We start from the raw sequence: 46,668 nt of genomic DNA on the forward strand, positions 1-46,668 counted from the left end.
AACTGCCAACTGCCAACTGCCAACTGCCAACTGCCAACTGCCAACTGCCAACTGCCAACTGCCAACTGCCAACTGCCAACTGCCAACTGCCAACTGCCAACTGCCAACCGCCAACCGCCAACCGCCAACTGCCAACCGCCAACTTTTACCCACAGGAACGAAGCCAATGACCCGACACATCATCCATACCGATCAGGCGCCACGAGCCATCGGAACCTATTCTCAGGCGGTGCGGGTCGGGGAGACGGTCTATCTGTCCGGTCAGATTCCCTTGGTGCCGGAGACCATGGAGCTGGTCGAGGGTGACATGGAGGCCCAGATCCGACGGGTCTTCGACAATCTGCGCGCGGTGGCCCGTGCCGCGAATGGGCGTCTGGCGGATGTCGTGAAGCTCAATGTTTTTCTGACCGATCTCGGCCATTTCCCGTTGGTCAATCAGGTGATGGCCGAGTATTTCGAGGAACCCTATCCCGCCCGCGCGGCGATCGGGGTCGCGGCTCTGCCCAAGGGGGCGGAGGTCGAGATGGACGCCGTGATGGTGCTGGACGATTGAACGATGCCGATGGATAAAATTCCAGTAAAAGAGCGGGTTGATTGGCGATCCTCGAAATCTGCTTTACTATGGATGTCTAACCCATCAATTTTCCGAAGATATCCCATGCGTCTCCCGTTTCTCGCATTCGCCGTCCTCGCCTTGATCCTCCTCGCGGGCTGTGGCTCGACAGCGCCAAGGGATCCCGCTCCCACGGGCGATGGTTCGCCGAGGCTGCAACGCGCCGCGGCCGTGAGCGGCGATTTCGCGAGTGCCGCCGGCGTGGATCGCTTTATCCGACGGATGGAGTCACAGGGCTTCAATCCGGCCGAGACGGCCAGGATCATCTCCGGCGCGCAACGTCAGCAGTCGATCATCGATCTGATGAACCATCAGGCGCCGAGCAAAAGCACGGGGCCGAACGGGGCCTGGAGCCGCTACCGCGCGAAGTTCCTGACCGAGGACACGATCGCCAACGGTGCCGCGTTCTGGCGGCGTCATGAAGCGGCGCTTGCCCGGGACGAGTCCCGTTATGGCGTACCGCCCGAATACGTGGTCGCGATCATCGGCGTCGAAACCCGTTTCGGGGGCTTCGTCGGCAAGACCCGCATCATCGACGCGCTCGCCACGCTCGCCTTCGCCTATCCCCGTCGCGCCGACTATTTTGCCGGCGAGCTGGAGTCCTTTCTGATCATGGCCCGCGACGAGGGGATCAGTCCCTTCCAGCCGCGCGGCTCCTTTGCCGGGGCGATGGGATTGGGTCAGTTCATGCCATCGAGTTTCCACCAATACGCGGTGGATTTCACCGACGATGGCCATCGCGATCTCTGGAATCCCGCGGATGCCATCGGCAGTGTCGCCAATTATTTCAAGGGGCACGGCTGGCGCGCGGGCGAGCCGGTCGCGGTGCGGGCACGGGTCGAATCCGGGGCGAATGCCGGTCTGATGAAGACCGGTTTCGATACCCGCTATGGCGTGAAGGAATTAACCGGTCGCGGCATTGTGCCGACCGGATCGCTGGGCGGGGCCAGCCAGGTAAGCCTGCTTCAACTGGATGCCAAGGGCGGTTACGAATACTGGCTGGGGCTGCCGAATTTTTATGTCATCACCCGGTACAACCACAGCACCTATTACGCCATGGCCGTGCATCAGTTGGCCAAGGCGATCCGGGCGCGCAGGGTCGGAGCAGGCGGGGTGCGGTTGTCGGCGAACTGAATGCTAAGGGGCAAGGGGCAACAAGGGGCAAGGGTAAGGATTAAAGTGGTTTCAAGTAAATTTCTTACTCATCGAGAGGTGGCGAATGGACAGGATTAACACGATTTCGCAGGGATGAACAAGATAGAAACCATTGTTTTTAATCCTGTCAATCTTGAAAAATCCTGTGAATCCTGTCCATTTGAAGCGGGGGTCGCTCGACACCAGAGACGACAGTCCGAACGCAGTGTAGACCAGGCACGATCCACTTGACACACATCGCCCCAGAGCATTCGTCCGGGCTCCAGTCGCTGGAGCGGATTCCGGTCACGCATCTGAAACGGGTCGGTCCGCGGATCGCCGAGCGGCTGGCCCGTCTCGGCATCCGCACCGTGCAGGATCTGCTGTTTCATCTGCCGATGCGCTATCAGGATCGCACCCGGCTGCTGCCCATCGGCGAACTGACCGTCGGGGAAGACGCCTTGATCGAGGGCGAGGTCAGCGAGGCGAACATCGCCTTCGGGCGTCGGCGGTCGTTCAAGGTCTGGCTCACCGATGGCGCCTTTGCCGGCATTCTGTTGCGCTTCTTCCATTTCTCGCCGCAACAGGTGGCGGCGTTCAAGCCGGGCACGCGGGTACGTTGTTATGGCGAGGTGCGGCAGGGCCATGACTCGCTGGAGATGGTGCATCCCGAGTGCCGCTTTCAGAACGAAGTCGCGACGGCGACGGAAGCACGTCTGACCCCCATCTATCCTTCTACCGAGGGGCTGCAACAGTCGGCCTGGCGCGGACTGATCGAACAGGCGCTGGACTGGCTGGAGCACCTGCCGCCGGTCGAGTATCTGCCCGAGGAGACGCTGGGTCCGCTGGCGCTGCCCGGTCTGGTCGAGGCGCTGCGCTATCTGCATCATCCCCCGCTCGAAACCAGTCTGGTCGACCTCCTGGAGCGGCGGCATCCGGCCTTTCTGCGTCTGGCTTTTGAAGAGCTGGTGGCGCATCAGGTCAGTCTGCGGCGGATGCGCGCGTCGCAGGGCACGATTGCCGCGCCGGTGCTCGCCGGCGATGGCGGGCTGCGCCAGCGCTTGCGCGCGGCCTTGCCCTTCCGGCTCACCGAGGCGCAGGAGCGGGTAGCGACCGAGATTGCGGCGGATCTGCTTCAGGATCGCCCCATGCAGCGGTTGCTCCAGGGCGACGTGGGCGCGGGCAAGACCGTGGTCGCGGCGCTCGCGGCCCTGCAAGCGATCGAGGCGGGTCGTCAGGCCGCGCTGATGGCGCCGACCGAACTGCTGTCCGAACAGCATCATCGCAGTCTGACCGCCTGGCTGAAGCCGCTGGGCGTCGAATCGCTCTGGCTCGCCGGTCGGCACAAGGGGCGCGAGCGGGCGGACTTGCTGGAGTCCATCGCCGCCGGGCGGGCGCGGCTGGTGGTCGGCACGCACGCGCTGTTTCAGGATGAGGTCATCTTCCGGGATCTGGGTCTGGTGATCATCGACGAGCAGCATCGTTTCGGCGTCCACCAGCGCATGAAACTGCGCGAGAAGGGCGGCCAGAACGGCGGCGCGCCGCATCAGCTCATCATGACCGCGACCCCGATCCCGCGTTCGCTGGCGATGACGCTCTATGCCGATCTGGATCTGTCGGTCATCGACAGCCTGCCGCCGGGTCGCACGCCCATCGTCACGGTCGCGGTTCCGGACAGCCGTCGCGACGAAGTCATCGGGCGGGTGCGGATGGCCTGCGGCCAGGGGCGCCAGACCTATTGGGTTTGCACCCTGATCGACGAATCCGAGGCGCTGGAATGTCAGGCGGCCGAGGAGACGGCGCGTCAGTTGGGCGAGCGTCTGCCGGGGGTGCGGGTCGGGCTGGTGCACGGTCGGCTCAAGTCGGCGGACCGCGATGCGGTGATGGCTGGATTTGCCGGCGGCGAGCTGGATCTGCTGGTCGCGACCACGGTGATCGAAGTCGGCGTGGATGTCGCCAACGCCAGTCTCATGATCATCGAGAACCCGGAGCGACTGGGGTTGTCGCAACTCCATCAGTTGCGCGGACGGGTCGGACGCGGGGCGGTCGAGAGTCACTGTCTGCTGCTCTACCATGCGCCGCTGTCGGCGGTGGCACGCGAGCGTCTCGGCATCATCCGCGCGACGACCAGCGGTTTCGAGATCGCCGAGCGGGATCTGGCGCTGCGCGGCGCGGGCGAGGTGTTGGGCACGCGCCAGACCGGGACGGTGCAGTTCCGGGTCGCCGATCCGGTGCGCGATCAGGCCTTGGTGGCGCCGGCGCAGCGGGCGGCCGATCTCCTCCTGGCGCGGTATCCGGACGCGGTCGCGCCGCTGGTCGCGCGCTGGATGGGCGATCGCGAGGCGTATGGGCAGGTTTGATGCAGTTGTCAGTTGTCAGTTGTCAGTTGTCAGTTGTCAGTTGTCAGTTGTCAGTTGGCAGTTGGCAGTTGGCAGTTGGCAGGCATTGTGACGTCTTGGACATTTCCTGATCGCTCGTGGCATCGCATGAACGCACCCCTCGTTGAGATTGCACGCTATCCAAATCTGCGCCTGCTGGCTTGGCAGACGCGGCGAACGCATCTTCCGGAGGATGAAGCCTTCTCGCTGTACGAGCGGGAGTGGCGGCATGTCGATGTCGCGCATTTGAGCGCGGAGGAGCGCGCCTTCATTGATTATCTGGCGGCGCGTTATGGAAAAGGCATCCTGAATGTTTAGACGGGCGCATCACCGCCGGATTGTCGGGCTGCTCTCCTCGATGAATGCGGCGTTTCTGGCGGAGACCCAATGCTGTTTTGGCGGCGGAACCTGTGCCGCGCTCTTGCTCGGCGAATATCGCGAGTCCGTCGACATGGGCTTTCTCTGTTCTCACGCGCCCGGTGATCGCGATCTCAGAAATACGGTGACAAACCTGTCGTTGGGCGAGCTGTTTCTGACACCGCCGACCCTCCTGCGCGAAGTGCGCGCCGACCGCTATGGGATTCGCACGATCCTCGCGGTGGAAGACGTGCCGATCAAATTCGAGATCGTGCTCGAAGGCCGGGTTTCGCTTCAATGCGAGTCTGTGGCTTTACTCCCGGTTCCGATCTTGGATCGCGCCAGTCAGATGGTCGAAAAATTACTGGCCAACTCCGATCGCTCTGCCGATCGCAGCGTTTGCGCCCGCGACTTGATCGATCTGACGATGATGATCGAACACTGGGGCGAACCTGGCGCGGAGGTTTGGGAGCGGGCGGAAGGCGCTTACGGCCCGGCGGTTCGTGCGGATCTGGAGAAGGCCCGCAAGGTCTTTCAAGAGGATCCCGGTTTTCTCGATGCCTGCCTCGCCAGGCTCGATGTCAGTCGGGATGCTCAGGCATTGATTCGCCGGCGATTCGCCGGGGTAGGGGAGTAACGCGCGTCCGGCATGCTCCGCGTCGCCGGGGCGTCCGCTTGGTCCAGTGGCGGGCCGACATCCGGAGAATTGCTGACCGCTCTGGCGACGTTCTTCCGCACCCTTTGCCTGTGTCATAATTCGGTGGCGCTTTGTCGATACCGAATCCTCTGAAGACCATCAAAAGACCCATGATATGAGCTTTCCCGAAGTCAAAATCGGTCAATTCCGTCCGCTTGCCTGGCGCGAACGTCTCTACCGCTATCTGGTGCTGGTGCGTCTGCATCGTCCCATCGGCATCTTTCTGCTGATGTGGCCCGCGCTCTGGGCGCTCTGGCTGGCGGGCGACGGTCATCCGCCCTGGTTCGTGGTGTTGATCTTTGTCCTGGGGGTGGTGTTGATGCGCTCGGCGGGTTGCGCGATCAATGACTTTGCCGACCGCAAGGTCGATGGGCAGGTGAGGCGCACCAAGCAGCGGCCCCTGGCGACTGGCGAGGTCTCGCCCGCCGAGGCGGTCGTGGTGTTCCTGCTCCTGAGTCTGCTGGCCTTCGGTCTGGTGCTTCAGTTGAACTGGCAGACCGTGGCGCTGTCGGTGATCGCCTTGCTGCTGACGTTCATCTATCCCTTCATGAAACGGGTCACGCATATCCCGCAGTTATTTCTTGGGGCGGCCTTCGGCTGGGCGATTCCGATGGCGTTCATGGCGGTCACTGGTCAGATTCCCGGTTACGCCTGGATTTTATTCGTCGCGACCCTGATCTGGGCACTGATCTACGATACGCAGTATGCGATGGTCGATCGCGAGGACGATCTGAACATCGGCATCAAGTCGACGGCTATCCTCTTCGGTCGCTGGGACCGGCTGGCGATCGGTCTGTTGCAGATCCTGTTGCTCGGTCTGCTGCTCTGGATCGGTGCGACGGCGGGTCGGGGGATGTTTTATCTCGGAGGGCTTGGCGTCGCCGCCGCGCTGGCGGTCTATCAGCAGGTCTTGATCCGCGAGCGCGCGCCGGCGGCCTGTTTTCGCGCCTTTCTGAACAACAATTATGTTGGCATGGCGATCTTCATCGGTCTGGTGCTGGACTATCTTGCTTGAGGGCTTCATCTGCTTGCAGATGAGTCAAGTTTGTCGTTGTCGTAATCGACTATCCGACAACGACAACGATCGCTGTTCAGCTTGCTAAAGCGACGATCATGACTCGTCGGTCCGAGGCGAAGCCTCGCTAGGCCTTGGGTTGAGGATTCCGGCCACGATCATCGTTCCGACCATCGCCATCGTTTATGCGTTTGGATTGTTTTCAGGAAATCACCTTAACCCACCACAATCTTACTCGGGAGCGCAGCGATGGTCGGCCAATCAATCATTCGGATCCTGTTCGGTCTCCTGCTGACCGCGCAGGCGAGCGCCTTCGACGAAGGCTTTGACTATACCCGTCTCCCGCAGGCGCGGCCGACGCAAACCGGCGACAAGGTGGAGGTGCTGGAGGTCTTCATGTATGGCTGCCCCCACTGCCGCAATTTCGAACCGGCCCTGACCGAATGGTTGAAAACCCTGCCCGAGGGCGCCGAATTCCGCCGCGTGCCCGCGACCGGCGGGCGCTGGACTGCGCAAGCCCGCGCCCATTACGCGGCCCGTTCGATGGGCAAGCTCGACGTCTTCCATCCCGCGCTGTTCGATGCCATCCACGCGCATAAGCGGCTGATCCAGACCGAAGACGAACTGGTCGCCTTCGCGGCGGAACTCGGCATGGATGCCAACGAATTCCGGGCCGCTTACAACGCTCCCGAGGTGCAAAATCAGGTCAGTCAGGACGAGGCGATGGTCAAGAACGATGGCGTCGACAATGTCCCCACGCTGATCGTCAATGGCAAATACCGTGTCAGTCTCACGCAGGCCGGGGGGCATGCGCGTCTTTTTGAGGTGCTCGACGCGCTCCTGGCCCGGGAGCTAGGCGCGGGGTCGTGACCCGCTAGGCGATGCTGTTGTCGTCGCCGGACCCAAGGAGAACACCCATGCCGCAACTCGCCCGCGATCAACGGCTCTCGGTCGAGGATTACCTCGCCGCCGAGGACGGCCCCGACATCCGCCATGAATATATCGATGGCGAACTCTACGCCATGACCGGCGCGAGCCGTCGGCATGGCCTCATCACGCTCAATCTCGTCGCCTATCTGCGTCCACTGCTGCGCGGCACGCCCTGTCAACTCTTCGCGAACGACATGAAGGTCCGGCTGCGGATCGCCGAGCAGGACATCTTCTACTATCCCGATCTGCTCCTGAGCTGCGACCCGGACGATCGCGAGACGTATTATTGCATTCGGCCCTGTCTGCTGGTCGAGGTGCTGTCGGAGTCCACCGTGCGCATCGACCGGCGCGAGAAATTCCTGGCCTATCAGACCCTCCCCAGTCTGCGGGAGTATCTGCTGATCGATCAGAGCGCGCGCGCGGTCGAGGTCTATCGACGTGAACAGGGATGGCGGCGGGAGATCGTCACCGAGGGTGCGATCCCGCTCGACTGTCTCGCTGTCGAACTCTCCCTGGACACGATCTACGAGGACGTCGCCACGGTTTGATCGCTGTCCGGATCGACGGCCGTGTTCGCTCTTCGCGTTTTGCGCGGTTTAACTGTTCTTGCCAGGTTTACGCCTGCGGATGCGGAAAACGCTCGACCACCCACTGCGGCAGTTTCGCCTGATTGGCGTGATAGAGCGCGTCGGATTCGATCATGACCAGCACCAGGATGCTCGCCATCACCGGCAGAATGCCGATGCCCGCGACCAGCGCCCAGACTGCTTCCTTCATCATCCCGCCATAGGTATACCCGGCCCAGCCCAGCGCGACCGCCAGCAGCAGGAGGCCGAGCATGAGCATGAAGAGACGGCTGCGGCGCGCGCAGACCTGCCAGTGACACATCACATACCAGGAATCGTGCTGGCGGGCGCGGCGGGCGCGCCACAGCGTGAAGCCGAGGATGCCGAACGAGATCGCCGGGATCAGCGCCATGACCCAGGGATAGCTCCCGGCGAGGCCGCCGAGACCCACGGTCAGCAGAATGTGATTGCCGATCAGGTTGGTCAGAAAGAGTTCGTGGGGCACGTTGGCCCGTTTGATCTCGTCGTGCGTGACGTCAAAGCGCATGGGTGGGACTTCTCAGAAGGTGACATTGTAGGAAAGCGAAAAGACGTTGACCTGCCGCCCGCCGCTGTCTTCGTCCGCGGGGGGATCGACGAAGCTGGAGACGCTGCCGGTTTGCGTGTGCAGCCATTCGGCCTTGAGTTTACTGGTGGGCGAAAGCCGGTAGGCGGTGCCGATGGCGAGCGAATACTGGTCGAAGGCGCCGTTGAGATCGGCCCCCGTGCGCTGGGAGGCATTGATCGCCGCCGCCCCTGGGATAACGTCCGGCACCCGGTTGTTGTTCACGGCCGTGTAGAGACCCAATGCATCCGCCTGGGTGCGAATGCCCGCCCAATAGACATAGGGCGTCCAGCGCCCGACGCGCTTGAGCAGGGCCAGATAGCCGGCGCTGGTATCCGGCCCCATGGTGGAGTTGGTGATCCGGCGTCGGCCATATTCGCCGACGAGCCGAAAATCATGAGGCAGGGCGATCTCGGCGCCCAGCGTCAAGACATCGATGCGCAGCCGGTCCACGGTCGGGACGGGAGGTCCGGGCATCGCGCCGTCGAGCTTGTAGTAACCGATGCCGGGCGCGATGGGCACGAAGGGAGAGGTGACCGGAAGCGGCCCATAATCCGATTCGAGGTCGCTGTGGTGCAGGCCGGCGCGCAAGACGTTCTCGCCATCGCGCAGCGATAGCACGAGTCCGGCCAGATCCATGTCCACGCCGATGTAAAGCGGCCCGTCGGGCAAGTCCGGCGGTATGTCCTCGCGCAAAAAATAGCGCCAGTCGCTATGCGCGCGTCCCACATAGCCTTCCAGGGTCCATTCGCGCTCGCCGTCGAGCCAGGTTCTGGCGACCGACAGACCCTTCACATCGGTCGTGGGAATCAGCGAGTAAAGCTCGGTCGGCAGGCGCGCGAAGTCGAAGGTGGTGCCCACGTCGCTGTTGGCCGAATAGAACATCAGCGGCAGGCGTAATTTCCCGGCGCGCAGCAGCAGGTCATTATCCGGTCGCCAGGAGAGAAAGGCCCAGCTCAGGGTCGGCTCCCAGCCGGTGTCGCTGTGCGTCGAGGGCGCGGCCTTGGCCTGGAGGGTCAGGCTCCAGGCGTCGGCGAGTTGGGCGTCCAACTGGAGGCCGAGCAGCGAATCGCGATTCAGGGTGCCGTGGTCGTCGATGTAACGCTGATAGACGAAATCCTGATCGGAGATCGCGGCCCCCAGGGTGGCGAAGCCGGAGATCTGGATCTCGGCGCGCAGCATGCACGGCAGGGCGAAGATCAGCGCGGCCAACCAGGCGCGCCGGCGTTGAGGAATACGGTTCATGGCGCTTTCCGCAGGAGAACCCGGACATCGGGCGTCAGTTCGGTTTCGTCGATATAGCCGATCGCCCCGGCGGTCTTGGCGATGAAGCGGCTCACCTCCTCGGGACTGCTCAATTCACGCGGCGGGGTGCCCTTGCCCACGTAGCGCCGCACGGTCCAGTAGCCGGTATATTTGTCCTCGTCCTGTCCCAGATAATCGCGCAGGAAACGCGCGCGCAACTCGCTGCCAGGCGACAGATTGACTGGCGTGACACGCACGCCGTCCACCTCGACGACCTTGCCGGTATAGATGCGTTGCAGTGTGGTCGAATCGAGCGGCGGCAGGCCGGGGTGGCCGATGATGGTAGTGTCTGCCAGGACCGGAAAGGCGGAGCAGAGCAGGATGACCAGTGGGATTCGCATGTCGCTCCCCTCAAAACGTGAAATTGTAGGAGAGCGAAAACACATTGATCTGGCGTCCCCCGCTGTCTTCACCAGCGGGGGAATCGACAAAGCTGGACAGGACTCCGGTACGGGTGTGCATCCATTCGGCCTTGAGTTTGCTGGTGGGCGACAGGCTGTAGGAGGTGCCGATGGCCCAGGACTGCTGGTCGAAGGGACCGAGCATGTCCGCTCCCGCGCGTTGCGTGGCATTGATGGCGGCGGCGCCGGGGATAACGTCCGGCACTCGGTTGCGGTTGAGCGCGTCTCCGAAATTCAGTGCCGGCGGACGCGATCGGATGCCCGCCCAATAGACATAGGGGGTCCAGCATCCAATCCGCTTGAGCAGCGACAGATAGGCGGCGTGGGTGTTGGGACCGGTGATCGCGGCATTGTCGACGCGCCGCTGTCCATACTCGCCAATCAGTTGGATATCCCAGGGTAGCGCCATCTCCATGCCCAGCGTCAGGACATAGATGACGTATTTGTCGACGAACGACACGCCCGGTCCGGGCATGGCGTCCGCGACCTGGTAGTAACCGATGTCGGTTCCGGGCACCAGGGTAACGAAGGGGAATTTGCGCGGGACCGGGCCTTGATCGGCCTCGGCATCGGTGCGGTGCAGACCGATCCGCCAGAGATTTTCCCGCTCGCGTCGCGACAGCGTCAGGCCGCCCATGACGAAATCGTAGCCGAGGAAGGAGACGCCCGCCGGGAAAAGGGGTTCCATGTTGTCGCGCAGATAATAGCGCCAGTAGGTCTGCGTCGTGCCCAGATACCCCTCCAGAGTCCATTCGCGCGAGTCGTCGAGCCAGGTTCTGGCGAATGACAATCCGTTGACATCCGTGGTGGGCAAGAGCGAATAAACCTCGGTCGGCAGGCGGGCGAACTCGAAGGTGACACCCACGTCGCTGTTGGCCGAATACAGCATCAGCGGCAGGCGCAGCCGACCGGCGCGCAGCAGCAGATCGTTGTCCGGCCGCCAGGAGAGAAAGGCCCAGCTCAGGGTCGGTTCCCAGGCGTTTTCGTCATGCGTCGATGGCGCGGCCTTGGCCTGGAGCGTCAGGCCCCAGGCGTCGGCGAGTTGGGCGTCCAACTGGAGACCGATCAGGGAATCGCGATTCAGCGTGCCGCCGTCGTCGATGAAACGCTGGTAGATAAAATCCTGGTCGGAGACGGCCGCCCCCAGCGTCCCGAAGCCAGAAATCCGCACCTCGGCGCGGGCCGCGAACGGGACGATCAGGGTCAGCGCAATCAGGCTGGCGAGCCAGTGGGACGCGCGTGGGTGGGAGTCTCGATTCGCGCGCGCGCTTGCGAGGGATGGGGCGCATCCGGTTGCGCTGGAGACTGCGGGCTCGTCATTTCTGCTGATGGCAAGGATCTTCATAACTTGGCCGACCAGTGCGCGGCTGTCAACGCCGATACTGGCGCATAGTATCACTATTCGATACTATCAGCCCATGAACAGCACGCACCGCAAGACCCTTGAGGCGATCTTCGCGAGCCCGGTCAACGGCAATCTGCCGTGGCGCAAGATCGAGGCGCTGTTGTTGGCGCTCGGCGCGGAGAAAGACGAAGGTTCCGGCTCCGCCGTGACCTTTTTTCTCCATGGTCAACGCGCCGACTTCCATCGTCCGCACCCGCGGAAAGAAGCGCTGAAATACCGTGTGAAGGCGGTTCGCGAATTGCTCGACAACGCCGGACTCAAACCATGAACACCATGACCTATCGCGGCTATGCCGCACGCATCGAATACGACGCCGACGATCGCATTTTTATCGGGCGACTGGCGGGCATCAAGGATATTGCCGTGTTCCATGGGAGCACGGTCAATGAACTGGAAACGGCCTTTCGCGAAACCGTCGATCATTACCTGGAGGTCAGCGCGCGCACGGGACGCCCCGCGCAAAAGCCGTACTCGGGTCGGCTGCTCCTGCGTATCGAACCGGAAACCCATGCGGCGATCGCGGTCGCCGCCGAGTTATCCGGGGTGAGTCTCAACCAGTGGGCGGCCAGCGCGCTGAAGGATGCCGTGCGGCAGTGAGCATTTGTTGCCGGCGCCTCGGCCGGCAACCCATCACGTCCTCGCGGCAGTTCGCAGCCGAAGATGCTTGTCGATAAATTCATCGGGTTATCGATCCGCCAGCGTCTCGGCGATCTTCGCGAACTCCGTCGCCAGGGCCGTGAAGGTATCCACCACATCCGGGTCGAAATGGCGGCCCCGACCCTCTTCGATGAGGTTCAGGGCGGCGGTATGCGTGAAGGGGCGTTTGTAGGGTCGGGACGAACGCAGCGCGTCATACACATCGGCGACCGCCATGAGGCGCGCGGCCAGCGGGATCGCCGCGCCGCTCAGTCCGTCCGGATAGCCGCTGCCGTCCCAGCGTTCATGATGATGGCGGGTGATCTGGGAGGCGTAGAATAACTGCGGGTTATCGTGTCCCATCGACTGACGCGCCTGTTCCAGGATCTCGAAGCCGCGCAGCGAGTGCGTCTTCATGATCTCGAATTCCTCGCTGTTCAGTTGCGCGGGTTTGAGCAGGATATGATCGGGGATGGCGATCTTGCCGATGTCGTGCAGCGGCGCCGCCTGGGCCATCTGATCCACCGTCGCGGGGGTCAACTCCTCGGGATACAACCCCTGGCGCATCATCCAGTCGCCGAGCAGGCGAACGTATTCCTGGGTGCGGCGGATATGGTTGCCGGTTTCCTCGTCGCGGAACTCGGCCATGGACACCATGACATGGATGGCGGAGGACTGGAGTTGCAGCACCTGGTTGACCTGCCGCGCCACCTCTTGCTGGAGCCAGGCGCTCTGGTCTTCCATGAAATCCTGCCAGCGTTTGATCTGGAGATGGGTCTTGATCCGCGCCAGCACGATGGGTGGCGTGACCGGTTTGTGGATGTAATCCACCGCGCCGACCTCGAAGCCGCGCCGTTCGTCCTCCACGTCCATGGCGGCGGTGACGAAGATCACCGGGATGCGCGCGGTGTCCGGGTTGGCCTTGAGTTGCCGACAGACCTCGAAACCGTTCATGCCCGGCATCATCACATCGCACAGCACCAGATCGGGCGGCGCGGCGGTGGCCAGATCGAGCGCTCGCTGACCGCGGTTGGCCAGTTTCACCCGGTAGTCGTCCTTCAGGATCTGACCAAGCAGGCTCAGGTTGGCCGGGGTATCGTCCACCACCAGGATGGTGGGTCGCTCCAGTTCTAAGGGCGCCATCATCGAATCCATGTCCTTGAGTGAAGTCATGGCGATGGTAGTGCATGCCGACGGCTTCCGAAAACAGGATTCTCAAGGGATTGGAGCGAGTCGGTTGCGGTCGATCAGTTTTCGTTTGCGAAACAGGAGGTTGAACCGCGCAGCGTTAAGGCTTGGAATGCTCCCTTGGGCTGGTCCCGAGCAGCGCCAGCGCGGTGTCGAAATCGAACCTGTCCAGGGCGCGCTGGATCTGTCGCCGGGCGGTGTCGGACAGGATGCCGACAAACTCGTCGGCGTGTCGCTGCCACAGCTCGGTGACTTCCGCATCGCCGTCGGCCAGCAACTGACGCAGACGCTCCAGGCGGCGCGCCGTCTCCTCAGGGTTGACCGCCGCCCTCGGTGCCGGCGTGATTGGCGCGGGAGACGCGGGTAAATCGTTCAGATGATCGAGGATGGGGCTCAGTGTCTCCTCGAGCGGTTGCAGCAGATCGCCGGTACCCGCATCCCGCGACCGTGCCGCCCGCTCCAGCGCGGCGGCGGCATCCCGCGGGGCGTCCATGCCAAGGGTGCCCGCCAGGCCCTTGAGGGTATGCGCATAGCGCACGGCCGACTCCCAGTCTTCCTGCTCCAGGTGATCCCGTAGCGTCGCGCGCGCCGTCCGGAACTGATCGCGAAAGGCGATCAGCAGCTTGCGATAGAAGTCTGGATTGCCGCCGCTGCGCGCCAGACCGCGGCGCGCATCCACGCCAGGAATGACGGGCAGCGCGTCCGGCGACACGGGTGTCGGCGGTGGCTCCGGAACGGCCGCGCCCAGCGGACGATACCGGGCCAGGATGGCAAAGAGTTCGGCGGGCTCGAAGGGTTTGGCCAGATACCCCTGCATGCCCAGCTTCAATCCGCGCTGGCGCTCCTCCACCAGGGCGTGGGCCGTCATGGCGATAATGGGCAGGTCGGCATAGCGCGGGTCGGCGCGCAGTCGGGCGGTCGCCTGATAGCCGTCGAGCACCGGCATCTGCAAGTCCATCAGCACCACGGCATAGTAGTCCGGCGCGCGCGCGGCCAGCCGGGCCAGCGCCTCGGCGCCATTCTCGGCCACGTCCACCTCGACGGCGCGCGCGCGCATCAATTCGACGGCGATCTGCTGGTTGAGCGGATTGTCCTCCACCAGCAGCACGCGCAATCCTTGCAGCGAGGTGGGCGCGGGAACGGCTGGTACGCGCGCGTTCGCGGTCTGGCCGTGGGCGTTGCGGCTCAAATAGTCCCGCAACGCCCGTGGCATCACGGGTTTGGTGATGAAATCGCAGACCCCGAACGGCTGCGCCTGCGCGCGGATGTCGCCTGGGTCATAGGCGGAGACGATGAGGATGTGCGGCGGCGCGGGAATCTCCCGCTCCTGGAGCGCGCGCAGGACGGCGGCGCCATCCAGGTCCGGCATGACCCAGTCCAGGATCAGCAGATCATAGGGATCGTCCGCCGACCAGGCGGCGTCCAGACGCGCGATCGCCTCGGCGCCGGTGGCGCAGTCGTCCAGTCGGGCGATCTTCAGGTGATTCAGAAGACGGCACAGGGTCGCTCGCGCCTCTGGATAATCGTCGACCACCAGCACGCGCATCTGGATCGTCGTCTCGCCCGACGCCGCGGTCTCGGACGGCGCGGAGACGCGCGCGCAGCAGATCGTGAACTGGAAGGTCGAGCCTTTCCCTGGTTGGCTGGTGACCTCAAGCTGTCCGCCCATCATCTCCACCAGCCGCTTGGAGATGGCGAGACCGAGTCCGGTGCCGCCGTATTGACGGGTGGTGGAGCTATCCGCCTGGGTAAATTCCTCGAACAGCCGCCCGATCTGCTCCGGCGTCATGCCGATGCCGCTATCCTCGACGGCAAGCCGCAGGATGACGTCGCGCGGCGTTTCATGCACCGACTCCAGGATCAGGCGCACATGTCCGGCCGGGGTGAACTTGACCGCGTTCGCGAGCAGGTTGGCCAGCACCTGACGCAGACGCAGCGCATCGCCGAGCAATTCGCCGCCCTGACGGATCGACCAGAGTCCGCGCGCATCGAACAGCAGCTCGATCTCCTTCTCCTGGGCGCGTTGCTGGACCAGCAGCAGGGCCTCGCCGATGACCTGTTCGAGTTGAAACGGGGCGGGATCGAGTTCGAGCCGACCCGCTTCCACCTTGGAAAAATCGAGGATGTCGTTGAGGATGCCGAGCAGCGATTGCGCCGCCACCTGGGTCTTGGCGAGATAGTCGCGCTGCTGCGCGGTAAGCGGGGTGCCGAGCGCCAGATAGAGCATCCCGAGGATGGCGTTCATCGGCGTGCGGATCTCGTGACTCATGTTGGCGAGAAAGCGGCTCTTGGCCTCGGTCGCCGACTCGGCCCGCCGGCGCGCGGTTTCCAGTTCCCGTTGGACCGCCTCGCGTTGATGGATGTCGGCCGCGATGGCGCGGGCCATGTCGTCGAGCGTGCCGCCGAGGACGGCCAATTCCTCTACCCCGTCCACGGTTCCAACGCGGGCATCGTAGTGTCCTTCCGCCAGGCGCCCGGCGATGGCGCGCAGTTGTTGCAAGGGTCGCAGGACGTGACGGGTGAGGAGGCGGATTTCCACCGCGATCAGCGCGGTCATGACCAGGAAGCCCAGGATGGAGGCCAGAATCCAGTCCTGCAGACGGGCACGGGCGCGCAGAAATTCGTCGTTGGTGCGTTGATCGACCCGCTTCAGCAAGGTCTCGATCGCTTCCGAGAGACGCAGTCGTCGCTGATTGTAGTCGCGGCTGGCGATGACTTGCCGGGCATAGGCCGGGTTGGGCTGGCCGTCGGAGACGAAGTCGCGAAGCTCGGGATCGTAGAGTCCCTGGGTCGCGGCGAAGGCGATCTGCTCGATCTCCTTGAGCGCCTCGGTCGCCGCGAAGGCGTGCTCCAGGGCGTCCAGCTCGGCCGCGCTGAAGCCAACCGAGCGCATCCGTTCACGCATGGATTGGCGGCGGCCAGTCGTCGGCAAGATGTGTTCGGCCTCGCCGGCGATGACCTTCTCCCAATAAATGTGCGAGTTGGTGTCCGTGGGCGCCGGTTTCTCCCCTTCGCGAATCCCCAGGATGTCGTAATAGGCGAGCAGGAAGCGCGTTTCCCCCGTGTTTGCATAGAGACCGACGAGACGCGCCAGCAACTCCGATTCCAGACGCAGCTCGCGCACCAGAAGCAGCGCCCGCTGACGGTGTTCCTGCGCCTCGCCGAGCAGGACGTGCGCGTTCCAGACAAAGAGGGTAAAGGCGCCGTTGATCCCCAGCATCAGCAGGAGCGTGGCGGAAAAGATGACCGAGAGTCGGCTGAGTTTCATATCGACAGCCAGCTTGCCGTGGCTCGGGTAGCGGATGAGGCAGGATGGCCTCAACCAGAACGATCGTGGGGAATTCTACAATAGATTCAAATCCTGGAGAGCCAATTCGATGTTGGCGCGTTCCCGAAAACGACGGGGTCGTCCGCTGTCCCTGGACAGGGTTGCTGATTGATCGTTCCATCAAGAAACCGGCGCAACCGGTCTCGATTGGCGAGGAATAGACAGATGCAATGTTCACTGATGTCGGCCCGGCGACCCCTGGGGCTTCTCGTCGCGCTGGCACTGATCGGCGGCTGGCTCGCGTCGGCCAGCCTGTACGGGGCCGAGGCGGACGTGACGGAGCGGCCGGAGTCCGCCTCCGGCATCGTGCTGACGCCCGAGGAACGCGCCTGGCTCGACGCGCATCCCGACATCGTCCTGGGCATGTCGGATCGTTTCCAGCCGGCGCTGATCCGGGCGGACGACGGGCGCTTGTCCGGCATCGTTCCGGACTATCTGGAGCTGATCAATCGGCGTTTGGGGACCAACATCCGACTGGCGGTGAGCAGTTCCTGGGAAGACCTGGGCCAACAGGCCGAACGGCGCGAGATCGACGGGCTTGCCGCGGGCGGGCGCAAGACGGCGCGGGATCGCTTCGTCAATCACACGCTTCCCTACCTCGTCACCTACTACTATCTGTATATCCGCGCCGACGAGACGCTGGCGACGACCCGACTCGACGAACTCGCCGGCAAGCGGATCGGCTATCTCAAGGGGGCGCTGCACCCGCGCTCCATCCTCGATCGCTATCCCGGCGTGATCCCCGTGCCCTTGGCGAATCAGGAGGACATGGCCGCCGCGCTGACGAATCGCCGGGTCGATCTGGTTTTCGACATCCTGTTCCTGGAGTGGTGGCGCAAACAGCACGCCCAGGTGTCGTTCAAGATCGGCGGTCTGGTGGAGGGGCATTCCAATCCGCTGACCTTCGCCATCCGCAACGACTGGCCGCTGCTGCCGGGAATCCTGAATCAGGCGTTGCGGGATATCCCCGAGAGCGAACACGCCCGGATCAAGAACCGCTGGCTGGACGAGGTGGTCCAGGAGCCGGGCTCCCGCCTGACGTTGACCACTGTCGAGCGCGACTGGCTGGCCGAGCATCCGGTCATCCGTTAATGCCGTGGACCCGGACTGGGCACCGGTCGAATTTCTCGATCCGGAGGGGCGGGCGAGCGGGATCGGCCCCGAGTATCTGGCCCGGATCGAGCCGCTGCTGGGCGTGCGTTTCGCGTCCGTGCCGACCGCCAACTGGGCGGAGGCGCTGCGCTGGCTCGACCAGGGCGAAGTCGATCTGCTGCCGTCCGCGTCCCAGACTCCTGAGCGTCGGAAGCGCTTTCATTTCTCCGCGCCCCATCTTGCCTTCCCGATCGCCATCTTCGCGCCCGTCGAGGCGCCCTTTCTGGGAAATCTGGAGGCGCTGGCCGGCAAACAAGTGGGCGTGGTGGACCAGCACGCCGTCCAGGAATGGTTGCGACAGGACTATCCCGAGATCCGCCGGGTGCCGTTCGCCAATACCGAAGCGGCATTGCGCGAGGTGGCCGAACGGCGGGTCGATGCCTTCGTCGACAACCTCGTCACGACCAGTCAGGCGATTGGCCGGACCGGACTCGTGCAGGTCCGCGTGGCCGGCATGACCTCCTATGAATTCGCCCTGTCCATGGCGGTGCGGCAGGACTGGCCGATACTGGCCGGGATTCTGGAGAAGGCCATCGCGGCCATTCCCGAGCGCGACCGTAAAAGCATCTACAGCCGCTGGGTGCAGGTGCAGCCGCCGGCGACGGTCGATTACCGTCTGCTCTGGAACGTGCTGGCGGGTTTCGCGCTCGTGCTGCTCGTCATCCTGCTCTGGAACTGGAGCCTGAGGCGGGAGATGGCAAAACGCCAGCGGGCCGAGCGGATTCTGGCGGAGAGCGAGCGTCGCTATCGGGAGATGGTCGAATCCGCCTCGGCCAACTTCAATTTCTATTCGCTCACGCCGGAAGGCGCCTTTCTCTATATCAGTCCGAGTTTGCGGGACTGGTTCGGCATCGACCCGGCGCGGATTATGGGCATGCCCTGGGACGCCATCGCCCACTGGTCCGCCGACACCCGACGGCGCGGGTTGTCCGCCTTGCGTCAATGTCAGGCGGGCGAGATCCCGGCGCCGGTGACTCTGGAACTCACCGTGCGCGGCGCGCGGTTGCAATTGATTAGCCATGCGCGGCCAGTGAGGGACGATCAGGGGCGTGTCGTCAGGATCGAGGGGATCACGATCAATATGACCGAGCGTTTGAAGCTGGAGGAAGACCTGCGACGCGCCATCGCGACCGCCGAACAGGCCAACCGGACCAAGAGCGAGTTTCTGGCCAACATGAGTCATGAGATCCGCACCCCGATGAACGGGATCATGGGCATGCTCCAGCTCTGTCTGGAGACCGTCCTCAGCGAGCAACAGCGCACCTTTTTGGAAAAAGCGCAGGGGGCGTCGCGATCCCTGCTGGATCTGCTCAACGACATCCTGGATCTCTCCAAGGTGGAGGCCGGCCAGTTGACGCTGGAGTCCACCGGCTTTGCCCTGAAGGAGGTGATCGCGCATCTCGACACAGCGGTTGGGCACAGTGCGCGCGACAAGGGGTTGGCGTTCCGCGTCGAGATCGCGCCCGAGGTGCCGGCATGGCTGGTGGGCGATCCGCTACGTCTGGGCCAGGTTCTGGTCAATCTGAGCGGCAACGCGGTCAAGTTCACCCCGCGGGGCGAGGTGCGGATTTCCATTCGGGTGCTGGATGGCAGGCGCGACAGGATTCATCTGGCGTTTGAGGTGAGGGATACCGGCATCGGTATCGCCGAGGCGCGGATCGGCGAGTTGTTCCAGCCCTTTCAACAGGCGGACAGCTCGATCACGCGCCGCTATGGGGGAACGGGTCTGGGGCTGTCCATCAGCAGGCAACTGGTGGAACGGATGGAGGGCCGCATCCGGGTGGAGAGTCTTCCTGGCGAGGGCAGCAACTTCCGCTTCGATGCCTGGTTTGGCACGGAACCGATGGCGGCCGCCGCTCTCGCCAAGGGGCATGGCCTGGCCCAAGCGGAGCGCCCGCGACAACCGATCCTCGATCTCACCGGGAAGCGCCTTCTGGTGGTGGAGGATAACCTCCTCAATCAAGAGGTGGTCAAGACGTTCCTGGAACAGGCGGGAGCCGGGGTGGAGGTTGCAAACCATGGCGCCGCGGCCGTCGACTTGATTGAACGGCGGGGCGCTGGGGCGTTCGATGCGGTGCTGATGGACATCCAGATGCCGGAGATGGACGGCTATACGGCGACCCGTCGTCTGCGCGAACTGCCGGGGGGCGCGTCAGTGCCCATTATTGGCTTGACCGCCCATGTGCGGCGCGAGGAGATCGCACTGATCCATGCCGCCGGGATGAATGACCATGTCGGTAAGCCGTTCGACCCCGCGATGCTCTTGAGCGTGATCGCTCGCCATCTGCATCTGCCCCTGAACCAGACGGAGGCGGAGACGAGTGCGCCGCGAGACGCGGCGCCCGACGCGCCGCTTCCGGCCAGACCGGGAATCGCTGTCGCGGGAGCGCTCGCGCGGGTCGACGATCAGGTCTCGATCTTGCGAGAGTGACGGCTGCCGATCATCCGGCGCTCGACTCAAGCCACTGATCGCCTTGTCGATCGGGCAGGCGCACGCTGAAGATTGCCCCACGCCCACGGGCGTGTTTGCGATTGGCGCGCGGCGAGTCCGGAGGTACCGGAGACCAGTCAAGGTCGCCGCCGAGCGTCTGCAGAATGGCACGGCACAGGGATAGGGCATTGCCGGTCCCAACCTCGCCGTGCGAGCCGATGCCGCGCTGGGTGCCATCGAGACGAAACAGCTCGGGCACGACCGATGCCGACACGCCGGGACCGTTATCGGCGACCTCGAAACCGGGCTGGCCATTGGCGCGTTCGCGGATCTCGATCTGGTCGCCCGCCCCGCAGAACTTGACCGCATTATTGAGCAGGTTGTCGAGTAGCGTATCCAGCAGGGTCGGATCCGCCCAGCAGTCGAGGTCGCTGGGGATGCGGTTGACGAGTTGGATGTCTTTCTGACGTGCCCGGTCGCGGTAAGCGTCGCAGTGGCTCTCGACGACCTGTCGCAGATTCAGCTCGCTCTCGCCACCCGCGACCAACCCGGCGGGTAATCGGCGTTGCGATTCCAGCCGCTCCAGCAAATGCCCTAACTGTTGTTGCAGCGTCACAATCCCCGGAGACGCATGCGGCGCGATGGCGAGAAAGGCCAGGCTCGTCAGATGGCCGCGCAGATCATGCGCGATCAGGCTGACCATCCGATCGCGATGTTGGTTCACGTGCGCCAACTGCCGCGTGCGTTCCTCGACCTGATGTTCCAGACGATCCAGATACATCCGCCGTAGATCCTTCACCCGCTGGCGCGCCGTGTCGCGCTCGCGGCGGGCGAGAAAAATCCGGTCGGCCAAGGCCAGATTCAGTAACACCATATCCAGGAAGAAACCGACCGGATACGCCAGCGTCAGGACGAGGGGCGGAAGACCCACGACGCCCAAGGAGAACAAGAGGATCGGCAAGCTCCCGAGGACGCCCAGCAGATACGCCGGGGCGAACAGACGGGTCGGGGAATAGTGTCGCCAGCGCTTGAAGATGCTCAGGATCACGACGGCATCGACGAGCAGCCCGCTGACATTGATCAGCGGGCTGAACCATGGCGAATTCGGTGCGATGAGGCTCAGGCAGAGGAGCAGCGCACAGCCCCACTCCAGGACGCGATACAGGGGCAGGACGCGCGGCCAGTGACTGGCCAGATCGAGGAACTGGCGGGTGGCGCGCAAGACGAACCACATCATGAGGCTGACGGCGCCGAAGAGCAGGGTCGCGGCCACCCGTGTCGAGGGCATGTCGAACAGGAGCGTCCAGTTTCCCCAAAAGATCAGCGTGTGCGCGAGGACGCTGGCAACCACCCCCGCCGCCTCGCGGTACACCGGGTCGCGCAGGATTCGCCAGAAAAACAGGTGCGAGATCAGCGCCAGCAGCATCGTGCCCAGCCAGATCCCGCGAAACCAGCCTTCGCCGTGGAGTGCGCTCACGAAGGCCCGGTCGCCATAGGCCATCAGTGGCAGACGCAGCGAAAAATCGGTCGAGACACCGACATAGAGAAGCTGTTCGCCGCGCGCGGGCGTTTCCAGACGAAACACCGGGCGTCCGACCGGAATGCGGCGTGCGGCGCGCGGCGTGGTCAGGGCGATGCGCTCGGGCGGCGACGCGGCGGGTGGCTCCGCTCGGTAGAGCACGGCCTCGGCCAGCAGCGCCTCGCCCAGATCCAGATACCAGACCACGGTCCGGTCGCTCGGGTTACGCACGCGCAGACGCAGCCAGACGCGGTCACGGGTTGGGCCAAACGCGAGGAAACCGCCACGGGTCCAATCGACGAAGGCCGGCGTTTCCGCGGCGGGGGCATCTGGCGTCCAGCGGTGCGTGGGGTCGCGAAAGAACTGCACAGAGTCGCCGAGCGCGACGTGAGCGAGTCCGTCGACCTCCAGGATCCGCGCGGCGTGTCCCGGCGTTGCCCATCCCAAGAAGAAGACGGCCGCCAGGAAAACCCAGTAGACGCCGACGGTACGCCGTGGGGCCAAACGCCAGCCCTGACGTGGTGCGTTCATGACGGGAGGCGAGGCGGATTCGGCTCGATCGCGCGGAATATCAGATACTATTTCGTTCACTTGCAGAGCAAACATGACAGATCCTAGCGATGATGGAGCATCTCCGTCCACGGGTTTTGCTGGTCGACGATGACCTGACCTTCCGCAATCTGGTCGAAACCTATCTGATCGACAACGGCTATCGTGTTCTTCTCGCGGGCTCGGCGCTTGAGATGCTCAGGCAAACCGACGCCTGCGAGCTGATTCTGCTCGATCTGACGTTGCCGGATGAAGACGGTATCGTGCTGTTACGACGCTTTCGCCGTCAATGGAAGGTGCCAGTGATCGTCGTCAGCGGGCGCGATGCCGATGAGAACCGACTCGTCGCCCTGGAATTGGGTGCCGACGACTTTCTGACCAAGCCATTCAGCCCCCGTGAAATGCTGTTACGCATCGAGCATTGCCTGAAGCGAATCCTGCCCCAGGATCAGCCGGTCGAATGGGCGTTCGGCGGTTGGTTACTGAATGTGCCGCAGCGCCAACTGCACAATCCCGCCGGCGTCCTCGTCAAGTTAACGCGCGGCGAATTCGAGGTGCTGCATGCCCTGCTGGCGGCCAAGGGTTCCGTGGTGTCACGGCGTCGTCTGACGGATCTTTTGCCGACCCGTGCCGATCCGCACCCGAACACCCTAACGGTGCTGCTGTCGCGGCTGCGCCGCAAGCTGGACGCGGGTGAAACCGAGGATTCCATCCTGGAGACCGTGCCGGGGATCGGCTACCGTCTGCGCATCCGCGCGCGCGAATCGCTGATCGCTTCCGAGAGCTGGCCGGTCGAGGACATCAGCAGGCGCGACTGATCCTGGCCATGGTCGCAAGCGATGAGACGGCCGCGGTCTTCAGGTCGCCGGTGCCGCGAACCGGAGACCACTGCGGGAGACGGTGAGCGACCGTGTGCATGGTCCATCATTGATCACGATCCGCCATCTGACAGGTGGCCAGGTATCCCAGCTCCCGCAATACCTTGATCAGCGGGTATTCGTTCCTGAGCTTACCGCGAACACGGCAGGCATAAGTCAGTTGTTCATGGGTCACGATTCCGCGTTCCCGCAGGATGGCGGCAATCTGTTCGCTGACATCATCCTGGGGCGGCGGTGCCCTTGACGCAGACGGATCTTGGGTCGACCGATGGTTCATGGCTGCTTTAGGGCTTAAAAGTGAACAATTTATCGAAATTCGCGATCTTGAGAATCTTGCCCACGTTCTCTCCGTAACCGCTGATGGTGACCGGCGCGACTCCAGTTCCCGCGTGCTCGCGCAGGATCAGCAACATCCCCAGGGCCGAGCTGTCCAGATAAGAGGTATTGGACAGATCGACGAAGTAGGTCATGGTCTTGGAATCGATGTTCCGGAAGGCATTCAGGAATTCCTGATGTACTGAATAATCGAAGCGTCCACCGATCGCGATGGTCACCTGGGAGGTCTGTTCATCGATCCGATACGTCACGCTCATCTTGTTTTGGGAACCTGAATGGCCAACTGACGCAGGCGCGATTGCAGGTCCGCTAACCGCCAGTCGTTGGGGTTGGCTTTCTGGACCCGCGCGACATAGCCGCGAACCGCCTGGATGCCCTCGGACGAGGGACCGCGATTCTCCATCTGGATGATCCATGCCTTGGCGGCGTTGAGATTGATCGTCTTGTTGCCCGGCATCTCCTCGGCCGCCTCGCGCAGAAGTTTGACGGCCGCATCGAAGTCGCCCTGTTTGATCAGACCGACGCCCGCATTGTTGGCCCTGACGATGTCTCGTTGAATCTGGCGGATGGCCGTGTCCGCCGCCTCCGCGAGCCCGGTGTCGTGACAGACCCGCACCACCTCGGCCAGAAACGCATGGTCATCGTGGTTGTTGCCGATCGCTTGCTGTAGCAGGGCGGTGGCCTTTTGCGTTTCGCCCAACCGCCAACAGGTCGCCATCATCTCCAGCGACAGTCTGGGGGGCAGACCGCTGCCGAGTTCGACGATCGATTGTTCGGCGGCCTGGAGCGCCGCTGCCGCGCCGCTCGTGTCGCCCTGATCCTGTTTGACGATGGCCATGGCGCTTGCCTGATAGATGGCCGCCTCGCGGTGGTCGACGAAGGTTTTTCCGATGTCCCCAATGATCTTCAATGCTTCGTTATGTTTCTGGTTGACGCTTTTCGATTTCGCCAGCCCGGCATGCAGTGACGGATGATTCAGCACCGAGTGCCTCGCGAGCGCGACGGCCCGTTCGAACACGGCCTCCGCGGCCTTGCCGTCGCCCTGTTTCAAGATCAGCTCGCCGAGTCGCTGCTGACGTTCGATATTGCGTGGCGACAAGGCAACGGCCTTCTTCAGGGTCTGCTCCGCACCGTCGTAGTCCTGTTCGGCCACCTGTGTCTTGGCCAGCCAATCGTAGGCAAGGAGGAAATGGGGCTCGCTGTCGAGCAGCCGCGCGAAGATGTCGCCTGCCTGTCCATACTGTTTGTTCTGAAACAGAATTTTGCCCTTGCCCAGGAGCGCCCAGTTCAGCGCGCGGTTCGCGAGCAGCGCGTCATAGATCGCCATCGCCTCGTCGAGGCGATTGGCCGTGAGGCAGACATCCGCTTTGAGGCGCAGCAAATCGGTGGGATTCCCCGGTTTGGCGGCGAGCAACCGGTTCAGTCCCGCGATCGCCGCGCCATGGTCTCCGGACCGCAGCGCCCGATCGACGCCACCCAGACCGGATTTGCGCTCGAACAGGGTGGCCAGCCGGGTCTTGAGCAGATCCATGGTGAACGGTTTCGTCAGATAAGCGTCGGGCGTGTATTCCACCGCGCCCATCACCATGTCGCGGGTCTTCTCCGCCGTCACCATGATAAAAATGGCCGCGACCCCGATCAGCGCGCGGTGTCGCGCTTCTTCCAGCACCTGCTGGCCGTTCCTGCCCGGACCCAGATTGTAATCGCACAGCACCACGTCATAGCGCTTGCCTTCCATCCGCGCGATTGCCGCGGCACCGGTACTGGCCTGGTCCAGTTGAGTCGCCCCCAGCGTGCGCAGCAGGGTACGTAGGAACTCGCGAATCGATGCCATGTCATCGACGATGAGATAGGTTTGACGGGTAAAATCGGTTTGCGCCATGGCGCGACTCCTCGCAAGCAAAGATGACGATCAGCAGCGCATCTGGAGCAACTCCGCCGGGTTGACGTGCCACTGCTCGGGGGATTCGGCGCGCTCGATCCGTTCCTCCGAGCCTTTCCGCTGGCGTGACAGATCGACGTCCTGAACGGCCAGATAGCGGCGGCGGTCGGCATCCATGAAGACCCGCACCACCGGCTGTAACAGCCCCTCGCGACTGGACTCGACCACGACCCCCAGCCGACCGCTGCGCAGCCGCACCAGGGTGCCTACCGGGTAGATGCCGACGCAGCGGATGAACTGCTGGACCAGTTGCGGATCGACGTGCTGACCGCTCCACTCCAGCAGTTTGCGCAGCGCCAGCGGGGGTTCCATGCCCTTGTGATAGACACGGTCGGAGGTGATGGCGTCATAGATATCGACGATCGCGGCCATCTGCCCGTAACGGGAGATCGCTGCGCCAGCCTTGCCGTCGGGATAACCGCTGCCATCCAGCCGCTCATGATGTTCGGCGGCGACCGCCAGGGCGGCTGCGGGGATACCCGGTGCCACGGCCAGGATCTCGCGGCTGTGGACGACATGACCGCGCATCACGCCGAATTCTTCGTCGCTCAACCGGCCCGGTTTGTTGAGAATGGCGGTCGGCACCAGCGTCTTGCCGAGATCGTGCAGCAGCGCCCCGATCCCGATGTCCTGGATCAGGGGGCGATCCAACTCCAGGCTGCGGGCAAAGGACACCATGAGCACGGCGACGTTCACCGAATGCTCGAAGGTGTAACGGTCCATGTTGCGGATGCGGGTGAGCCCCAGGAGGGCATCCTGATTGCGGAAGATGGAATCCACCATCTCGCCGATCACGGGGTTGGCACGCTCCAGGTCGATCTGTTGTCCGAGCCGGGCGTCCGTCATAAGGCTGCTCACGACGTCGATCGCTTCCGTGTGAATCCGCTTCGCGTGGGCACGCTCGTCGGTCGGTGACGCTTGCCGCGCTGGACTCGATCCTGACTCCGGGGGCTGGGTCGGGGGCTGGTCCTCGGTGCGTGAGATTAGGTTCGAAAGATCCTGTCCCTTCTTCGTGTCGATCGTGAGTTCGTGGATCCCCAGTTGGCGAATCTGCTCCAGATGCGTGTCCGTCTTGAGGAGGAAACGAGGTCTTAGGAATCCATGTTCCATCCAATCGCAGTGCAGATCATGGACATACATGCCCGTTTGGAGTTGATCGACACGAATCTTCTTAAGCATGGCTGTGCTGATCACCGGTGACTGCTCGGTTTGGGGCCGGTGTGACGAGGCGGGTCACGGACGTTACCGTTGCGCTCGTCTTGACAACGTGCTCCATCAGCCTTGAGCTTAATCGGATCCGGTCGATTCCGTATTAACGGGATATAAACAAGAAATAAACGGCTTGGCTGGTTGTTGCGCCGAGCAGGACGTGCGCGTTCCAGACAAAAAGGGCAAAGGCGCCGTCGATCCCCGGCATCACCCGGCGCGTGGCGGAAAAAACGACCGAGAGTCGGCTGAGTTTCAGGTCAACGGCTGGCTCGTCGATTCCGGAACGCGCGTGCCCGGCCAGCGTCTAGGTCTTGGGCGCCAATTGGCGCAGACGCGATTGACTGTCCGCTAGCCGCCAGTCATGGGGGGCGGACGTTCTGACTCGGGCGAGATAGCGACGCACCGTCTGGATGCCTTCGGCCGAGGCGCCCCGGCTCTCCATTTTGATGAGCCATGCCTTTGCCGCGTTGAGATTGAAGGTTTTGTTGCCCGGCATGTTCTCGGCGGCATCGTGTAAGAGTTCGATGGCGGCCTCATAGTCGCCTTCCTCGATCAGACGCTTGCCGGAACGGTTAATCTGGACAATGTACTGCTCAATCTGGCGGATGTCCTGGTCGGCCTGCTGCGCAAGACCGGTGTCGTGGCAGATGCGTACAACCTCTGTCAAAAACTCCTGGTCATCATGGTGGTTGGCGACCGACTGCTGAAGCAGAACGCTGGCCTTTTCCGTTTCGCCTGCCCGGAACCAGGTCATGAGCATCTCCAGCGCAAGTCTGGCGGACATCCCGCCGCCCAGACTGGCGAGCGACCGCTCGGCCGCTTGCAGCGCCGCGGTCGCCCCCTTCGCGTCTCCCTGCTGCCGCTTGACGAAGGCCGTCGCGCTCGCCTCGTAGATGGCCGCCTCCAGGTGATCGATAAAACGTTTATGGATTTCTCCCGCCACCTTGAGTGCCTGAGAACTGTTCTGGTTGAGGCTTTTCGATTTTGCCAATCCGACATACAGCGCGGGATGATTCAACACCGAATGCCGGCCGAGCGCGACGGCCTGCTCGAACGCGGCCTCCGCGGTCTGGCCGTCCTCTCGCTGCAAGGCCAGGTCGCCGAGCCGCCGCTGACGGTCGAGGTTGCGCGGCGATAAGCGCAGGGCCTGTTGCAGCGACTGTTCCGCCTCGCCGAAGGACCGTTCGGCAACCTGCGTTTTGGCCAGCCAATCGTAGGCAAGAATGAAATTGGGATCGCTGTCGAGCAGGCGGGCGAAAACCCCATGTGCCTCGCCATACTGTTGTTGTTGGAAGAGGATCTTGCCCCGGCCAAGCTGGGCCCAGTCGAGCGCGTCATCGGCGAGGATCTCGTCGTAAATGGCCATGGCCTCGCGCTGGCGGCTGGTCGTGAGACAGATGTCGGCCTTCAAGCGTAGCAAATCGATGCGATTTCTCGGATTTCCCGCGATCAGCGCGCTCAATTCGGCGAGCGCCGAGTCATGGTTCGTCGCCAGCAGCGCCTGTTCGACCCCGCCCAGGTTGGATTTACGTTCGAAAAGTCGGAGCAGACGGGTCTTGAGCATCTGGATGGTGAAGGGTTTGGTCAGATAGGTGTCGGGGGTGTATTCCACCGCGCCCATTACCCGCTCGCGACTCGTCTCCCCGGTCACCATCATGAAGATGGCGTCGACCCCGATCAGCGCGCGGTGTCTCGCCTCCTCCAGCACCTGCTGCCCGTCCTTGCCCTGTCCCAGGTTATAGTCGCACAGCACGACGTCATAGCGTTTGCGTTCCATCAGCGCGATCGCCTCGACGCCGTTGCGGGCCTGATCCAGGTGGACCGCCCCAAACGAACGCAGCATGCCGCGCAGGAGCGCGAGCATCGACACGAAATCGTCGACGATCAGATAGGTTTTATCGGAGAAATCGGTTTTTTGGTTCATGACATGCCGAGCGTTGGCGGTGGCTCGTCCCTGATCCGTGACAACCGCTCAGGTGCGTCCGGAACAGACCGGGCAGGCCGGATCGACGCCGAGACGCAGGCGGCGCCAGTCCATCGTTGCCGCATCCAGCAGTAACAGACGCCCGAACAGCGGCACGCCGAGGCCGGTCAGGATCTTGATCGCCTCGGTGGCCTGGATGCTGCCGACAATCCCGACCACGGGGGCCAGCACGCCATTGGCCGAACAGGTTTCGTCGAGATCGCCGTCACGCGGATAGAGGCACTGATAACAGGGGTCGCCGGGCTGGCCCGAGAAGGCCGTCACCTGACCTTCCAGACGGATCGCCGCGCCCGAAACGAGCGGCACGCGGGCGGCGACACAGGCCGCGTTGACGGCGAAACGGGTCGCGAAGTTATCGCAGCAGTCCACCACCAGATCCACGTCCGCGACCAGGCCGGGGAGACGTTCCTCGGTCAGGTGGTGCTTGACGGCGACCAGTTCGACCTCGGGGTTGAGCGCATGCAGCGCCAGACGCGCCGACTCCGCCTTCGGCAGGCCGATGCGTGCGCTAGTGTGAAGGATCTGGCGTTGCAGATTGGAGAGATCGACGGCGTCGAAATCCGCCAGCAGCAGGCGACCGACGCCCGCCGCGGCAAGATACAGGGCGACCGGCGAGCCGAGACCGCCGAGTCCGACGATCAGGACGCTGGCCGCCCGCAGGCGCTCCTGTCCCGCGATCCCGAAGGCGGGCAGCAGAATCTGGCGGCTGTAGCGTAGAAGCTGGTCGTCGGTCACGAGGGGCATTGCCTCCGGAGGGAAAGGCGTGGCGGGGAGGCGAGCCGGTTGCGCGGCCGCCGGGGCGGATGGACCGCGTGGTTTTGCTTGGCGAATAGCTTTTCCGTGACGTTGATGTCGCCAGAGTGGCCGCCGCAGTTGGCTCGGAAGGTTTCTTCCGTGTAGTCATGCAGGGCGCGCATGAGTTTGTGGAAGAGTCGCGTGTCCAGATGCAGGCCAAGTTCGCTCAGCGCCTCTTCGATTTCCCGCAACGTCGTGATGAGCACGTCGTAGCGAATCCGCAGCAGGGCGGGGGAGGCGGGGTCGATGTGCAGGATGCCATCCCTGTCCGCCAGGAAACGCGCCGCGGTCAGCGCCTGGTGCGGATTCGGATGGATGTCCTGAAACGCGATCTCGCGGTGTTTGATGCGTTCGGCGTCGGGGATGTCCATGGCCTCTTAATGCTAATCGGGCGTTGGAAATAATCAAGCTGAAATCCAGATCAGGCCGAGGAGCTTGCCCGCTAGCAGCGCGACAATCGCCAGCAGCAAGGTCGGCGGAAACCGCCGCTCTCGGTGCTCAGGTAGCAGTGCTTCGACTCGAGCGAGCAACTGCGGACCGGTCAATCGGTTGAGCATCGCGGAGGAATCGGCTGTGTCGACGGAGTGTTCAACGCATCGCGGTTGCCCCGTTGCAGGGCGATGGCGAGGATGCATGTGGGCCGGCTCCTCGGGTGGTTGCTGCTGATTCGCAACCTCCAACTTACCATTCGGGGTCGCCGGCCCCCATCCATGCTCCCCGCTAACTCAAGCAGTTGGGCTTATCTCAGTGTTATTCGCACCAGTCACCCTTCTGGATCTAGACGCCGAGGCTCCCCGGACAGCGGAAAAGACGCTCGGTCCCTGGCTCGACCGAGCCCCATGCTGAGATCCGCGCTTACAGCTCTTTGGCTCCTCCGCGGGGAGGTCCAACGCCTTGCCTGGTTGCCTGACAGAGGCGCATTAGTCTCGCGGCTCAACCCCACGACATCGGGAACGGGAACGGGAGGCCACGGCAGTCAAATCGGATCTGGCGGTTATTGGCCAACCTGATGGCGAGCTTGCCGTGCCAGGAATGGTGTGTTCTGTGACATGGTTCACCTCGGCATCGACGGTTGAGTCACTATCATCGAGGTGTCGTGGACATGGTGAGGAAGTGACCGCTAGCGGATCGCCAAACGAGTGTTCATGTTGCCTGAAGAAATCCCGCACTCTGTGGTGTCTGACGCAAAATTAACAAATAATCAAAAGGTTAAAGTCATGTATTCGCGATCGGCAGTCCCTGGATCACTCATGAGCTTTAACTCGGCCTTGAGCAGACCTTTTGCAATGCGAAGAATGGCCCTCGCGGCATCCGTCCAGCATGGAACGCGACAGCGTCTCAGTTCGTCATGGCTTGCGGTGAGCTTATTTCCGCTCATGATTGGGCTCCTCTTGGCCACTGTGGATGTCAGAGCCCAGGGCGATGCCATTCATCTGTTATGGCCTGCGCCCGATTCAGCCGCGCGAGCGGCTTCCTCCCACAGGCCGCAAGCCGATACTGAACCCTACGTCTCGCGAATTGGGAGCGCTTTCCTGGCTGTAGATCAACTCTTGCTCCAATCCGCCGAAACGGGACAGCGAACCGTCGCCCCTGCGTCTTTCCAGCGTCTTTCACTCACCCTGGATTTTTTCCCCGACGTTAGCGTTGAGATTGTGGTGTCTTCCGAGTCCCGTCCAAGTTTCGACGTTCTATCGATCACCGGGCATGCTGCAGGAAGTGAGCTTGCAATCTTCTCGATGACGGTGACCACCAAGAGTTATCTGATGACTTTCGACAATCCCGAAACAGCCCGCATCTATCGAGTCGTCGGAGAGACCAGCACTGGCATTGGAGAAGTCATCGAAATCGATCGGCGTGCCATGCCGCCGATAATTCACTCGTCGCCCATCATACCGCCGAACCTGTGAAATAAAGGGCAATCAGGCTCATGGGAATTCAATCTGTTTCGAGAAAACAGCGCGAGACATTCAGCGTGACTCGACCAATCATCGGATTATCTCGATATCATCCGCCGGCCATCATGCTAGCGATTTTTTTGAGTATTTTTTTATGGGGCAAGTCGGCCCAGGCAACCGACATCGATATCATGCTCGTCTATGATACGACCGCAAGCTCTTGGGTCGATTCCAATGGCGGCATGGCGGCTTTTTCCGAAGATGCGATCAATCGCATGAACCTGGCCATGCAGAACAGCGGTGTGGGTATTACCTTCCGCTTGGCGCATGCAATGGCGATCGCTTATACGACAACATCGAATTCATCGACACCATTGACGAATGATCTCTACGCCTTATTGGGTGGCTCGGGTCTGTTCGCGTCCGTGCATGCGGCGCGCGAAGCCTACGGTGCCGATCTGGTCGCCATGCTGGTGGATCATGGATCTCCCTATGGGTACGTTGGACAGGGATTCCTGCTTGGCGACTGGTCGGGAAACCCCGATTATGGATTTACGGTAAACGCGATTCAATCGGTTGCGATCAGTCACACGCTGACTCATGAGGTGGGACACAATCTGGGTGCCCATCACGCAAAAAGTCAATATTCGGATCCTGGCCCGAACGATTATCTTGATGGCGAATACTCGGCGGGCTGGTATTTCAGAGGCACGAACGGCACTGACTACCACACCATCATGGCTTATAACGACGATGGTTTCGGCGGTTCCTACGACTCGGCTCCACTCTTCTCGACACCACTGAAAAACTATCAGGGCACACCCGCCGGCGACACACGCGATGCCGACAATGCGCGCCTTCTCAATGAAACAAAAGACATCGTCGCCGGCTACCGCGCCAGCATGCTCGTGCCTGCGGCACCAGTAGCGCTCGCGGCCAGCGCCATCGCCACGAATGGCTTTACCGCCAACTGGAGCAGCGCCAGCGGCGCAACCGGCTATCGGCTGGATGTCTCCACCAGCAGTACCTTCGAAGGCTATACCACTGGATATGACGATCTGGATGCGGGTATTGCAACCAGCCTCACGGTGACTGGAGTCACGCTCGACCAGCCTTATTACTACCGTGTGCGCGCCTACAATGCGTCAGGCGTCAGCGGATACTCCAATGTCATCGTTGTGATGACAAATCCTGTCGAGCGCGACGACGCTTGGCGCGTCACTGAAATCTATCTCGGCACCATGGGGTATGCGCCGGATTATGAGGGACTGGATTACTGGGTCCGGCAGATTGAGACGAATCCGCAATGGAACCCGACCACGGTTGCGCAAAGCTTCTTCGACCAGCCGCTTGTTCAGGAACAATATCCCGAGGGTCAGGGATACGGTGCCTTGATTGACGCCTTGTATCAAAACATCTACGGTCGCGCGGCGGACGACAAGGGCTATGCTTACTGGCTTGCCGATCTTACATCCGGTCGTGTGCAACGCAAGCAGATGATCATCGCGCTGATCGAGGGGGGGTGGGCCAACCCCGAGGCCGCCAACGACATGGCCCGCTTTCAGAATCGGATCGAGGTCGCCCTGGCCTTCGCCGACTACCAGGCCGAGCAGGAGATCCGATATAGTGATCTCTGCGCTTCCGATCAGGCTTATCTGCGTCAGGCGGGCCAAGAGGTTGTCGCGCAGGTCACGGCGACCACGGCAAGTCGGGATAGCGCGATCGCAGCGATCGCGTGGTTGTTGGCGCCGCTGCTTTAGCCTTCCTCGGCTCACCTGAGCCCTGCGAATCGCCACGCATGATCGTCTTCGCGAGTGCATGGATAGCATCAAGCCTTCTGTTTTTCAGCAGGAACACCTCAGGTTTGTCGTGACAGGCGCATTTTTGGCTTGATACCTGCAATCCTAAAATACGCAATGAGTCGGCGTATCGACAATTTTGAGGATGTCTTCCATGCACAAGCCTTTCGTTCATGTTCCCCTGTTCGCGGCAGTGTTTTGCCTGTCCCTGGTTCTCCCCCGTACCCCGCAAACGTTTGCCGCGGAGACTCCCCAGCAACTCAAGTCATTGAATGATCGAGTTGCGCCGGCGAACGTCCAGAGACTTTCCGGCTTTCCGCTGCGGTTTGTGCCAAATCAGGGACAATGGGATCAAGGGTTTGAGTTTCTTGTCCAAATCGCGAACGCGGATGTTTTTTTCACCCCCCGGGATGTCGTGCTCAAGATGCACGACGGCGGACTGAAGGCATCCGTGCTGCGGATGCGGCCGCTCAACGCGGCACCGACAATGCATCTCGTGCCGGGCGAGCGCCTGCCGACGCGGGTCAGCTATTTCTGCGGACAGGATCCCGCCCAGTGGCGCACTGCGGTCCCCACCTATGCCAATGTTCGGTATCAAGCCGTCTATCCAGGGGTTGATCTGCTTTTCCGTGATGATGGCCAGCAGATGGCCTATGACTTCGTGCTGGCGCCGGGGGCCGATCCGTCCCAGATTCGGGTTGCCATGGAAGGCGTCAAGAAACTGGCATTGGACGAGGACGGCGTCATGATCATGACCCTGCCCAATGGTTTGGAGGTGCGTCAGAAGGCGCCGTCGATCTATCAGATGCTGGCGGGCGAGCGGGTTCGGGTCGAGGGTCATTTTGAGATTCCGCCAGGCAACGCGGACCTCGCCGCGCCTGTTTTCGGTTTCCAGGTGGCCGGATATGACCCGACCCAGCCATTGATCATCGATCCGACGCTCGACTATTCAACCTTCGTGGGAGGGGCTAAGGACGAGGATGCCCGCGCCATGGACGTGACCGCTGCTGGAGAGGTGATCATCGCGGGGAGTACCCTGTCGCCGACCTTCCCCGAGGTCCCCGAAGAGCAGGTCATTCTCAAAAAAGATGCCGTGGTTTATCAGGTCAGCGCGGATGGGTCGGCTCTTGATTATGTCGTCATCCTGGGCGGTGCCGGAGACGAACAGATCAATGGCGTGGCCCTGGATGGGGATGAACTCTATCTGACCGGTCAAACCAATTCGACCAATTTTCCGGTCAGCCTTGACGCCATGTATCCCCTTCTCCCTGGCGGCAAGGCGCAGGCGGCCTTCGTCGCGAAATTGGCGTCTGATCAAACGATCGACTTCTCGACCTATTTTGGTGGGTCAGGGGTGGATGCCGGGCATGCGATCAGCCTGGAATTCGATACGACGGGGACCACGGTCCAAAGTATCTATGTCGCCGGCGAGACTGCCTCCAGCGATCTGGTGATCCGCAACGCGCTGTATCCCGTCAATAAAGGAATTACGGATGGTTTTCTGCTGAAACTCAGCGCCAATGGCGACATTCTGTATTCATCCTCCTTTTTTGGCGGCACCAAGAGAGACGTGATCAAATTCATCTCGGTTCAGGGGGATGGCAGCCTTTATCTGGCGGGCGAAACCGCATCGACCGATTTGCCGGTGAAAAATCAGCTACAGGCGTATGGCGGTGACATCGATGTCTTCGTGACCCGCATGGCGCGCGCCGGTCTGGAACTGGTGTCCTCGACCTTTCTTGGCGGCAAGAAAAACGATATCCTGACTGGAATGGTCCTGGATGACGATAAAAACATCCTGCTCTCCGGCTATACCGCGTCCACCGATTTCCCACTGAAGAACGCGCTCTACGGCAAATATGCCGGAGGCACGAACGACGGTTTTCTCGCCAAGATCGATTATTCCGCGCGCTTCCTGCATTTTTCCACCTATCTAGGTGACTCGGCGGACGATAAGGCGATGGCCATCGCGCTGGATCAAACGGCCGATACCGATGGATTGAAGTACCTCTATGTCGCCGGCGAGACGGCATCCAATAATTTTCCAACGGAAAACGCCTACCAGACCTATTACGCCGGGGGCAAGGATGGCTTCCTGATGAAGCTGGATCCCCGAGGGTTGCGCGTGGTGAACTCAACCTACTTTGGCGGGACCAAGGATGAGACCGTCACGCTGCTCGGGACGCCATCTTTAGCGGCAAAACAAGCCTTTCTAGCCGGAAACACGAAATCGACATCGACGGATTCCTTCCCCCTGAGCGAGAGTCCCGCCTACGCGGTCCATGCTGGCAGCATCGATAACTTTGTCGCGAAACTGACTGATATCGAAGACGATCCCTTTATTCCGATTTTGGGGCTGGAGTTCAACAGCCTGAACCCAGAATTCCCTGTTGCCCCGTTTGTCACTGCCATGGTTGAGGTCGCTTTGACCCTTGACAAACATAACGGAAGCGAGATCAGCGCCTTTTCGACCGTCCTGAATTACGACGCAAAGGAATTGGAATATCAATCCGTTGTTTGGACTGGTCCGATTCCCGGTGGAAGCCAGGCCGTGGCAAGTCGCATCGATTCCACCGTTCCTGGGAAACTGACGATTCGTGTTTATCAAGATGCTAACCCCGTCTCTCTGGATGGTTTGACGGCGACGCTAACATTCGAGGTTCTGAATGTCGGTATCGTGACTGGTCCTCCATTGGCCTCCAGCCAACTCCTGCTGACGCTCGATCAGCCGTGGGCCGCCGATATGGACGGGTTGGATACCTTCATTCATGGTGCCGCCGGAGGGATCTTGGTCGACCGACGCCGTAATAAGCTGCTTGGAGATTGCGATGTCAGCGGCCAAGTGAGGATTTGGGAATTTGAGCAAGCCGTGCTTCTCTATCTGGATGCGCTCATCACAGATCCAGTCTGTGTGAAGCTCGATTATGCAACTCCGTCGATGGATGCAGCGGATCTGCAGGCGATCCTAACTGACTATCTATCCAATACAGTCGCTGCCATTACGGGTGCTAGCCCGGGCGAAAGCGGCGGATTCCTGTCCAACGTTTCAACGAGCACTGAAATCGGCGGATCCCTGTCTTTCGCTCCAGCCAGGCTGGATAGCGGCGGCATCGGAACCGATCTGGTCCTGAATGCGGGCGGTCACGACATCTCGACCCTGATGACGGATGTGACCTATGATCCGAGTCTCTTTGCCGCTGCCGACGCCGTGATCGCGCCTTCCGTCCAAGCGGCCGGAAAAGGCTTGGTCACCAACCTTGTCAAGCCCGGTTGGCTGCGGATCCTGATCTATGGTCTTAACCTGACGGCCATCCCCGATGGCGTGGTGGCGACCGTGAAGCTGGACCCGATTGCGGGTGCCGGACTGACGAATACCCATCTGTCCCAGACGCCGGATGCCTCGACGCCTGACGCCAAACCCGTCCCTCTGCGCGGTAACACGCTGGTCGCCGGTGTCCTCTCGCCACGGAACGACCCCTGGCGGGTCGCCGAGATCTATATGGCCACCCTCGGCTACGCCCCAGACAACGAAGGCTTGCAATACTGGGTCGACCAGATCGCCACCAGGCCCGAGTGGACGCCAACCACGGTGGCACAAAGTTTCTTCGACCAGCCGCTGGTGCAGGCCGAGTATCCCGATGCGCTCGGTAACACGGGGCTGATCGATGCCCTGTATCGGAACCTCTTTGGCCGCGCGCCGGACGCCGAAGGCAAGGCCTACTGGCTGGCCGATCTGCAAGCCGGGCGCATTCGCCGCAACGAGATGATCGTCGCCCTGATCGAGGGCGGCTGGAGCAACCCCGAGGCGGCGAGTGACATGGCTCGTTTTGGCAACCGGGTGGATGTCGCCCTGGCCTTCGCCGCCTATCAGTCCGAGCATCGCATCGTCTACAGCCGGCTCTCCGCGGCGGATCGGGACAGCCTGCGGCAGATTGGGCAGGATGTGCTGAGCAATGTCACGGATGACCCGGAGACGGCCGGCAGCGCGATCGCGAGGATCCCAGAGCTGCTGGAGCCGTTTTTGTACTGAGCCTCTCTCTGCGCGCGGTCACTGACATCATCGACAGGATTCAACATGCCAACCATCGTCGCCGTCTCCCGCGAACGACACGCGGACAAACGCTGGAAACGCTACGTTTCACATGCCTTCGCAAGCCAATCGTCGCTGGCCCCGCTGGTGGCCGCCGAGATCCCGAAGGCGGCGATGGCCATGCCGCTGGCCTTCGTCCGCCAGGGCGATGACTATGTGCCCGTGGCGCTCATGGGGCTTGAACCGGCCAGGAATCTCCTGGTCGCCCCGGATGGCCGCTGGCTGGGCCGCTACGTGCCATCGGTGCTCCGCGGCTACCCCTTCAGTCTGCTCAAGACACAAGACAACACACTGGTCCTCTGTATCGACGAGGACAGTGGCCTGGTGGCGAATGGCCACGAGGGCGAGCCTTTTTTCAACGCCACCGGAGAACCCGCCGATAGCCTGAATCAAATCATGGACTTTTTACAGCAGATCGAGAAGAATCGCGCCCTGACCGCCATTGCCTGCGGGGCGCTCGCGCGTCACGCCCTCATCCGCCCCTGGCCGATCACGCTCAAGGGCGAGTCTGGCGAACGCCAGCTCGAAGGCATCTTCCAGGTCGACGAGGCCGCGCTGAATCAATTGCCCGACGACGCCTTTCTCAACCTGCGTCAAGCGGCGGCGCTGCCGATCGTCTATTGTCAGCTCCTGTCGATGCAGCATTTGGCGATGCTGGGCGAACTGGCGGCGGTCAAGGCGCCGACGCCCGCCTTGTCCAAATCGGCGAGCGGTTTTGTCTTACAGGACGATGACCTGCTTCAGTTCGACTGGGATCGATTCAGCGCGCGCTGAGTCCACTCAATTGCCGGCGTTTCGGGCTATACTTCGTTTTCTGCTTTTGCAGCGCGTCGCACTCCATCCGCGTCCCCGTTATTTTCCACCTAATCGGCTTGTCATACGTGAAACAGATCAATCGTCATCACGACGAGTTGCGCGCAGCACTTCAGGCCAGCCGCGACTCCTTTCTATTCGCCGGATTATTTAGTCTCTTCATCAACCTGTTGATGCTGGTTCCGGCACTCTACATGCTCCAGGTCTATGATCGGGTGCTGGCGAGTAGCAGCACCCCGACGCTCGTGATGCTGACCCTTCTCGTGGTCTTTCTGTTTGCGGTCATGGGACTGCTGGAAGTCCTGCGTGCCCGGATTCTGGTGCGGGTCAGCGCTCGTCTGGACATGCTGCTGAACCCCCGTCTGTTCACGGCGATGTTCGACTCAAAACTCCGCGATGGCCGGGGCGCCGGCTCGCAACCCATTGACGATTTGACCAATCTGCGCCAGTTTCTGACCGGAAACGGCCTCTTCGCCTTCTTCGACGTGCCCTGGATGCCGGTGTACATCACGGTCCTGTTCCTGATGCATCCCTGGTTCGGCTGGTTCGCGATCGTCGGATCCCTGCTGCTGTTCGCCCTGGCGACCGCCAATGAGATCATGACCCGGCAACCGCTGGGCAAGGCAAACTCCCTCGCTATCGGCGCGCGCAATTATCTCGGCGGCAACCTGCGCAACGCCGAAGCCATGGAGGCCATGGGTATGCTGGAGCGGGTCCATCAACGCTGGTTCGCGCGTCATCACGAAGTCCTCAAACTTCAGGCGTTGGCAAGCGACCGCGCCGGTTTCCTGACGAGCGCCAGTAAAGTGTTGCGTATGACGCTCCAGTCGCTGATTCTCGGGCTTGGCGCCTACCTTGTCATCCTGCAGGTCTCCACGCCCGGGATCATGATCGCGGCCTCGATCCTCCTCGGCCGTGCCCTGGCGCCGGTCGATCTACTGATCGGAAGTTGGAAAGGGTTCCTGTCCGCCCGCTCGGCCTATCAGCGTCTGCACGATCTACTTCGCCTGATCCCGGAACGCCCCCGCTTTATGAGTCTGCCCGCCCCGGACGGAACCCTCTCGCTCGATGGCGTGCTAGCTGCCCCGCCCGGCTCCAATGTTCCGGTACTCCGAGGCATCCGCTTCGACATTCCCGCCGGCGAGATCGTGGGCGTCATCGGGCCGAGCGCCGCGGGGAAATCGACCCTGGCGCGCGTCATTCTTGGCGTCTGGCCCGTCGCCGCCGGCAAGGTACGACTGAACGGCGCGGATATCAGTCACTGGAATCGCGAGGAACTCGGCCCCTACGTCGGGTATCTACCTCAAGATATCGAATTATTCGATGGGACGGTCAGCGAGAATATTGCTCGCTTTGGCGAGGTAGATTCCGAGAAGGTTGTGGCTGCCGCGCAACGCGCGCAGGTTCACGAGATGATCCTGCATCTTCCCAAGGGCTATGACACGTCGATCGGCGAGGGCGGCGCGGTGCTTTCCGGCGGTCAGCGCCAGCGTATCGGGCTCGCCCGAGCTATGTATGGAAACCCCGTGCTGGCGGTGCTCGACGAACCGAATTCCAACCTCGACGATCAGGGAGAAGCGGCGCTCGTCAGGGCCATTGCGCAATTGAAGGCGGATGGTTCGACCGTGCTGATCATTACGCATCGTCCCAGCATCTTGAATTCGGTCGACAAGATTCTCGTGCTGCGGGAAGGTATGGTGGAAATGTTCGGCCCCCGCGATCAGGTTTTGGCCCAGTTCGCACGACCAACCGCCGTTGCGCGCCCAGCGACACTCCCCTCCCAAGCCGCCAGGTAGGATGGGTAGAGCGGCCGGCACGGGAGGCAAGAACCGTGCTAACGTCGGAGGCCGCGAAACCCATCGATGCGTCCTGCAAACGACAAACCACAGTCAACCCAAATCAAATCAGGTCTCTGAATCAACGATGGATATCACGGTCATTCCCCGTCAGGTTGAAGAAACCGAGGACTCCGCGAGCGTGCCCACCAGCGATCGGCCAGAGCGAATCGCAGGCCTGCTGTTGCTCCTCGTGGCCTTTGGCGGTTTCGGCCTCTGGGCGGCATTCGCCCCTATCGACGGCGCCGCGGTCGCCTCCGGCGTAGTCGCGGTTGAGTCCGCTCGCAAGACGATCCAGCACCTCGATGGAGGCACTGTCAGCGAGATCCTGGTGCGCGAAGGCGATCGAGTGGCCGCTGGCGACATCATTATTCGTCTGGACGACACGCAGGCTAGCGCGCAGCTCGAAATCACCCGCGGCCAATATCTCTCGCTCCGTGCTCAAGAATCTCGTCTGGTGGCCGAACGGGACGATCTGCCAGAAATCGTGTTTTCCGAGGATCTCCTCACCGCTAGGGACGATCCCCGTATCCACGAGGCAATCATCGGGGAGAAGCGCGTTTTCGACGCCCGGCGCGGGGCACTGATCGGCGAGCAACAGGTGTTGCAACAGCGTCGCGAACAACTGGAACAGCAGATTCAAGGGCTTGAGGCGTTGGCCGCAAGCAAGCTGAAGCGACTCAATCTTTATCAGGAAGAAATCACCGGTCTCGACAAACTCTTCGCGAAGGGCCTGGGCGATAAAAGCCGTTTATTGGAGTGGGAACGACTGGCCGCCGAGGTGGATGGCGAGCGGGGTCAGCATCAATCGGATATTGCCAGCGCGCGTGTACAGATCGGCGAGACCGAGATTCAGAGCGCCCAACTGAAACGTAAATTCACCAGTGAAGTCGTCACCGAACTGCGCGATATCGAGACCAAGCTGGCCGATCTGCGCGAACGCATGAGAGCCTTGCAACAAACGCTGGAACGCACGGTGATCAGGGCGCCCGTGGCCGGCGCTGTCGTCGGGTCCAGCATTCACACCATCGGGGGTGTGATTCGCCCAGGAGATCAACTCTTGGACATCGTTCCCGAAAACGAGTCATTCATTATCGAAGCTCAGGTTCAACCCATGGACATCGACCGGGTGTCCCCCGGCCTTGAGGCGGATCTGCATATGAGTGCCTTTAATACCCGGACCACGCCTGTGATCCCAGGGACCGTCCTGACGGTCTCGGCGGATCGCCTGATCGACAAAGCCACCAACAGGCCCTATTACCTGGCCCGTATTCGGGTCAACCCCGAGGGCATGGAACAACTGAAGGCACGTCCACTGCAAGCCGGAATGCCGGTGGAAGCCATGATCAAAACCGGCGAACGTACCTTTTTCGATTATCTCATTCGGCCCTTCACCGATCGGCTCGCCCGGGCATTCAGAGAGGAATAGTCCGGAGATACGTTTCGTGCCGCCGGCTCACTTGCTGGATGTCTCATCAATGAATTTGCTGTTGTTACTCGATTTCACTCGCCAGGACTTCGTCGACCGTTATTCGGGTTCGGCGCTCGGCGCTCTTTGGGCGTGGATCCATCCATTGGTGATGATTTTTATCTTTACCGTGATTTTCGCCAATGTCATGGGTGCGCGTTTACCTGGCGTTGCCGGCAATTACAGCTATGCGATTTATCTCGTCAGTGGATTGCTACCCTGGATGGCGTTTGCCAACACCATTACCCGTGGCTCAACCGTCTTTCTTGACAAACGCCACATCATTGGGAAAATCCCGATCGCGCTCGCGTATCTGCCGCTTTACATCGTCGTCTCGGAAGGAATCGCCTTTGCGATTTCACTGCTCATTTTCATGGTGTTCATGCTCATCATTGGCGCATTTCCCGGAAAATCGTTTCTGCTACTCCCGTTCATCTTTCTCTTGCAGCAAATCTTCGCCTTCGGGCTTGGACTTCTGTTCGGCGTCCTCAATGTTTTTTTACGCGACATCAAAGAGATGGTGGGTATCCTTCTGACCTTCTGGTTCTGGCTCACTCCGATCGTCTGGGTACCGGATGTCGCACCGCCTCTCGTCCAGCAGATGCAAGACTCATTCAACCCGGCGTATCTTTTCATTGCCGCGTATCACGGTATCCTGGTACATGGTCAGATGCCTGATTTCGATGCGCTATTTCGACTGGTTCTGATTGCGCACATCACTCTTTTACTCGCCTGGCTGCTGCTGAAATGGCTGGAGCGAGATGTTCGGGATTTTTTATGATGCTCTTTCTGTTCGCCGTGGCGGGTCTGTCGCTCGTGGTTTTCATGACGGCTCGGAGGCTGCTCCGGCTGCTCAGCGGGCTACAAACGACGCTGGCGATGATCGTTCTCTCCACGGCCTATTTCTCCGCCGTTCTGTATCTCGCGCGGAAACTCCTTGGTGACGACCAATGATCCATGCCGAGCACATCAGTAAACGGTTCCGTCTTTACCGAAAGCCTTCCGATCGGCTCAAGGAAATCATCCGTCGCCGCTCTTATCACACCGTTTACGAGGCGTTGAATGACATTTCATTTCAGGTCGAAGACGGTCAGACGTTCGGAATCATTGGACAGAACGGGGCGGGCAAATCGACTCTTCTCAAGATTCTGACCGGCGTTCTGCTACCCGACAGCGGTCGCATTCAAATCTCCGGGCGTATTACCGGCTTGCTCGAACTTGGTACCGGTTTCAATATGGAGATGAGTGGAATCGATAATATTCGAGCCAATGCCATGCTCCTTGGAATGACCATCGAGCAGATTGCGGCCCGGCGTTCAGCCATCATCGATTTTGCCGAGCTGGGCGAATTTATCCATGAACCGCTGAAGACTTATTCCTCTGGCATGGTCATGCGCCTGGCCTTTTCCATTGCCATTCACGCGGATCCTAGTTGCTTCGTGGTCGATGAAGCGCTCTCGGTCGGAGACGCCTATTTCCAACAGAAATGTATGCGGGCCATCCAGGATTTTCGTGCTCGCGGGGGTAGCATACTGCTCGTCTCCCACGACATGAGTTCGATCAAGACACTGTGCGATCAGGCGATTTTGCTGGAAAACGGGCACATCGTCGATCAAGGCAGTCCCAAGGATGTCGTCGATCACTATCACGCCATGCTCTTGCATAGAAGCCACCAGGGCGACGTGCCAGTGTCGATCGCTCGTCCTTCCGCGCGGACTGAGGCTTTACCAATCAAGCGTCATGCGCAGGCGCCACTCGCGGGAACCGGAGAGATCGAACTTGTTCATCTTGAGCTGAATAACGGCCAGGGGCAGGCGATCGAATCCATTGTCAGCGAAGAATCCTTGATCATTGTCGCTCATTTGCGGACGCGGCGGGACCTGGGCAGCCCACACTATGGGATTGGGATCCGTAACCGCTTTGGCCATTCCGTGTTCGAAACCAACGCCTATTGCATGGGGAAGACTCCGCCACCCCTTGCCGCCAGCGAAACGGTGCGCGTCGAGTGGCGCATTGACGCTAACCTGATCAAGGGCGACTACTCGATCACCGTTGGCGTCGGGAACCGCCCTTATGGCACCGGCAACTTCGATGAAATCCTCTTTTTCTCGCATGATCTCGCCATGCTGAACGTTGAAATCAACCCGGATGCCATCCGCTACGATGGCTACTTCAACATGCGCCCCGAGGTCAAGATCGCATCGCAATGAACGCGGAGCCGACATCGACGCCGGCTTGTTCGTTCATTGCCACTTGCTCGTCAGCGCTCGATACCAGACGGCATAGGGCTGCGCGAGCCACCATTTCATGGGTACCCGTCCGTGATGCCGGCGGACGACATTCATCGCTTCCCGATAGTGCAGGCGCCGTAGGGTGCCGGTCTTTGTCTTTGCATGTTCGCGGTTGACCGCCGTGTATTCGTCGACGAAACACAATGGACCGCAGGTCTTGTAAAGGCGCCACCAGAGGTCGTAATCCATCGCCATGTGGAGAGTCGGGTCGAGTCCGCCAACGGACTCCCAGGCCGTACGACGGATCAGGGTTGCGGGTTGGGTAATGAAGCAGTAGTTCGCGAACCAGCGTTCGCTGAATGGCCGCACCCACATTGATCGCTGGACGCCTGTTCTTTGCAGAAAATTCCAGGCCCGGCCATAGACGGCGGAGGCGTCCGGTGCCCTCCGCAAGGCATGCAACAAGGTCTCAAGTCCTCTAGGCAACAGCCAATCGTCGCTGTTGAGCCAGCAGACGAAAGGCGCGCGGCCTGCCGCGATGCCTTCGTTGATGGCTGCGGATTGCCCCTGATCGGGATAGCTGCGCCAGCCCGCGAGGCGATCCGCCCATCGCTCGATGATCTCGATGGAACCGTCCGTCGAGCCGCCATCGACGAGGAAAACTTCCACCGAGAGATTCTGCCGAAAGATCGAGGCTAAGGCGTCATTCAGATAGCGCCCCTGATTGAACGAGGGGACGGCGAGCGTAATGAGTGGATCCGCAGCCATTCCGCTCTATTCGTGGTGGTCGAATGCCTTGTAACCGTGTTTTTTGACCAGCTCGTCACGTTCGGTTGCCTTGAGATCTTCCCTGACCATCTCGCGGACCAGTTCGTCAAACCCGATGCGGGGAACCCAGCCGAGTTTTTCCCTGGCCTTCGACGCGTCTCCAAGCAGGGTCTCGACCTCGGTCGGACGGAAGTAGCGCGGATCGACTCGGACGATGATCTGGCCCTGTGCGTCGGTGCCGGTTTCATCGACGCCCTGTCCAATCCAGGCGATGGAGATGCCAAGCTCTTGCGCGGCGGCATCGACGAAGTCACGCACGCTGTATTGCACGCCGGTGGCGATGACGAAATCCTCCGGCTGCTCCTGTTGGAGCATGAGCCATTGCATTTCGACATAATCGCGTGCGTGTCCCCAATCCCGCTTGGAATCAAGGTTGCCAAGATAGAGACAGTCCTGCAGACCGAGCTTGATGCGCGCGAGCGCGCGGGTGACTTTGCGGGTGACGAACGTCTCGCCGCGAAGCGGCGATTCATGATTGAACAGGATGCCATTACAGGCATACAGGCCATAGGCTTCGCGGTAATTCACCGTGATCCAATAAGCATAGAGTTTGGCGACCGCATAAGGGCTCCGCGGGTAAAAAGGCGTGGTTTCCTTTTGCGGGGTCTCCTGCACCAGACCGTAGAGTTCGGAGGTAGATGCTTGATAGAAGCGCGTCTTTTTCTCCAAGCCAAGAATCCGGATCGCCTCCAGGATGCGCAAAGCGCCGAGCGCGTCCGAATTGGCGGTGTATTCCGGTTCCTCGAACGAGACGGCGACATGACTCTGCGCGGCGAGGTTATAGACCTCGTCCGGTTGGGTCTGCTGGATGATGCGAATCAGGCTGCTGGAGTCGGTGAGGTCGCCGTGATGCAGGATGAAGCGGCGTTCGATCTCGTGAGGATCCTGATAGAGGTGGTCGATCCGATCAGTATTGAACAATGAGCTGCGACGCTTGATTCCATGCACCAGATAGCCTTTATTCAGCAGGAATTCAGCCAGGTAGGCGCCATCCTGGCCCGTGATGCCGGTAATGAGGGCGGTTTTTCGATTGGACATGATGACGCGTTTCCTTATGAGTTGGTTTGTGAAAGGTGGTCCAGTTCCGCCTCGGTCATTTCCTGGATCAGTTCCTGGAAAGAAGTTCGGGGCGTCCAGCCGAGCGCGGTCTTGGCCTTGCTGGCATCGCCCACGAGATGGAGCGGTTCGGCCGGTCGCAGGAAATGACTGTTGAACCGGACGTATTCCCGCCAGTCAAGCGCGACCGTCGCAAAGGCGTTTTCGATCACCTGCTGCACCGTATGCAGCTTCCCGGTGGCGAGGATGTAATCGTCGGGCGTCTCATGATTGAGCGCCATCCACATACCGCGAACATAATCCCGGGCGTGCCCCCAATCGCGCAATGCGCTGGTATCGCCGAGCACGAGTTCTTTCTGCTGGTTCAATTTGATCGCGGCGGCGGCATGACAGATTTTGCGGGTCACGAAATTTTCGCCGCGGCGTGGCGATTCATGGTTATACAGAATGCCATTGACCGCGAACAGCCCGTGACTTTCACGATAGACCCGCACCATCTGGGTCGCGAACGCCTTGGCGCAGCCATAGGGGTTGATTGGGGCCATCGGGGTGGTTTCGGTCTGCGGATTCTGGGTGGGACGCCCGAAGATCTCGCTGGAGGTAGCATGAAAGAAGCGCGGCGATTCGGGGAGATCGCGCAGGATTTCGAGCAGCCGCAGGGTGCCCATGGCGGTGAACTCGCAAGTCGTCTCCGGGATCTCGAAACTCAGTCCCACATGACTCTGCCCGGCGAGGTGATAGAGTTCCCGTGGTTGGACCTTGGTGAGCACACGCCTCAACGTGGTTGGATCGTCAAGGTCGGCATAGTGCAAAAAAAGCCTTTGGTTGTAGATGGCCGGATCGGCGTAGAGGTGCGCGAGCCGGCTCCGTTCAAGCGATCTGGCGCGGCGAACCGCGCCATGCACCTCGTAGCCCTGCTCTAGGAGCAGTTCGCTCAAATAGGAGCCATCCTGCCCGGTGATGCCGGTGATAAATGCTTTTTTAGTCACTTTGTATGTCCATGGTCCGGGTTGGGGTCAGAAACGAACCCCAACGATGTTTAGGCGAGTGCGTCCTGGAAGACACCCCAATACTCGGTGGCCATCCGCCGCGTATCCGAGAACTCGCGTGCGCGCGCGCTTCCTTCCTGAATCAGTCGGTTACGTATTTTTTCATCCTGCGCCAGGGAAAGCATCGCCGCCGCGATTTGCGGCGTGCTGGTCGGGTCGAACAGGACGGCGGCATTGCCCGCGATTTCAGGGAGTGCGGTGCCGTGGCTACAGGCGACCGGAACCCCAACGGCCATCGCCTCGATGATCGGC

40 protein-coding genes are annotated in these 46,668 nt (G+C 61.5%); 22 read left to right on the forward strand and 18 right to left on the reverse strand.

What is annotated here, in order from left to right:
- Window positions 1-166: 166 nt before the first annotated feature.
- From QZY07_RS19265 to QZY07_RS19300, 8 genes are all read left to right on the forward strand, one after another.
- Window positions 167-553, forward strand: coding sequence for a RidA family protein (locus QZY07_RS19265; RefSeq protein ID WP_295406156.1), 387 nt, complete (start codon window positions 167-169; stop codon window positions 551-553).
- A gap of 105 nt (window positions 554-658) precedes the next feature.
- Window positions 659-1,747 carry a lytic murein transglycosylase B gene (gene mltB, locus QZY07_RS19270; protein ID WP_295406159.1) on the forward strand — a complete coding sequence of 363 codons (1,089 nt, stop codon included), beginning with the start codon at window positions 659-661 and terminating at the stop codon, window positions 1,745-1,747.
- Between the two features lie 248 nt (window positions 1,748-1,995).
- Window positions 1,996-4,107 carry an ATP-dependent DNA helicase RecG gene (gene recG / locus QZY07_RS19275; protein WP_295406161.1) on the forward strand — a complete coding sequence of 704 codons (2,112 nt, stop codon included), beginning with the start codon at window positions 1,996-1,998 and terminating at the stop codon, window positions 4,105-4,107.
- 126 nt (window positions 4,108-4,233) lie between these two features.
- Complete coding sequence (locus QZY07_RS19280) at window positions 4,234-4,443, forward strand: hypothetical protein (RefSeq protein WP_295406164.1); 210 nt, start codon at window positions 4,234-4,236, stop codon at window positions 4,441-4,443.
- Window positions 4,436-5,119 (forward strand): nucleotidyl transferase AbiEii/AbiGii toxin family protein, encoded by a 684-nt coding sequence (locus QZY07_RS19285; RefSeq protein WP_295406166.1) that lies wholly within the window; start codon window positions 4,436-4,438, stop codon window positions 5,117-5,119. Before QZY07_RS19280 ends, QZY07_RS19285 begins: the two co-directional genes overlap by 8 nt.
- Before the next feature lie 175 nt (window positions 5,120-5,294).
- Window positions 5,295-6,194 carry a 4-hydroxybenzoate octaprenyltransferase gene (ubiA, locus tag QZY07_RS19290; protein WP_295406168.1) on the forward strand — a complete coding sequence of 300 codons (900 nt, stop codon included), beginning with the start codon at window positions 5,295-5,297 and terminating at the stop codon, window positions 6,192-6,194.
- A gap of 249 nt (window positions 6,195-6,443) precedes the next feature.
- The gene (locus tag QZY07_RS19295; RefSeq protein WP_295406170.1) at window positions 6,444-7,064 is read left to right on the forward strand and encodes a thiol:disulfide interchange protein DsbA/DsbL; all 621 of its coding nucleotides are present in this window, start codon (window positions 6,444-6,446) and stop codon (window positions 7,062-7,064) included.
- 47 nt (window positions 7,065-7,111) lie between these two features.
- Entirely contained in the window at window positions 7,112-7,672 is a 561-nt protein-coding gene (locus QZY07_RS19300) for a Uma2 family endonuclease (RefSeq protein ID WP_295406172.1), read from the forward strand.
- A 67-nt stretch (window positions 7,673-7,739) separates the two neighbouring features.
- Here QZY07_RS19300 and QZY07_RS19305 read toward each other — a convergent pair whose 3' ends face one another.
- From QZY07_RS19305 to QZY07_RS19320, 4 genes are read right to left on the reverse strand one after another with little or no spacing between them, the layout of a single operon-like run.
- A complete protein-coding gene (locus tag QZY07_RS19305; RefSeq protein ID WP_295406174.1) occupies window positions 7,740-8,237 on the reverse strand; it encodes a hypothetical protein in 498 nt (165 codons plus the stop codon).
- 12 nt (window positions 8,238-8,249) lie between these two features.
- On the reverse strand, window positions 8,250-9,539 hold the full coding sequence (locus QZY07_RS19310; protein ID WP_295406176.1) for a hypothetical protein: 1,290 nt from the start codon (window positions 9,537-9,539) through the stop codon (window positions 8,250-8,252).
- Entirely contained in the window at window positions 9,536-9,940 is a 405-nt protein-coding gene (locus QZY07_RS19315) for a hypothetical protein (RefSeq protein ID WP_295406178.1), read from the reverse strand. The genes QZY07_RS19310 and QZY07_RS19315 overlap by 4 nt, the downstream gene beginning before the upstream one ends.
- A gap of 10 nt (window positions 9,941-9,950) precedes the next feature.
- Window positions 9,951-11,345 (reverse strand): hypothetical protein, encoded by a 1,395-nt coding sequence (locus QZY07_RS19320; RefSeq protein WP_295406180.1) that lies wholly within the window; start codon window positions 11,343-11,345, stop codon window positions 9,951-9,953.
- Window positions 11,346-11,418: 73 nt separating this feature from the next.
- Here QZY07_RS19320 and QZY07_RS19325 point away from each other — a divergent pair, with 73 nt between their 5' ends.
- Together QZY07_RS19325 and QZY07_RS19330 are read left to right on the forward strand one after the other, a co-directional pair.
- Window positions 11,419-11,673 carry a type II toxin-antitoxin system HicA family toxin gene (locus QZY07_RS19325; RefSeq protein ID WP_295406182.1) on the forward strand — a complete coding sequence of 85 codons (255 nt, stop codon included), beginning with the start codon at window positions 11,419-11,421 and terminating at the stop codon, window positions 11,671-11,673.
- A complete protein-coding gene (locus QZY07_RS19330) occupies window positions 11,670-12,002 on the forward strand; it encodes a type II toxin-antitoxin system HicB family antitoxin (protein WP_295406184.1) in 333 nt (110 codons plus the stop codon). The genes QZY07_RS19325 and QZY07_RS19330 overlap by 4 nt, the downstream gene beginning before the upstream one ends.
- 87 nt (window positions 12,003-12,089) lie before the next feature.
- On the opposite strand, the gene QZY07_RS19335 is transcribed toward QZY07_RS19330, so the two are convergent.
- Together QZY07_RS19335 and QZY07_RS19340 are read right to left on the reverse strand one after the other, a co-directional pair.
- A complete protein-coding gene (locus QZY07_RS19335; protein WP_295406186.1) occupies window positions 12,090-13,187 on the reverse strand; it encodes a two-component system response regulator in 1,098 nt (365 codons plus the stop codon).
- Window positions 13,188-13,329: 142 nt separating this feature from the next.
- The gene (locus QZY07_RS19340) at window positions 13,330-16,551 is read right to left on the reverse strand and encodes a response regulator (RefSeq protein ID WP_295406188.1); all 3,222 of its coding nucleotides are present in this window, start codon (window positions 16,549-16,551) and stop codon (window positions 13,330-13,332) included.
- Between the two features lie 171 nt (window positions 16,552-16,722).
- Between QZY07_RS19340 and QZY07_RS19345 the strand changes: the two genes are divergently transcribed.
- Together QZY07_RS19345 and QZY07_RS19350 are read left to right on the forward strand one after the other, a co-directional pair.
- Window positions 16,723-17,649: a transporter substrate-binding domain-containing protein gene (locus QZY07_RS19345; protein WP_295406190.1), complete on the forward strand. Its 927-nt coding sequence runs from the start codon at window positions 16,723-16,725 to the stop codon at window positions 17,647-17,649.
- Window positions 17,650-17,653: 4 nt separating this feature from the next.
- Window positions 17,654-20,140 (forward strand): transporter substrate-binding domain-containing protein, encoded by a 2,487-nt coding sequence (locus QZY07_RS19350; RefSeq protein WP_295406192.1) that lies wholly within the window; start codon window positions 17,654-17,656, stop codon window positions 20,138-20,140.
- 10 nt (window positions 20,141-20,150) lie between these two features.
- On the opposite strand, the gene QZY07_RS19355 is transcribed toward QZY07_RS19350, so the two are convergent.
- Complete coding sequence (locus tag QZY07_RS19355; protein WP_295406194.1) at window positions 20,151-22,190, reverse strand: sensor histidine kinase; 2,040 nt, start codon at window positions 22,188-22,190, stop codon at window positions 20,151-20,153.
- Window positions 22,191-22,279: 89 nt separating this feature from the next.
- On the opposite strand from QZY07_RS19355, the gene QZY07_RS19360 reads away from it, so the two are divergent.
- A complete protein-coding gene (locus QZY07_RS19360) occupies window positions 22,280-23,026 on the forward strand; it encodes a response regulator transcription factor (protein ID WP_295406196.1) in 747 nt (248 codons plus the stop codon).
- Window positions 23,027-23,370: 344 nt separating this feature from the next.
- Here the strand turns inward: QZY07_RS19360 and QZY07_RS19365 are convergent, their stop codons facing one another.
- The 7 genes from QZY07_RS19365 to QZY07_RS19395 all read right to left on the reverse strand — a co-directional run bounded on the left by QZY07_RS19365 (window position 23,371) and on the right by QZY07_RS19395 (window position 29,909).
- On the reverse strand, window positions 23,371-23,679 hold the full coding sequence (locus QZY07_RS19365; RefSeq protein ID WP_295406198.1) for an STAS domain-containing protein: 309 nt from the start codon (window positions 23,677-23,679) through the stop codon (window positions 23,371-23,373).
- Window positions 23,676-25,304 (reverse strand): tetratricopeptide repeat-containing response regulator, encoded by a 1,629-nt coding sequence (locus QZY07_RS19370; protein ID WP_295406201.1) that lies wholly within the window; start codon window positions 25,302-25,304, stop codon window positions 23,676-23,678. The genes QZY07_RS19365 and QZY07_RS19370 overlap by 4 nt, the downstream gene beginning before the upstream one ends.
- 30 nt (window positions 25,305-25,334) lie before the next feature.
- Window positions 25,335-26,543: an HD-GYP domain-containing protein gene (locus tag QZY07_RS19375; RefSeq protein ID WP_295406203.1), complete on the reverse strand. Its 1,209-nt coding sequence runs from the start codon at window positions 26,541-26,543 to the stop codon at window positions 25,335-25,337.
- Window positions 26,544-26,877: 334 nt separating this feature from the next.
- Window positions 26,878-28,497 (reverse strand): tetratricopeptide repeat-containing response regulator, encoded by a 1,620-nt coding sequence (locus tag QZY07_RS19380; protein WP_295406205.1) that lies wholly within the window; start codon window positions 28,495-28,497, stop codon window positions 26,878-26,880.
- Window positions 28,498-28,545: 48 nt separating this feature from the next.
- Window positions 28,546-29,292 (reverse strand): molybdopterin-synthase adenylyltransferase MoeB, encoded by a 747-nt coding sequence (gene moeB, locus QZY07_RS19385; protein ID WP_295406231.1) that lies wholly within the window; start codon window positions 29,290-29,292, stop codon window positions 28,546-28,548.
- Entirely contained in the window at window positions 29,289-29,723 is a 435-nt protein-coding gene (locus QZY07_RS19390) for a hypothetical protein (RefSeq protein ID WP_295406207.1), read from the reverse strand. The genes moeB and QZY07_RS19390 overlap by 4 nt, the downstream gene beginning before the upstream one ends.
- Window positions 29,724-29,756: 33 nt before the next feature.
- Window positions 29,757-29,909, reverse strand: a complete 153-nt coding sequence (locus QZY07_RS19395; RefSeq protein WP_295406233.1) for a hypothetical protein — start codon at window positions 29,907-29,909, stop codon at window positions 29,757-29,759.
- 588 nt (window positions 29,910-30,497) lie between these two features.
- Between QZY07_RS19395 and QZY07_RS19400 the strand changes: the two genes are divergently transcribed.
- From QZY07_RS19400 to QZY07_RS19440, 9 genes are all read left to right on the forward strand, one after another.
- Window positions 30,498-31,259, forward strand: coding sequence for a hypothetical protein (locus tag QZY07_RS19400; protein WP_295406209.1), 762 nt, complete (start codon window positions 30,498-30,500; stop codon window positions 31,257-31,259).
- A 20-nt stretch (window positions 31,260-31,279) separates the two neighbouring features.
- Window positions 31,280-33,007 carry a DUF4214 domain-containing protein gene (locus QZY07_RS19405; RefSeq protein ID WP_295406210.1) on the forward strand — a complete coding sequence of 576 codons (1,728 nt, stop codon included), beginning with the start codon at window positions 31,280-31,282 and terminating at the stop codon, window positions 33,005-33,007.
- A gap of 193 nt (window positions 33,008-33,200) precedes the next feature.
- Window positions 33,201-37,076, forward strand: a complete 3,876-nt coding sequence (locus tag QZY07_RS19410) for a DUF4214 domain-containing protein (RefSeq protein ID WP_295406212.1) — start codon at window positions 33,201-33,203, stop codon at window positions 37,074-37,076.
- A gap of 45 nt (window positions 37,077-37,121) precedes the next feature.
- The gene (locus tag QZY07_RS19415; RefSeq protein WP_295406214.1) at window positions 37,122-37,910 is read left to right on the forward strand and encodes a SapC family protein; all 789 of its coding nucleotides are present in this window, start codon (window positions 37,122-37,124) and stop codon (window positions 37,908-37,910) included.
- A 107-nt stretch (window positions 37,911-38,017) separates the two neighbouring features.
- A complete protein-coding gene (locus QZY07_RS19420) occupies window positions 38,018-39,745 on the forward strand; it encodes a type I secretion system permease/ATPase (RefSeq protein ID WP_295406215.1) in 1,728 nt (575 codons plus the stop codon).
- Between the two features lie 127 nt (window positions 39,746-39,872).
- Entirely contained in the window at window positions 39,873-41,213 is a 1,341-nt protein-coding gene (locus QZY07_RS19425; protein ID WP_295406217.1) for an HlyD family type I secretion periplasmic adaptor subunit, read from the forward strand.
- 16 nt (window positions 41,214-41,229) lie between these two features.
- Window positions 41,230-42,033, forward strand: a complete 804-nt coding sequence (locus QZY07_RS19430) for an ABC transporter permease (RefSeq protein WP_295406219.1) — start codon at window positions 41,230-41,232, stop codon at window positions 42,031-42,033.
- Complete coding sequence (locus QZY07_RS19435) at window positions 42,030-42,206, forward strand: hypothetical protein (RefSeq protein WP_295406221.1); 177 nt, start codon at window positions 42,030-42,032, stop codon at window positions 42,204-42,206. The genes QZY07_RS19430 and QZY07_RS19435 overlap by 4 nt, the downstream gene beginning before the upstream one ends.
- Window positions 42,203-43,462: an ABC transporter ATP-binding protein gene (locus QZY07_RS19440; RefSeq protein ID WP_295406223.1), complete on the forward strand. Its 1,260-nt coding sequence runs from the start codon at window positions 42,203-42,205 to the stop codon at window positions 43,460-43,462. Before QZY07_RS19435 ends, QZY07_RS19440 begins: the two co-directional genes overlap by 4 nt.
- Before the next feature lie 33 nt (window positions 43,463-43,495).
- On the opposite strand, the gene QZY07_RS19445 is transcribed toward QZY07_RS19440, so the two are convergent.
- The 4 genes from QZY07_RS19445 to QZY07_RS19460 form a co-directional block, all read right to left on the reverse strand.
- Entirely contained in the window at window positions 43,496-44,251 is a 756-nt protein-coding gene (locus QZY07_RS19445) for a glycosyltransferase family 2 protein (protein WP_295406225.1), read from the reverse strand.
- Window positions 44,252-44,257: 6 nt separating this feature from the next.
- On the reverse strand, window positions 44,258-45,349 hold the full coding sequence (gmd, locus tag QZY07_RS19450) for a GDP-mannose 4,6-dehydratase (RefSeq protein ID WP_295406227.1): 1,092 nt from the start codon (window positions 45,347-45,349) through the stop codon (window positions 44,258-44,260).
- Between the two features lie 14 nt (window positions 45,350-45,363).
- Entirely contained in the window at window positions 45,364-46,356 is a 993-nt protein-coding gene (locus QZY07_RS19455; protein ID WP_295406228.1) for a GDP-mannose 4,6-dehydratase, read from the reverse strand.
- Window positions 46,357-46,406: 50 nt separating this feature from the next.
- On the reverse strand, window positions 46,407-46,668 hold a 262-nt coding region (locus QZY07_RS19460; protein WP_295406230.1), incomplete at its 5' end, for a glycosyltransferase.

Source organism: uncultured Thiocystis sp. (genome assembly GCF_903866365.1).
Lineage (GTDB): Bacteria > Pseudomonadota > Gammaproteobacteria > Chromatiales > Chromatiaceae > Chromatium.

What these genes read in the sequence shown, in the direction of transcription:
- QZY07_RS19365 (WP_295406198.1), bottom strand. Translation starts at nt 23,679, where the DNA reads ATGAGCGTGACGTATCGGATCGATGAACAGACCTCCCAGGTGACCATC.
- ubiA (WP_295406168.1), top strand. Translation starts at nt 5,295, where the DNA reads ATGAGCTTTCCCGAAGTCAAAATCGGTCAATTCCGTCCGCTTGCCTGG.
- QZY07_RS19300 (WP_295406172.1), top strand. Translation starts at nt 7,112, where the DNA reads ATGCCGCAACTCGCCCGCGATCAACGGCTCTCGGTCGAGGATTACCTC.
- QZY07_RS19335 (WP_295406186.1), bottom strand. Translation starts at nt 13,187, where the DNA reads ATGATGGCGCCCTTAGAACTGGAGCGACCCACCATCCTGGTGGTGGAC.
- QZY07_RS19280 (WP_295406164.1), top strand. Translation starts at nt 4,234, where the DNA reads ATGAACGCACCCCTCGTTGAGATTGCACGCTATCCAAATCTGCGCCTG.
- QZY07_RS19285 (WP_295406166.1), top strand. Translation starts at nt 4,436, where the DNA reads ATGTTTAGACGGGCGCATCACCGCCGGATTGTCGGGCTGCTCTCCTCG.
- QZY07_RS19305 (WP_295406174.1), bottom strand. Translation starts at nt 8,237, where the DNA reads ATGCGCTTTGACGTCACGCACGACGAGATCAAACGGGCCAACGTGCCC.
- QZY07_RS19310 (WP_295406176.1), bottom strand. Translation starts at nt 9,539, where the DNA reads ATGAACCGTATTCCTCAACGCCGGCGCGCCTGGTTGGCCGCGCTGATC.
- QZY07_RS19440 (WP_295406223.1), top strand. Translation starts at nt 42,203, where the DNA reads ATGATCCATGCCGAGCACATCAGTAAACGGTTCCGTCTTTACCGAAAG.
- QZY07_RS19380 (WP_295406205.1), bottom strand. Translation starts at nt 28,497, where the DNA reads ATGAACCAAAAAACCGATTTCTCCGATAAAACCTATCTGATCGTCGAC.
- QZY07_RS19435 (WP_295406221.1), top strand. Translation starts at nt 42,030, where the DNA reads ATGATGCTCTTTCTGTTCGCCGTGGCGGGTCTGTCGCTCGTGGTTTTC.
- QZY07_RS19315 (WP_295406178.1), bottom strand. Translation starts at nt 9,940, where the DNA reads ATGCGAATCCCACTGGTCATCCTGCTCTGCTCCGCCTTTCCGGTCCTG.
- QZY07_RS19405 (WP_295406210.1), top strand. Translation starts at nt 31,280, where the DNA reads ATGGGAATTCAATCTGTTTCGAGAAAACAGCGCGAGACATTCAGCGTG.
- QZY07_RS19375 (WP_295406203.1), bottom strand. Translation starts at nt 26,543, where the DNA reads ATGCTTAAGAAGATTCGTGTCGATCAACTCCAAACGGGCATGTATGTC.
- QZY07_RS19445 (WP_295406225.1), bottom strand. Translation starts at nt 44,251, where the DNA reads ATGGCTGCGGATCCACTCATTACGCTCGCCGTCCCCTCGTTCAATCAG.
- QZY07_RS19410 (WP_295406212.1), top strand. Translation starts at nt 33,201, where the DNA reads ATGCACAAGCCTTTCGTTCATGTTCCCCTGTTCGCGGCAGTGTTTTGC.
- QZY07_RS19265 (WP_295406156.1), top strand. Translation starts at nt 167, where the DNA reads ATGACCCGACACATCATCCATACCGATCAGGCGCCACGAGCCATCGGA.
- QZY07_RS19400 (WP_295406209.1), top strand. Translation starts at nt 30,498, where the DNA reads ATGTTGCCTGAAGAAATCCCGCACTCTGTGGTGTCTGACGCAAAATTA.
- QZY07_RS19395 (WP_295406233.1), bottom strand. Translation starts at nt 29,909, where the DNA reads ATGCTCAACCGATTGACCGGTCCGCAGTTGCTCGCTCGAGTCGAAGCA.
- QZY07_RS19390 (WP_295406207.1), bottom strand. Translation starts at nt 29,723, where the DNA reads ATGGACATCCCCGACGCCGAACGCATCAAACACCGCGAGATCGCGTTT.
- mltB (WP_295406159.1), top strand. Translation starts at nt 659, where the DNA reads ATGCGTCTCCCGTTTCTCGCATTCGCCGTCCTCGCCTTGATCCTCCTC.
- QZY07_RS19320 (WP_295406180.1), bottom strand. Translation starts at nt 11,345, where the DNA reads ATGAAGATCCTTGCCATCAGCAGAAATGACGAGCCCGCAGTCTCCAGC.
- QZY07_RS19345 (WP_295406190.1), top strand. Translation starts at nt 16,723, where the DNA reads ATGCAATGTTCACTGATGTCGGCCCGGCGACCCCTGGGGCTTCTCGTC.
- gmd (WP_295406227.1), bottom strand. Translation starts at nt 45,349, where the DNA reads ATGTCCAATCGAAAAACCGCCCTCATTACCGGCATCACGGGCCAGGAT.
- QZY07_RS19325 (WP_295406182.1), top strand. Translation starts at nt 11,419, where the DNA reads ATGAACAGCACGCACCGCAAGACCCTTGAGGCGATCTTCGCGAGCCCG.
- QZY07_RS19360 (WP_295406196.1), top strand. Translation starts at nt 22,280, where the DNA reads ATGATGGAGCATCTCCGTCCACGGGTTTTGCTGGTCGACGATGACCTG.
- QZY07_RS19425 (WP_295406217.1), top strand. Translation starts at nt 39,873, where the DNA reads ATGGATATCACGGTCATTCCCCGTCAGGTTGAAGAAACCGAGGACTCC.
- QZY07_RS19415 (WP_295406214.1), top strand. Translation starts at nt 37,122, where the DNA reads ATGCCAACCATCGTCGCCGTCTCCCGCGAACGACACGCGGACAAACGC.
- QZY07_RS19370 (WP_295406201.1), bottom strand. Translation starts at nt 25,304, where the DNA reads ATGGCGCAAACCGATTTTACCCGTCAAACCTATCTCATCGTCGATGAC.
- QZY07_RS19330 (WP_295406184.1), top strand. Translation starts at nt 11,670, where the DNA reads ATGAACACCATGACCTATCGCGGCTATGCCGCACGCATCGAATACGAC.
- QZY07_RS19295 (WP_295406170.1), top strand. Translation starts at nt 6,444, where the DNA reads ATGGTCGGCCAATCAATCATTCGGATCCTGTTCGGTCTCCTGCTGACC.
- QZY07_RS19355 (WP_295406194.1), bottom strand. Translation starts at nt 22,190, where the DNA reads ATGAACGCACCACGTCAGGGCTGGCGTTTGGCCCCACGGCGTACCGTC.